The following is a 57,671-nucleotide window of genomic DNA, read 5'->3' as shown; positions in this document are numbered from 1 at the left end:
CACAAAAAAATCCCGCTCCCATTGTTTCGCATTTGCAGCATCCCTATTTTGACTTTTGATAATGAACCACCGTGAAAGGACCACCCGTCCGGCCCCCCGTTACGGGGAACTGAGGGACGCCGCTGCCGGGCTCTCGGCAGATCGTTGACACAATATTGCCGCTCGTACATCCTGATTTCCTTGTGACCTGTGCATGTAAATGTGCCGGCCGAGGGATTTTTGCCTCTTGGGGATGGCGTGCTTTATGAGGATCATACCGAGAATGAGCACGATCGAATCCAGCGTGTCCTCCATCCTGTTGGACCGCGTCGCCGAATGGCTGACGAATTCTTCACTGGCGGGCAACGATCTCGAAACCATCGTCAGCGGCTTCTGCGAAAGGATGGCCTCCGCCGGCCTGCCGATCGCGCGCGTGCACCTGACCTTTTCGATGCTGCACCCGCTCTACGATGCGCTGAGCTTCACCTGGCGGCGCGCCAGCGGCGTCACCATCGAAGGCTTCCGCATGCCGGCCGGGCAGAAGCCGGACCGCTTCCTGCAGAGCCCCTATTATTACCTGCTCGACAACAACCTGCAGCACATCCGCCGCCGACTGTCGCAGGACGGACCGGCCGAATTCCCGATCTTCGAGGATCTGCGCAAGGACAAGATCACCGACTACCTCGCCTTCGTGCAGCCCTTCAGCGACGGCTCTGTGCAGGGCATGATGGGCTCGTGGTCGACCGACCACAATAACGGCTTTTCCGACGACATGATCGATGCGCTGCTGCGAATGCAGAACCATCTGGCGGTCGCCGCCAAGATGGCGGTGCTCGGCAAGCTCGCCAACAATATGCTGACCACCTATCTCGGCGGCGACGCCGGCAAGCGGGTGCTGAACGGCCAGATCCGCCGCGGCGACGGCGAGACGATCCGCGCCGCCCTCGTCATGGGCGACATGCGTGAATCCACCATGTATGCCGAAAAAGAGGGCCGCCAGGCCTATATCGACACGCTGAACCAGTTCTTCGACGCGATCGCCGCTCCTTTCAACCGCAATGGCGGCGAAATATTGAGCTTCCTCGGCGACGGCTTCCTGGCCGTCTATCCCTGCGGGCGCCACAAGGATCCGTCGAAGATTGCCTGCGAGGCAGCGCTTTCGGCCGTTCACCAGGCCCAGGCACGGGTCGCCGAGCTCAACGGCGAACGCGAGCAGAAGGGTCTCAGCAAGATTGGCTACGGCATCGGCCTGCATGTCGGCAACGTCATGTTCGGCAATGTCGGCCTGAAGGACCGCCTGACCTTCTCCGCCTTCGGATCGGCGGTCAACGAGGTGCAGCGTCTTCAGATCCTGACCAAGAAATACGGCCGCGAGGTCGTCGCCAGCCAAGCCTTCGCCGGTTATTGCGGCGGCGAATGGACGCGGCTCGGCGAAGAGAAGCTGCGCGGCATCCGCCAGAAGGTGACGGTGCTGCAGCCGCGCGCGCCGGCCCCGGAGATCCATGTCGACGAACATTTCCGCGAGGCCGTGCAGAACGGACTTTCCGAAGCCGAGCAGGTCATTCTGCTGCACCAGGACGCGAAGAAACAGGTCAAGCGCACCAGCATGGAGAAGTTCATCCAGTAAAACGCCGGGCCGGCACCGATAAAACTGCGTGTTTCGTCCGGACGACCGCGGCGAAAGGCGGCGATATCCCCTTGATTGTCATCAGCTAGACACCCCGTTTGCGGTACGATAGTGTTGCCTTAACGGGAACATAGAAGACTGGGGAATTTCATTGGTATGGCGTCCGCTGCCGATTTGTTGCGTATTGAGAATCTCGACATCTCGTTCTCGGTTTTCGGCGACCGCCTGCGCGTCGTAAAGGAAGCCAATCTCCGCATCCTTCCGGGCAAGGTCACCGCTCTTGTCGGTGAATCCGGCTCGGGCAAATCGGTGATCAGCCAGGCGATCATGGGCATCCTGCCCAATCCGGCCAAGGCATCGGGCAGCATCCTCTTCACCGATCCACTCGACGGCAGCACGACCGATATCCTCTCCTTGTCGCGCGACAGCGAGGAAATGCGCGACCTGCGCGGCCGACGCATGGCGACGATCTTCCAGGAGCCGATGACTTCGCTCTCGCCGCTGCACACGGTCGGCAACCAGATCAGCGAAGCGCTCTTGATCCATACCGAAGCCGACAAGCAGGAGGCGCGTGAGAAGACCGAGGAAATGCTCGGTCTCGTCGGCTTTTCCAATCCGCACCGCACCTACGACATGTATCCGTTCGAATTGTCCGGCGGCATGCGCCAGCGCGCAATGATCGCCATGGCGCTGATCTGCAAGCCGGCGCTCTTGATCGCCGACGAGCCGACGACGGCGCTCGACGTGACGATCCAGGCGCAGATCCTCGAATTGCTGCGTGACCTGCAGGCCAAGCTCGGCATGGCGATGCTGCTCATCACCCACGATCTCGGCATCGTCGCCAACATGGCCGACGAGGTGGTCGTGATCTATCACGGCGAGATCATGGAAGCCGGGCCGGTCGAGGCGATCTTCCGCAATCCGCAGCACCCCTATCTCAAGGCGCTGATGGCCGCCGTTCCGCATTTCGACATGAAACCCGGCGAGCGGCTGAAGGCGCTGCGCGACGTGCCGGTCAATCTCGAGACTCTCGTCGGCAAGAAGAAGCCGCTACAGGCGGAGACGCCGGGCACGCTGTTGTCCGTCAGCAATCTCTGCAAGACCTACAAGACGCGCAAGCGCAGTTTTCTCGGCAAGCACGAGGCCACCGTGCTGCGCGCCGTCGACGATGTCAGCTTCGATATCCGCCGCGGCGAATGTCTGGGCCTGGTCGGCGAATCCGGCTGCGGCAAGACGACGCTCAGCAAGATCCTGATGCGCGCCGTCACACCCGACAGCGGCGCGGTCGTGTTCAACGACGGCAAGGAGGTCATCGACGTCCTCGCGGTCAAAGGCGACGAGCTGCAGGACATGCGCACCAAGATCCAGATGGTGTTCCAGGATCCGGTTTCCTCGCTTTCGCCGCGCATGACGGTGCGCAACATCCTAAGCGAACCACTCGAGATCCATGATCGAGGCGACAGCGACGAGCGCAAGCGCAAGGTCGAAGGATTGATGGCGGCGATCGGTCTCGACAAGCGCTACCTCAGCCGTTACCCGCACAGCTTCTCCGGTGGCCAGCGCCAGCGCATCGGCATCGCCCGCGCGCTTGCCCTCGGGCCGAAACTCGTCATCCTCGACGAGCCGGTCTCGGCGCTTGATGTCTCCGTCCAGGCGCAGATCCTCAACCTGTTGAAGGACCTGCAGAAGGAACTGGGGCTGACCTATCTCTTCATCTCGCACAACCTCGCCGTCGTCGATTACATGGCCGACCGCATCGCTGTCATGTGCAAGGGCCGCATCGTCGAGATCGCGCCGCGCGAAATCATCCTGCGCGATCCGGTGCATCCCTATACGAAATCGCTGCTCGCCGCCGTCCCCTTCCCCGATCTCGACCGGCCGCTCGATTTCAAGGCGCTGCGCGAAAACGGCGCCGCCGACAAGCAGAACTGGGGGAAAACCTTCACCGCCGAGCATGACGACGCTTCCGAGCTTGCCTATGCCGATCTCGGCGACGGCCATCTGGTGCGCGCCCGCAAGGGCGCTACGGCCAAGGAGTTGCGCTGATGGTAACGCGTCGCACCTTTCTCGGCGGCCTTGTCGGGGCTGCGATCGCACCGGCGGTGCTTCGCGCCGAGCAGATAGTCGAGCCGGAATTTCTCAAGGAGCGGCTGGCCGCAGGCAGCCTGCCTGGTATGGCTGAGCGTATTCCACTGCGCCCGCGCATCGTCAACCTGAAGGAGATGGGGCTCGAACCCGGCGCCTATGGCGGCACGGTGCGCACCATCATCGGCAGCCAGCGCGACATCCGCTTCATGACGATCTACGGCTATTCCCGCCTGGTCGGCTACGACAAGCACCTGCAGTTCCAGCCTGACATTCTCGCCGATTTCCGCGCGGAGGACGACACGATCTTCACCTTCACGCTGCGCGAAGGCCATAAATGGTCCGATGGGGCGCCGTTCACCGCCGACGATTTCCGCTACTGGTGGGAAGACGTCATCCTGAACGACAAGCTGACGCCGGGCGGCGGCGCGCTCGAGCTTCGCCCGCACGGCAGTCTGCCGCGCTTCGAAATGCTCGATCCGCTGACGGTGCGCTATACGTGGGAAAAACCCAATCCGATGTTCCTGCCGACGCTGGCAGGTCCCCAGCCGCTCGTCATCTTCGGGCCGGGGCATTACCTCAAGCAATTCCATAAGAAGTTCCAGCCCGACGAGGCGAAGATGGAACAGATGATGAAGACCAGCCGCGTCAAGAAGTGGCAGGATCTGCACATCAAGATGGCGCGCTCCTACCGGCCGGAAAATCCCAACCTGCCGACGCTCGATCCCTGGCGCAACACGACGGCGCTGCCGGCCGACCAGTTCGTCTTCGAGCGCAACCCGTTCTTCCACCGGGTCGACGAGACCGGCCGGCAGCTGCCCTATCTCGACCGTTTCGTCCTCAACGTCTCCTCCTCGTCGATTATCGCCGCCAAGGCGGGTGCCGGCGAAGCCGACCTGCAGGCGACCGGCATCGATTTCAACGACTACACCTTCCTGAAGGAGGCCGAAAAGCGCTTTCCGGTGAAGGTCAATCTCTGGAAGGTGGCGCGCGGCTCGCGCATCACGCTCTTGCCGAACCTCAACTGCGCCGACGAGGTTTGGCGCGGCCTGTTCCGCGACGTGCGTCTGCGCCGGGCTCTGTCGCTGGCGATCGACCGGCACGAGATCAACATGGTCGCCTTCTACGGCCTGGGCACGCCGAGCGCCGATACCGTGCTGCCAGACAGCCCACTGTTCAAGCAGGAATATGCCGACGCCTTCGTCAAGTTCGATCCCGACGAGGCCAACCGCCTGCTCGACGAACTCGGTCTGACCAGGCGCGGCGGCGACGGCATCAGGCTGCTGCCGGACGGACGGCGCGCCGAGATTACCGTCGAGACCGCCGGCGAAAGCAATCTCGATACCGACGTGCTGGAGCTGGTGCACGATCACTGGGCCAATATCGGCCTTGCGCTCTATACCCGCACTTCGCAGCGCGACGTCTTCCGCAACCGCGCCATGAGCGGCACGATCATGATGTCGATCTGGTACGGTCTCGACAATGGCGTGCCGACGGCCGACATGTCGCCCTCGGGGCTGGCGCCGACGCTCGACGATCAGCTGCAGTGGCCGCTCTGGGGCATGCACTATCTCTCCGCCGGCCAGGAGGGTGTCGCGCCCGACCTGCCGGAGGCGGCCGAACTGATCGATCTGCTCAAACAATGGGGCTCGACGGCGAAGTTCGAGGAGCGCCAGGCGATCTGGCACAAGATGCTGTCGCTCTATACGCAGCAGGTGTTTTCGATCGGCCTGATCAACAGCACGCTGCAGCCGATCCTTCGCGCCGCCAAGCTGCAGAACCTGCCGGAGAAAGCCCTCTACGGCTTCGACCCCACCTCCTATCTCGGCATCTACATGCCGGATGCATTCTGGTACAAGGAGGCCTGAGGCGTGCTCAGATACATTCTCTGGCGCATCGCCGCCATGGTACCGACGCTCTTCGTCATTTCGGCGCTGGTCTTCACCATTATCGAACTGCCGCCCGGCGACTTCTTCGAGAGCCAGATCGCCGAGCTGCGCGCTTCCGGCGAGACCGCCAATCTCCAGGAAATCGAGGAGATGCGCCAGCAATACGGCTTCGACAAGCCGGAGATCGTGCGCTATTTCTACTGGGTCGGCGGCATGCTGCACGGCGATTTCGGCTATTCCTTCGAATACCAGCTGCCGGTGTCCGACGTCGTCGGTGACCGCCTGTGGCTGACCATTCTCGTCTCCTTCACGACGATCCTGCTCACCTGGCTGATCGCCTTTCCGATCGGCATTTATTCGGCCACGCACCAGTACAGCTGGGGTGATTACGGCCTGACCTTCCTCGGCCTGCTCGGCATCGCCATTCCGAACTTCATGCTGGCGCTGATCCTGATGTATTTCGCCAATATCTGGTTTGGCATCTCTATCGGCCATCTGATGGACCAGCAATATATCTCGGCTCCGATGAGCTGGGAGAAGGCGCGCTCGATCCTCTCCCATCTGTGGATCCCCGTCATCATCGTCGGCACGGCTGGCACGGCCGGCATGATCCGTCGCTTACGCGCAAACCTGCTCGACGAGATGCAGAAGCAATATGTGACGACGGCGCGCGCCAAGGGTCTGCATCCGATGCGGGCGCTGGTCAAATATCCGCTGCGCATGGCGCTCAACTTCTTCGTCGCCGATATCGGCTCTATCCTGCCGTCGATCATCTCCGGTGCGGAGATCGTCGCGATCGTGCTGTCGCTGGAAACAACCGGGCCGATGCTGATCAAAGCGCTGCAGAGCCAGGACATGTATCTCGCCGGCTCGTTCCTGATGTTCCTCGCCTTCCTCAACGTCATCGGCGTGCTGATTTCCGATATCGCCCTCGGCTTCCTCGATCCCCGCATCCGTCTGCAAGGCAGGAGCACCAAATAATGTCGCCCCTTCCCGCACCCGGCGCGCCGCTGCCGCATTACGTCTCGACCGCGCCATTCGACCCGCTCGCGACCGAGACCATGACGGCGGCGCAATCGCGCATTCATCTCGCCTCGCAGAAGAAGTTGATGTGGTGGAAGTTCAAGCAGCACAAGCTGGCCTTGATCTCCGGCATCTTTCTCGCCGTCGTCTACCTGATGATCCTGATCGTCGAGTTCCTGGCGCCTTACGGCCTGCACACCCGCAACGTCGATTTCATCCATGCGCCGCCGCAGCGCGTCCACTTCTTCGACAAGGGAGAGTTCGTCGGCCCCTTCGTCTACGGCCGCAGCATGACGCTCGATCTCGATACGCTGCACCGTGTCTATACCGACCGGCCGAACGACGTGCAGCCGATCCGCTTTTTCTGCCGCGGCGATTCCTATAAATTCTGGGGTCTCGTCGCCTCGAACTTTCATCTGGTCTGCCCGTCGATCGGCGGCCAGATGTTCCTGCTCGGCACCGACCGGCTCGGCCGCGACGTGCTCTCGCGCATCCTCTACGGCGCGCGGATCTCGCTGACGATCGGCCTGATCGGCATCGCGATCAGCTTCGTGCTCGGCATCGTCATCGGCGGTCTTGCCGGCTATTGGGGCGGCATCTTCGATCTCATCGTCCAGCGCCTGATCGAGGTGCTGCAATCGCTGCCGAGCCTGCCGCTGTGGATGGCGCTCGCCGCCATCATGCCGGTGACCTGGAGCCCGATCGTCATCTATTTCGGCATCACCGTGATCCTCGGCATCATCGACTGGACTGGGCTCGCGCGTGCCGTGCGCTCGAAACTCCTGGCGCTGCGCGAGGAGGATTACGTCCAGGCAGCCCAGCTCATGGGCGCCAGCACGCCGCGCATCATCGGCCGCCATCTGGTGCCGGGCTTCATGTCGCATCTCATCGCCTCCGCGACGATTTCGATTCCCGGCATGATCCTCGGCGAGACCGCGCTCTCCTTCCTCGGCCTCGGCCTTCGCCCGCCGATCACCAGTTGGGGCATTCTGCTGACCGAGGCAAAAAGCGTCAGCGTCATCGCCTTCTATCCTTGGCTGCTCTTTCCGATCATTCCTGTTGTTCTTGTCATTTTGGCGTTCAACTTTCTGGGAGACGGCTTGCGTGATGCGGCAGATCCCTACAAATAGCAGGAAACCCGGCGGCGCCGCACGGCACCGCCCCCGCCTCGTGGCCTCCGGACGGTGGGGGTACTAACGCATGTTGTTCACCCCGGAGGGAACACCCATGGCCAGACGTCTCGAAGATGCTCGCATCCTCATGTACAGCCACGACACCTTCGGCCTCGGCCACCTGCGCCGCTGTCGCGCCATCGCCCATGCGTTGGTCGAGGATTATCGCGGCCTCAATATCCTGATCATCTCGGGCGCGACGATCGCCGGCGCCTTCGACTACCGCGCCCGCGTCGACTTCGTGAAAATCCCGAGCGTCATCAAGCTGCGCAACGGCGAATATACCTCGCTCGCCAGCCATATCGACCTGCACGAGACGCTGAAGATGCGCGAATCGAGCATCCGCCACACCGCCGAGACCTTCCAGCCCGATATTTTCATCGTCGACAAGGAGCCGATGGGACTGAAGGGCGAGGTCGAGGATACGCTCGCCTATCTCAAGGCCCGCGGCACCGTGCTGGTGCTCGGGCTGCGCGAGGTGATGGACGCGCCGCATCTGCTCGATGCCGAGTGGAAAAGAAACGGCATCATGCAGAAGATCGACCAATATTACGACAGCGTCTGGGTCTACGGCCCGCCTGATTTCTACGACCCGCTGATCGGTCTCGACGTCCCGGCCAGCCTGCGCCGGAAGATGGATTTCGTCGGCTTCCTGCAGCGCAGTGTCTCCAAGGGCAAGACCTCGATCCACGCCCGCAAGGACAATTACCTCCTCGTGACCACAGGCGGCGGCGGCGATGGTTCCGATCTCGTCCACGACGTGATGAATGCCTATGAGGCCGATCCGACGCTGACGCAGAAGGCGCTCGTTGTGCTCGGGCCCTATATGCCTGCCGCCGAACGCGCTAAGCTGGTGCAGAAGGGCGAAGCCATTCCCTACATCGAGGTGATCGAGTTCGATAACCATATGGAAGAGCTGATCGACGGCGCCACCGGCGTCGTCGCCATGGGCGGCTACAACACCTATTGCGAGATCCTCTCCTTCGACAAGCCGGCCCTCATCGTGCCGCGCGTCAAACCGCGCCAGGAACAGCTGCTGCGCGCCAAGCGGGCGAGCGAGCTCGGCCTCGTCGACATGCTGCTGCCGGAACAATCGGTCGATCCCACCATCATGGCTGAGGCGCTGAAGCGCCTACCCTCCCGCCTGCCCCCGTCGAAGAGCGGCAGTAATATGCATCTCGAAGGGCTCGACCACATCTCGCAGACCGTCGGCCGGTGGATCGACGGCCGCGCCAGCCACCTCGCCCTCGTCGGCGCGGAATAGGACCAAGCCTTGCCGCCACGCCGCAAGATTCTCGTCGTGCTGAAAGGCTATCCCCGCCTTTCGGAAACCTTCATCGCCCAGGAGCTGCTCGGCCTGGAAAAAGCCGGCTTCGACCTGACGCTGATTTCGATGCGCCGGCCGACCGACAAGAAGCGCCATCCCGTCCATGACGAAATCAGGGCGCGCGTCGTCTACCTGCCGGAATATCTGCACGAGGAGCCAATCCGGGTGCTGAAAGGTCTTATCGCCGGTTTCTCCAAACCCGGCTTCACCACGCTGATCAAACGTTTTTTGGCCGATCTGCCACGCGACCTCTCGCGCAACCGCTTCCGCCGCCTCGGCCAGGCGCTGGTGCTGGGGCGTGAATGGCCTGATGGAGGCGAGTGGCTGCATGCCCATTTCATCCACACGCCGGCCTCGGTGACGGAATATGCGAGCATGCTGACGGGCACGCCCTGGAGCTGTTCGGCGCATGCCAAGGACATATGGACGTCGCCCGACTGGGAGCTCACCGAAAAACTGAACAGCGCCCGCTGGACCGTCACCTGCACCCGGGCGGGCTACGAGCACATGCGCACGCTGACATCCCGCAAGGATGCGGTGCACTTGAGTTATCACGGTCTCGATCTCGCCCGCTTCGGCCATTTTGCCGGCGATCGCTCGAACCGCACCGGCAGCGATCCCGACGATCCGGCCCTCATCTTGAGCGTCGGCCGCGCCGTTGAAAAGAAGGGTTACGACGTGCTGCTGCGCGCACTCGCCCTGCTGCCCGCCGATCTGCATTGGCGCATGGAACATATCGGCGGCGGCGAGGCACTGGCGAAGCTAAAGGCGCTGGCCGCCGAGCTCGGCCTGTCCGACCGCATCGTCTGGAAGGGCGCCCTGGCGCAGGAAGACGTGCTTGATCACTACCGCCGCGCCGACCTCTTCGCGCTGGCCTGCCGGATCGCCGCCAATGGCGACCGCGACGGCCTGCCGAACGTGCTCGTCGAAGCCTCGAGCCAGCGGCTGGTCTGCGTTTCGACCGAAGTCTCCGGCGTGCCGGAACTTCTGAAGGACGGCGAAAACGGCCTCGTCGTGCCGCCGGAAGATCCGGCGCTGCTGGCGAAAGCCCTGGAAGCGGTGATCCGCGACCCGGCGCTTCGCAAGCGCCTCGGCGACGCCGCCGAAAGTCGGGTGCGCAACGAGTTCGACTATCACTCCAGCATCAGACAGCTCAGCGGCCTGTTCGAGGCCGAATGGCAGAAGGCGTCATGACTGCACCGCGCATCTTCTTCTACGTCCAGCACCTGCTCGGCATCGGCCACATTGCCCGCGCCAGCCGCATCGCCAATGCCCTCGTCAAAGACGGATTCGACGTCACCGTGGTGACCGGCGGCTTGCCGGTACCGGGCTTTCCAGGCGAGGGCGTCAAGACCGTGGCACTGCCGGCGGTCGTCGCCAGCAATGCCGGCTTTTCCGGCCTCGCCGATGCCGGAGGCCGCCCCGCCGGCGAGGATTTCCTCCATGCCCGCCGCGACCTGCTGCTCGAGGCCTTTCATGCCGCAAGGCCCGATGTCGTCATCATCGAAGCCTTCCCCTTCGGCCGCCGGCAGATGCGCTTCGAACTGCTGCCGCTGCTCGCGGCGGTCGAAACGGCCGAACCGCGGCCAAAACTGCTGAGTTCGGTACGCGACATCCTGCAGGAAAACCGCAAGGCCGGCCGCGATGCGGAAACCGCAGCCCTGGTCAGTGATCATTTCGACGCCGTGCTCGTCCATGGCGATCCCGCCTTCATCAAGCTCGAGGACACCTTCCCGTTGACGGCAGCGATTGCCGACAGGGTACGTTATACCGGGCTCGTCACCCCGCCGCCGGCGCCCGAACCGACCGAAACATTCGATATCATCGCCTCAGCGGGCGGCGGCGCCGTCGGCGCCGAACTGATCGGCGCGGCGAAAGCGGCGGCAGCGCTCATGCCGGACAATCTTCGCTGGCTGCTGATCGCGGGGCCCAACCTGCCCGAGGCTGATTTCACCGCGCTGTCGCGGGAGACGGCCGCAAACGTGACGCTGGTGCGCTTCCGCAAGGATTTTCCCTCGCTGCTGCGCGCCGCCAGGGTCTCGATCTCGCAGGCCGGCTACAACACGGTCGGCGACCTCATGCGCAGTCAGTGTCGGGCGATCCTCATCCCCTTCGTCGCCGGCGGCGAGACCGAGCAGACGGTGCGCGCCGAACGGCTGCAGGCGCTTGGCCTCGCCGACATCCTGCCGGAAAACGGGCTGACCTCTGCCCTTGTGAAACAGGCCGTCGAAAAGGCGCTCGCAGCACCTCGGCGGGAACAGGTATCGCTCGATCTCGACGGTGCGGAGAAAACCGCCGGCATCATTCGCTCGATGATTGCGAATAGCTCGCCTAATTCAAAATTCCTGTGATATAAGCAAAAGTCCGGCGAGAATCGGCCTTTCTGCAGCCGGTGGCTTCGCCTTGTTTTCATTGCGATATCGGCGGTCCGGCTGCATGGTTCGTTCTCAAGGATTTCTCCCGTTCCGGCGCCCGGATCGCGCCTTCGGAATTTCCCAGCAAGCTGACGGTTAGCCATGGAAAAAAGCCTTGCCCGCTACATCTGGAAGAACACGCGGCTGCAGCAGCTGTGGATTCTGGCTGTCGTCGCCGCCTCGATGGTGCCTTATTTTCTGTCATTCGACCTACCGAAGCAGATCGTCAACGGACCGATCCAGGGCGACGGCTTCGAAGGGCCTGGCGCAACTCAGAGATTCATGCATATCGCCTACGACATTCCGCTGATCGGCCATGTCGAATTCTTCCAGGGCGTAGAGCTCAATCGTTTCCAGATGCTGATGGCTCTCAGCCTGGTGTTCCTGGCGTTGGTGGTGCTGAACGGCCTCTTCAAATTCTATATCAACACCTATAAGGGCCGGCTCGGCGAACGCATGCTGCGGCGCATCCGCTTCGAGCTGATCGACCGGGTCCTGCGTTTCCCGCCTGCGCATTTCAAGCGGGTGAAATCGGCCGAGATCGCCACCATGATCAAGGACGAGGTGGAGCCGATGGGCGGCTTCACCGGCGACGCCTTCGTCTCGCCCGCTCTTCTCGGCGGTCAAGCGATCACCGCCCTCGCCTTCATCATCGTGCAGAATTTCTGGCTCGGCATGATCGCCGCCGGCATCGTCGGCGTTCAGGCGGTCGTCATTCCGCGCATGAGGAAACGCCTGCTGGAGCTTGGCCGCCAGCGGCAGCTGACGGCGCGCGAGCTGTCCGGCCGCGTCGGAGAAATCGTCGAGGGCATCGGCACGATCCACGGCAACGACACCTCCAACCTCGAACGCGCCGACATCGCCTCGCGGCTCGGCCGCATCTTCTCGATCCGCTACGACCTTTACCAGTGGAAATTCCTGGTGAAGTTCATCAACAACTTCCTCGCCCAGGTCACGCCTTTCCTGTTCTACGCGATCGGCGGTTATCTGGCGCTGCAGGGCCGCCTCGACATCGGTCAGCTCGTCGCCGTCATATCAGCCTACAAGGATCTGCCCGGGCCGCTGAAGGAACTGATCGACTGGGACCAGATGCGCCAGGACGTGCAGGTGAAGTACCAGCAGGTCTACGAACAGTTCAACGTCGAGCCGCTGATCGACAGCCGTATTCAGGAACTGGCCACCGCCCCCGTCGGCGCGTTGACGAGCGCCCTCGTCGTCACCAACCTGACGCTTTCCGACGACAGCGGCGCCCGCCTCGTCGACCACGTCTCGGCCGAGATCAAGCCGAACGAGACGGTGGCGATCGTCGGCCCGAACGGCAGCGGCGCGGAAGCCTTCGCCGAAGCGCTCGGCCGGATGATATGGCCCGATTCCGGCCGCATCACCATCGACGGCCGCGACCTGCTGGAGCTGCCGGAATCGATCACCGGCCGGCGCATCTCCTACGCCTCGGCCGACACCTTCTTCTTCCATGGCTCGCTCGCCAGCAATCTGCTCTACGGCCTCAAGCACGCGCCGATGACCGATCCCGTCTACGACGAGAAGGAGGCGCTCGAGTATAAGTGGCATTCGGCCGAGGCGGTGAAGGCCGGCAATCCGACGCTCGACCTCAACAGCGACTGGGTGGACTACAAGGCGGCCGGCGCCAACGGACCGGAGGATCTGTTGAAAGCGATCCGCCCGGTGCTCGACGCCGTGCTGATCTCGCAGGACATTCTCGATCTGGCGCTGCGCTCCAACGTCAACACCGACGTGCATGTGGCCGTCAGCGACCATGTCGTGGCGCTGCGTGCCTCGCTCAGGGACCGGCTGCGTGATGAGGGGCTCGACGGTATCGTCGTGCCTTTCGATTTCGATACCTACAATGCCCAGGCGACAGTCGGCGAAAACCTGCTCTTCGGCACCATGAAGCGGCCGCTGATGACCAACCGCAGGCTGGCCGCCCATCCCTATTTCCAGCAGCTCTTCCGTGAGACGGGCTTGAGCACCGATCTCTACGCCATGGGCCTCGAGATCGCCGAGAACGCCGTCGAGCTCTTCCATGACCTGCCGCCGGATCATCCTTTCTTCCAGCAGCTGACCTTCATGACGGCGGACGATATTCCGACCTACCAGGCGCTGCTGCAAAAGCTGCAGAGCCGCCGCTTCGAGGATGCCACCCCCGAGGAACGCTCGGCCATCATCCGCCTGAGCTTCGCCTATATCGAGCCGCGGCATCGCTTCGGTTTGCTGACCGACGAGCTGATGGACAAGATCGTCAGCGCCCGCAAGCAGTTCCACGCCCATATTCCGGCCGATCTCGCCGAGCTGATCGAGCGTTACGACGCCGAACGTTTCACGCCGTCGGCCAGCCTGATGGACAATGTGCTGTTCGGCCGCATCGCCTATCAGCAAGCCGACGCCTCCGACCGCATCCGTGCCATCATGGGCGAACTCTTCGATGCCCTCGACCTTTATGACGATGTGCTGTCGATCGGGCTCGAATTCGACGTCGGCTCGGGCGGCAAACGCCTGACCATGGTGCAGCGGCAGAAGCTGAACCTGGCCCGCGCACTGCTGAAGCGTTCGGACTATTTCATCTTCAACCGGCCGCTGTCGGCGCTCGATCAGCGCGTCCAGGACCAGATCACCCGCAACATCATCGAAGACCTGCACAAGGAAGGCGAGCGGCCGGCGATCGTCTGGGTGCTTTCCAATGCGCGGCTCGCCGAGATGTTCGACCGGATCCTGCTCTTCGACCGCGGCGGCCTGGCCGAGGCCGGGAACTATCCGGAACTTTCCGAGAAAAACGGTATGTTCAAGGAACTGTTATCGTAATATTCTATGGGAGCGGCGATGGTAGGCGTTCCCTAGGGAATGCCGGGAATTTAAGGCGTCTGGTTCGAAGAACCCTGCGCCAGGGGATTGAAACGCTCATGCTGTTGAGAGACGAAGTCGAAATGCTGCGACGGGTGCCGATCTTTTCGAGGATAGCGCCGGCAAAGCTCAAGCTTTTGGCCTTCACCTCCGACCGCATGACCTACAAAGCCGGTCAGGATCTCTTCCATCAGGGTGATGTCGGCGACGCCGCCTATGTCATTCTCTCCGGCAGCGCCGACATCATCGTCTCCTCGCCGGCCGGCGAGATCAAGGTCGCCGACGTCGAGCTCAATTCCATCGTCGGCGAAATCGCCATCCTCTGCGACGTCTCGCGCACGGCAACGGTGCGCGCCACCTCGCCGCTCGAAGTGCTGCGCATCAGCAAGGAGCACTTCCTGAAGCTGCTCAGCGACTTCCCCGAAATGGCCGTCGAAATCATGCGCGTGCTCGCCGACCGCCTGAACCACACCACCGCGGAACTGACTGCGGCGCGGGCGGCCAAGCAGCCGCAGATGGCGCAGTAAAAACGCTTTTCAGAGTCTCGGCGGCCATTGCTGGGCGCCATGAAGAAGGCGCAATATTTCCACCCTCTGTGCCTTTCTGTCGATGCGATAGATCAGCAGAAATGCGGTGCGCGGAATGACCAATTCCCGTGTTCCCTTGAGACGACCGCTGCGTCCTGCTTCGGGGTGATCGGCGAGCATTTTGGCCTGATGCCGGATAACATCATCCAATGCGATCGCGGCGTTTGGATTCTGGGTAAAGATGTGGCGGATCTGCCTTTCCCGGTCCACAAGAGCCTGAGCCAGCCATCTGACAATCAAGCTTTATCTCCGGAGTGCAGCTGCGCGAGCAGTTCGGCCCGAAGCTTATCCATACGCTCTTCGGCATCCTGCGCACTGATCCAGACCGCGTTCGGATCATCGGCTTCCCGGATCGCTTCTTCGACCTGTTCGCGGAACCACTTGTCGTATTCCGCCGCCTCGTGGGTACGACGCAGAGCGGCGGCCCGATCCGGCCGCGGTGCCGTCTCGGAAATGTAATCGGCCGCATCGACATCGAACTGCGAGATCCCGACATCCTTGAGATAAGACACCAGGGTATCCATGCGCTTGAACAGGCGCACCTGCCGGCTGCGCTGGGCGGCAAGCGGGCGCTCGGCCTTGCCGTAGCGGATGACGACGGACCAGCCGCCGGTCTTGCCTACGACATGGGCGGCATCGACGGCGCCGGCTTCGACAAGACGGGAAAGGGTCGAATGATCGATGGTTTCCGCGGTCATGGCATATCCTCGTTGCGGCCGACAAGGATATGCATTTAATTATAAATTGCAATGCAGTCAATAATTGGAATTGGGCAGATTCGTGCCGATGGCTGCCCCTCACCCTGTCCCCGTAAAAACGGGGAGAGGGGACGTGCCCTGCGAGAGGTTGGCGAGTGACGGAAAGGTCGCGGCATATCACCTTCTCCCCGCAAGCGGGGAGAAGGTGCCGGCAGGCGGATGAGGGGCGGGCCGCGACGCCTCGCCTATTCGCGCTGTTCCAGCGCCTTGCTGAAGGCCAGTGCGGCCAGCGTGCAGATGGCGCCGGAGAGCAGGTAGTAGCCGACGAATGTCAGGCCGAAGCGGCTGGAGAGGCTGAGCGCCACCAGCGGTGCGAAGCCGGCGCCGACCAGCCAGGCGAGGTCCGAGGTGAAGGCAGCGCCGGTATAACGATAGCCCCGGCCGAAACGCGAGGAGATCGAACCGGTCGCCTGGCCGAAGGACAGGCCGAGCACGCCGAAGCCGATGATGACGAAAGCGTCGTGGCCGTTATTGCCGGATGCGATCAGGGTCGGCCCGATAAAGCTGAAGACGGCGATGATGACGGCGCAGATGGCAAGCTGGGCGCGCCGGCCGATGCGGTCGGCGATCAGGCCCGAGGCGATGATCGCGACGACGCCGACCATGGCGCCGACCACCTGCACCACCATGAAGGTGCCGATCGGCTGATTGCCGTAAAGGCTCATCCAGCCGAGCGGGAAGATGGTGACGAGGTGGAACATGGCGAAGCTCGCAAGCGGCACGAAGGCGCCGATCAGGATGTCGCGGCCATGAACGCGCAGCACGTCGAGGATCGGTGCTGCCTCCAATTCGTGCTGTTCGAGCAGCGTGCCGAATTCCTTGGTCATGACCAGGCGCAGCCGGGCAAAGAGGGCCACGACATTGATCGCGAAGGCGACGAAGAAGGGATAACGCCAGCCCCAGGAAAGAAAGTCCTCGCTGGAAAGATTGGCGACGAAATAACCGAACAGCGTGCTTGCCAGGGCAAAGCCGATCGGCGCGCCGAGCTGCGGGATCATCGCATACCAGCCGCGGTGATTGGCCGGCGCGTTGAGCGCCAGCAGCGAGGCCAGACCGTCCCAGGCGCCGCCGAGCGCAAAGCCCTGTCCGAGACGGAAGAGCGCCAGGAGAGCAATCGACCAGACGCCGATCACCTCGTAACCCGGCAGGAAGGCGATCGAGGCGGTCGAGCCGCCGAGCAGGAAGAGCGCGATCGTCAGCTTCGTGCCGCGCCCATACATCCGGTCGATGGTCATGAAGACGACGGAGCCGACGGGACGGGCAAGGAAAGCGAGCGAGAAGATGGCGAAGGAATAGAGCGTGCCGGTCAGCCTGTCGGGCGCGAAGGGAAAGACGAGCTGCGGAAAAACCAGGACCGAGGCGAGGCCGTAGACGAAGAAATCGAAGAATTCCGACATGCGGCCAATCACCACGCCGATGGCGATGCTGCCCGGTGACACCGGCTTGTCGTCGTGAATGCGCCGCGCGTCGCGTTCCAGCGATGACGACGACGGTCCGTAATGCGATGTTGTTGCCATAAACGCCTCCTCGTTAAGGCGCTTCCGGCAAGGCGCCTTAAGCGTGATCTTGATCAAACCCGCAGGCTTATCAAGTCCGTAAGACTGAAATAGTTCATCATCACGGCTCAAATGAAGCGGGGACGGAAAAATTTGCGTGATCCGGACGGTGATTTTGCCCTGCGAATGCTGGCCTGACCGGCTGTTGCGGATATATTGGCCTGAGACATGCGCACGCCTAAAATCCTTCTAATTTCATCAGGATTTCGAAGTACTAGCGCCCAATGATTTTTGCCGCATTGCGGCATGTTTGCTGCACTGCGACCTTCCGCCTCATGTCGCGATCCGGTTCAGTGCTTTAGTCGCGGACCAAACGAAACAACAAGAGCTTAGAGACGTGCCAAAACTCATGAAGTTTTCCCGCCTTCTATCCGTCTTGCCGCTGCTTTTCCTGGCAGGATGCAACATGGTGGTCATGGCGCCCTCTGGCGACATCGCCGCGCAACAGCGCGATCTGATCGTCGTCTCGACGGTGCTGATGCTTCTGATCATCGTTCCGGTGATCTTCCTGACGCTGCTCTTCGCCTGGCGCTACCGCCGCTCCAACACGGCCGCGACCTACGACCCGGAATGGCACCATTCGACCCGGCTCGAAATCGTCATCTGGGCTGCACCCCTGGCGATCATCATTGCGCTCGGCGCCGTCACCTGGATTTCCACGCACAAGCTCGATCCCTACCGCCCGCTCGACCGCCTCGATGCGGAGCGCGCCATACCGGCCGATACCAAGCCGCTGACCGTCGAAGTCGTGGCGCTCGACTGGAAATGGCTGTTCTTCTATCCCGAACTCGGCATTGCTACCGTCAACGAGATGGCCGCCCCGGTGGACCAGCCGATCAATTTCAAGATCACCGCTTCCTCGGTAATGAACTCCTTCTACATCCCGGCGCTCGCCGGGCAGATCTACGCCATGCCCGGCATGGAGACGAAGCTGCACGCCGTCATCAACAAGGAAGGCGAGTATGAGGGCTTCTCGGCCAATTACAGCGGCGCCGGCTTCTCGCACATGCGCTTCAAATTTCATGGCCTTACCCGCGAAGGCTTCGACGCCTGGGTGGCCAAGGTCAAGCAGCAGGGCACGATGCTCAACCGCGACACCTATCTGAAGCTCGAGAAGCCGAGCGAGAAGGAGCCGGTGCGTTATTATGCCGGCGCCGACGCCGATCTTTACACCGCCATCCTCAACATGTGCGCCACGCCCGGCAAAATGTGCATGAACGAGATGATGCACATCGACATGATGGGCGGCGCCGGCAAGGAAAGTGCTGAGAACCGAGAGAAGCTGCAATACGACAACCGCCATGCCGACGAAGGCGTCGTGGCGCCGGGCGCAACCGTGCCGGCGACGGGCGTTCCGGCAAGGGCCGAGCCGCCGCGCGATTCCGGGGGCAGCAGCATGCAACACGACATGCCAGGCATGCCCGACATGCCCGGCATGCAGCATGACGGCCATTCCATGCCCGCCACGGGCAACGGCGCCGATCCGGCGCCGGCGCAGCTCAACAACAACAATTAACCTGGCGCTTTGCGTCGCAAGACATAATGAACGGGTTGTTCCATGTTTTCCAATCCTGACCTCCTGAAGTTCGTCTTCGGCCGGTTGACCCTCGATGCCATCCCCTATCACGAGCCGATCCTGGTCGTGACCTTCATCGGTGTCGTCATCGGCGGTCTCGCCGTGCTCGGCGCCATCACCTATTTCAAATTCTGGGGGCCGCTCTGGCACGACTGGATCTGCAGCGTCGATCACAAGAAGATCGGCATCATGTATGTGATCCTGGCGGTCATCATGCTGTTGCGCGGCTTCTCCGACGCGATCCTGATGCGCATCCAGCAGGCGATCGCCTTCAACGGGTCGGAAGGTTACCTCCCGCCGCACCATTACGACCAGATCTTCACCGCCCACGGCGTCATCATGATCTTCTTCGTGGCGATGCCCTTCGTCACCGGCCTGATGAACTTCGTGGTGCCGCTGCAGATCGGCGCGCGCGACGTCTCCTTCCCCTTCTTGAACAACTTCTCCTTCTGGATGACCACCGCCGGCGCGGTCATCATCATGCTGTCGCTGTTCATCGGTGAATTCGCCCAGACCGGCTGGCTCGCCTACCCGCCGCTGTCGGGGGCCGCCTACAGTCCGGGTGTCGGCGTCGACTATTATATCTGGGGCCTGCAAGTGGCCGGTGTCGGCACGACGCTCTCCGGCATCAACCTGATCGCCACCATCGTCAAGATGCGCGCGCCGGGCATGACCTTCATGAAGATGCCGGTCTTCACCTGGACGGCACTCTGCACCAACGTGCTGATCGTCGCCTCCTTCCCGATCCTGACGGCAACGCTCGTGCTGTTGTCGCTCGACCGCTACGCCGGAACGAACTTCTTCACCAACGACCTCGGCGGCAATCCGATGATGTACATCAACCTCATCTGGATCTGGGGCCATCCGGAGGTCTACATCCTGGTGCTGCCGGCCTTCGGCATCTTCTCCGAAGTCGTCGCCACCTTCTCCGGCAAACGCCTCTTCGGCTACGCCTCGATGGTCTACGCCACCTGCGTGATCATGATCCTGTCCTACATCGTCTGGCTGCACCACTTCTTCACCATGGGCTCGGGTGCATCCGTCAACTCCTTCTTCGGCATCACCACGATGATCATCTCGATCCCGACAGGGGCGAAGATCTTCAACTGGCTCTTCACCATGTATCGCGGCCGCATCCGCTACGAGGTGCCGATGCTGTGGACGGTCGGCTTCATGGTGACCTTCGTCATCGGCGGCATGACGGGCGTCATGCTTGCGGTCCCTCCTGCCGATTTCGTGCTGCACAATTCGCTCTTCCTCATCGCTCATTTCCACAACGTCATCATCGGCGGCGTGCTCTTCGGCATGTTCGCCGGCGTGAACTACTGGTTCCCGAAGGCCTTCGGCTTCAAGCTCGATCCCTTCTGGGGCAAGATGAGCTTCTGGTTCTGGCAGATCGGCTTCTGGTTCGCCTTCATGCCGCTCTATGTGCTCGGCCTGATGGGCGTCACGCGCCGCATGAGCCAGTTCGAGGACCCGTCGCTGCAGATCTGGTTCATCATCGCCGCTTTCGGCGTCGGCCTGATCGCGCTCGGCATCGCCGCCTTCCTGATCCAGATCGTCGTCAGCTTCATGAAGCGCGAGGAACTGCGCGACGACAGCGGCGATCCCTGGGACGGCCGCACGCTGGAATGGTCGACCGCTTCGCCGCCGCCGGACTACAACTTCGCCTTCACGCCCGTCGTCCACGATCATGACAGCTGGTACGACATGAAGAGGCGCGGCTACGAGCGTCCGCTCGGCGGCTTCAAGCCGATCCACATGCCGAAGAATACCGGCACCGGCGCGATCCTGTCGGCCATCAGCGTCGCACTCGCCTTCGGCCTGATCTGGTACATGTGGTGGCTGGTCGTCGTCTCCTTCGTCGCCCTGATCGTCGTGGCGATCGGCCATACGTTCAACTACAAACGCGACTTCTACATCCCCGCAGAAGACGTCATCGAAACGGAAGGCAAGCGCACCACGCTGCTTGCCGAGCAGGTGTAACGACCATGAGCGATCACACTGTCGATACGGCCGAAAAGCCCGAATTCTACCTGACGGAAGATCATCATCCGGAGAACAGCACCAATCTCGGCTTCTGGCTCTATCTGATGAGCGACTGCCTGATCTTCGCGGTGCTGTTTGCAACGCACGGCGTGCTCGGCCGCAATTATGCCGCGGGGCCGTCGCCGGCCGATCTCTTCGATCTGCCGATCGTTGCCCTCAACACGTCGATGCTGCTGCTCTCCTCGATCACCTATGGCTTCGCCATGCTGCAGATGGAGCGGAACGCCAAGGCGGAAACGCTGTTCTGGCTTGGGGTCACCGGCCTGTTCGGCGCCGCCTTCATTGGGCTCGAGCTCTACGAGTTCATCCACCTGATCCACGAGGGTGCCGGGCCGACGCGCAGCGCCTTCCTCTCCTCCTTCTTCACGCTGGTCGGAACGCACGGCCTGCACGTCACCTTCGGCATCATCTGGCTGATCACGCTGATGGTGCAGGTGTCGATGCACGGCTTGATCGAGGCCAACCGCCGCCGACTGATGTGCCTCTCGATGTTCTGGCACTTCCTCGACGTCGTCTGGATCGGCGTCTTTTCCTTCGTCTATCTCTTGGGAGTTCTCGGATGAGTTCGCAAGCACCCGCACATGAGGATGCCCACGAGGCGCATCACGGCCACAGCCACGGCCATCAGGCCGGCCACGGCACCTTCCGCAGCTATATGACGGGCTTCGCGCTCTCCGTCATCCTGACCGCCATTCCCTTCTGGCTGGTCATGGCAGGCGTCTTCGAAAGCGCGGCGGTGACGGCGGTGCTGGTGATGGCCATCGGGGCGATCCAGATCGTCGTCCATATGGTCTTCTTCCTGCACATGAACCCCCGCAGCGAGGGCGGCTGGACGATGATGGCGCTGATCTTCACCATCATCATCGTCGCCATCGCGCTCTCCGGCTCCCTCTGGGTCATGCATCATCTCAACACCAACATGATGCCGATGAGCCCCGAGATGATGAAGAACATGCCGTGACGGCATCGAAAGGGCGGCGGCACCGCCGCCCGAAGCGATTCACGCCATGAGCGAAGCTCCCCCCGAAAAAGCGGAAAAACGGCGTTCGCCTGTAAAACGCGTCGCCTTTGCCGTCTGCCTGGCGCTCATTGCGGCAGCGCTCGCAGCCCTCGGCACCTGGCAGGTGCAGCGGCTCGCCTGGAAGCGCGATCTCATCGTCCGCGTCGACCAGCGTGTGCATGCCGCAGCCGTGCCAGCCCCGGCACGGGCCGATTGGGACAAGGTCAATGCCGGCGATGACGAATATCGCCGGGTGAGCGTCGCCGGTACGCTCGCCAACGACAAAGAGACGCTGGTCTATGCCTCGACGGCGCTCGGCCCGGGTTATTGGGTAATGACGCCGCTGATGCTTGCCGACGGCACCGCCATCCTCATCAACCGCGGTTTCGTGCCGACCGACAGGCGCGACCCGGCCACGCGCCGCGAAGTCCAGCTGGCGGGACCCGTCGAAATCACCGGGCTGATGCGGATGACAGAGCCGAAGGGATCGCTGCTGCAATCCAACGATGTCGGCGCCGACCGTTGGTATTCGCGCGATGTCGCGGCAATCGCACAGAAGCGCGGCGTCGGTGCGGTCGCGCCCTATTTCATCGACGCCGACGCGACCGCCAATCCCGGCGGTCTGCCCGTCGGCGGCCTGACGGTCATCCATTTCCCCAACAACCATCTCGTCTATGCGATCACCTGGTACGCGCTGGCGGCGATGGCGCTGGCACTGCTGGTATTCATCCTCCGCGGCGAGATCGGAAGAGGCGGCCGCGAATAATACGAGTTCCGGCAAGCAGTTGCGCCGCCGTGGCTTCAGCGCGGCGGATTAATATCTTCTAAAGCGATGTCGGCTACTGCTTGCCGGAACCGAACAGAAAAAAGCTGCACATGAGCCGGCCGGATTACATCCCCAGTCTCGATGGCCTGCGCGGCATTGCCGCGCTGCTGGTCGTGCAAGCCCATATCGGCCTTATCTTTCCAAGCACGACCTTGCATCTGGTGACTGTGGGCAGCGAAGCCGTCGGCTTGTTCTTTGCCCTCAGCGGCTTCCTGATGGCCCATCTCTACGGTTCACGGCCGGTGACCCGGGAAAACGTCCTGGATTTCCTGGTGAGCCGCTTTGCCCGCATCTATCCGGTCTATCTGGTTGCCGTCCTGCTCGTGGCGATGCTGTCCGGCATGCCGAGTCTGAACTTCCTTCAGCCGATCGCCGGCGGTATGGACTTTGTGCGCCATGTGTTTCTTCTCGGCTCGAGCGGCGTTTTCTGGTCTATCCCACCCGAAATTCAGTTCTATCTGCTGTTCCCGATCCTGTGGCTCTGCCTGGCCCGGCCGCACCGCTATAGCGGCCTGATCGCAGGCTTCGCCATTGTTGTCGCCGTAGACGGCCTGCTCGAATTGCCGGGGCCCGGAATCATGCTCCTGTCCAAGCTCCCCTACTTTCTCTTCGGCGCACTTGCCGGTGGGATGCATTCTCATTTGGAAAGATGGACGCCATCCGCCCTCATGGGAATTTTCACGCTGTTGCTTCTGGCGGTGTTCTTTACCTACAGGCATGTCCTGCCGAATTTCTCGCCCGAATTTTGGGGCTTGCAAAGCGCGGCCGCCGCCGCCGCCATCGTCGCACTCGTCGCGCGACAACCGCCCATCGCAGGTCATTTCCTTGCAGCTGCACCGCTCAGGTTTTTGGGCACGATCAGCTTCTCGCTCTATCTTTTCCACGTCCCCATCATGTTCCTTGTCCATCGGAGTTTTGAAGCGCTGCTGCCTGAACCGGCGCTGATCGCAGCAGCGCTGTTCGTTGCCCTCGGCGGAGCATGGTTCCTGCATGAAACGATAGAAGTCCCGAGCCGGCGCCTGCTCGTCACCTTCTGGCAGCATCATCGGTGGCGTCTGGTCTCGCGCCAGGCTCCGGCTGAGCGGATCGAACAAGCGATCCTTGACCTGCAAGAGACCGAGAAGCGCCTCCTCGGCGGCGCAGCTTCAGCCCCGGCGGCCGACCTCCGGGAGAAAACCGGCCGCACCGTCATTCAGGATGATGGTGACGAGAAGCTTCGCGCGTAACGCCAAGGCTCGCGAATCTTCGCTGACCGAGTGCATCAGGTAACCCAGCACCGCCAGCCGCTCCGGTCATTGAGAAGCGATCCGGCTGATCGCATCGGCGAGCTGCGCCTGCGAGAAGGGTTTGCCGAGCCGGGGCAGATTGGCGGCGCCGGCGCCGTCGGGCAGATCGGCGTAACCGGTGGCAAGGATGATCGGCAGGCCGGGCCACTCGCTGCGGATTGCCTCGGCGAGCTGCGCCCCGGTCATGCGCGGCATGGCGTGATCGCAGATGACCAGATCGACCGGCTCCTTGCGCAGGATGGCGAGCGCCTCGGGACCGGCCATCGCCTCGAAAACCGTGTGGCCGAGATCCTCCAGCATCAGCGTCGTATTCATCAGGACCAGGCCGTCGTCGTCGACGGCGACGATGCGCAGCCGGCGCTGTGCATCGTCATGCCGTTGCGGCAGTTCGGCCGCCGCCTCTGTCCTCTGCTCAATGGTTACGACCGGGAACCACAATTCCGCCGTTGTACCTTCGCCGGGGCTGCTCTTCAGGATGAGGCGGCCGCCGGACTGGGTGGCAAGACCCTGCACCATCGAAAGGCCGAGCCCTGTGCCCTTGCCGACACCCTTGGTGGTGAAGAATGGCGTGACCGCCTGCTCCAGCGTCTTTGCATCCATGCCTTCGCCTTCATCGAGCACTGCGATCCTGATATAGCGGCCGGCCGACAGCCCTCCCCTGCTGGCGGCGATCGATTCTTCGGACGCGCGCAGCGTGATGCGGCCGCCGGACGGCATGGCGTCACGGGCGTTGACGACAAGGTTGAGGATCGCCATCTCCAGCTGGTTCGGATCGGTGAGGATAGTCGGCAGCCGGACGGGATAAGAGGTCTCGATCGTGGTGAGAGGCCCGAGCGAACGGCTCAGAATATCCATCATGCCACGCACCAGGCCGGAGACGTCGATCGGCTCCATATGCAGTTCCTGCCGGCGGGAAAAGGCCAGCATGCGCTGGGTCAGGGCCGCTCCCCGCTGGGCGCCCTGCATGGCATTATCAACAAGCGATGTCAGCGAGAGATCCTGCGGCATGCGTTTCTTCAGGATCTCCAGGCTGCCGAGCACGGCCATCAGCAGATTGTTGAAATCATGGGCGATGCCGCCGGTCAGCTGACCGATCGCCTCCATCTTCTGCGATTGGAAAAGCTCTTCGCGCGCCTGCTCCAGCGCCCGCTGCGTCTCCATCTTCTCGGTAATATCGCGGGTGATCTTCGCGAAACCGAGCACGTCGCCGTCATCGCCCTTGATGACATCGACGACGATGCTGGCCCAGAAGCGGGTGCCGTCCTTGCGCACGCGCCAGCCTTCCCGTTCGAACCGGCCTTCGGCGCGGGCGACACGGAGCGCGGTCTCCGGCAGACCAGCGGCGCGGTCCTCGGGCGTATAGAAGGTCGAGAAATGCCGGCCGATGATTTCCTCCGGCCGATAGCCCTTGATCCGCTCGGCGCCGAAATTCCAGCTGCTGACATTGCCTTCGGGATCGAGCATGTAGATCGCGTAGTCCGAAACGCCTTGGACAAGCCGGCGGAACTGTTCCTCACTCTGACGGATCGCGTTTTCGGCAGCCCGGCGTTCGGTCAGATCGCGGGTGATCTTGGCAAAACCGATGAGCTCGCCGGAGGGACGGCGGATCGGATCGATGACGACATGCGCCCAGAAGCGGCTGCCGTCCTTGCGCTGACGCCAGCCCTCCCCCTCGAACCGTCCCTGCTCGATCGCCGTGGCGAGCGCGCGCTCGGGAATTCCGGCTGCGCGGTCCTCTTCGACATAGAACCGGGAAAAATGCTCGCCGAGGATTTCAGAAGGCTTGTAGCCTTTGAAGCGCTGAGCGCCGGTATTCCAGCTGGTGACGATGCCTTCGGGGCTCAGCATGTAGATCGCGTAGTCGGTGATGGCATCGACCAGAAGACGAAACCGTCCCTCTTCTTGAAGAGACGTATCATGTCGATCCAACACTTCCATCTGCCCCTCTTGGTCACCAGCGCTGTTAACGCGGCGGGGCGGAGATGGTTCCAAAAAGATCACACTTTTTCAGACGGCCCTGACCTGCGGATAGAAGCGCTCGCCGATCCGTTCGGCCGCCGCATAGGCCTGTGAGACGATTTCGGGCACCAGATCGATATCGGGCAGGCTGCCGAGGCCGAGCGGGCCGACGGCAAAGAGCCCGACAACCGTCGAACCGTCCTCTAGGAAGGGCTCGCCGCGCGCAGTGACCGCCAGCCCGAGCGACAGTTCGTCCGGCATGGCGAGGCCTGAGGAAAACAGGCTCTCCATCAGCGGCGTGGAAAGATCCGGCGCCTGGCAGCGGCAATCGATGATCCGCTCGGCATGGAGGACCTCTTCGGCAGAGGATCCCGCCGGTGTGAAAAACAGGCCGCTCAGGCCCCGGCGGCCGGCCCGGCCGCGGCGCAGCACGGTACGGCCTTTGGCAAGCTCGCGCTGCAGTCGCAGGTGCATGGCCTCCGGCAAGCGGTTGCGATGGCTGTCGTAGATCGCTCGCAAATGCCGATTGAATTGATGTTTGTCGCGGGCCGGCAGAGAGCGCCAGAGCGAGCGGGCATGCTTCCTCAGGCCGTTCATCACTGATTGCCAGCTTCGCCCTTGCTCTTCCGCCTCGCGACAGGCCCGGCGGATGAAGCGCATGATGTCGGGCAGGCCCTCCGGCAGCGCTTCGGCCGGAAACACCGGATCGGCGGAATTCGGTGTATGGCTCTGCGGCAGAAACCCGTGCCGGGAAATGATCGTCACCTGGCCGGCATAGCCGGAATCGCGAAGCTGCAGCAATTGATCGACGACGCGGATGCCGCTGCCGAGCAGCACGGCATGCGGCCGCGCGACAAGGCGCTGGGCGCGGATCGGCGAAACATCCGGCTCCTCAGCATGCGGATCGCTGAGGCCGTAGCCGGTGGCGAGGATCACCGTATCGAACAGCGGATTGGCCGGATTGGCGCTTTCGAGCAGGAAGCGGTTGCCGTGGCTTCGGCGGATCGCCACGACAGGATCGTTGCAGACCTGAACGGTGATGTCCCGGCGCGCCGCCAGCGCTTCGGAAAAGCGCTGGTAGACGTAATCGCTGAAGATTTCCTTCGGCACGAAGATCTGCCGGAAACCCGGAATGGCAGCCGGCACGGCAGCGCGGAAGGCGGCGTTGCTACAGAGCCAGTCGTTGAAATCATCGCTGTCGCCGACTGCGACCGAGAGATCGCGCACGCGGGTATTGAGGATCGTCGAGGCGCGGGCAGAGGCCAGCGCCTGGCCGCCGCTGACCGACGAATTCGGATCGAACAGCTGCAGGTGGAAGGGCGTGCGCACCGTCTTCATCAGCGCGATGGCCGTCATCATGCCGGAGAAGCCGCGCCCGACGATTGCAACGCGCGGGACGACTGATATCTGCGCCGCCGCATTGGCCCTTCCGGAAAAAAGTCCCTGAACCGTCATCGCAACTCCTTTGCGGCTTCATCAGCACCCTGGGGTCGATCGAGGTTTCAACGCATGAACATCGGGTCACGCGTTGATGAGGGTCATGCGGCCATTCACGACAGCTGCCGCAGCATCGGGGTTCGATCAGGCGAACCCAGAACGAGAGGAATAATCACCCTCGCCATTAGTCTATCAATCTTGTCGTGTATGAAAGCGCCAAATGGCGCGCCTGGCAAGAGTTTTGTTGTCTCTTGGGGCAAGCTATTGAATAATAGGAGAACTTGAGCACTCCGGAGCAACGCGGTCTCAGCTGCCCTCGCCCAAATATTGCTTTTCGTGCCAGCTTCGGCACCTTGGCGAGATCGACGAAATTGGTGGAGCCCATCGCCTCTCCAACCCAATAGGCGATTGGCCGGGAGGTGAGGCCGACATCGTTCAGGGCATGCGAGGCGGCCTCACGCAAAAATAACCAGTTGGTGAATTCTTTACTTGAACCGCCAATTGGAATCGGCAAAACTGACGGTGCTTTCAATCCCTTCATGGATTTGCCGTCTTTTCGGGCCAGCGTCCGAGCAAACATCTATTGGAAAAAATACCGTGAGCAGCGAAGCGTCAACCCGCGCGACGAAGCCTTCGGCTTCGATGGCGCTTGCAACTGCGGCAGGCTGGGGCCGAGGCCTCTATACACTGGTGCGCATCACCGTGATGGCCTTCCGCCACCCCTGGCAGGCCGGTTTTGCGATCGGCGCCACGCTCGTCGCCTCGACCTTCCAGCTGATGATCCCCCGCCTTCTCGGCGAGGCCGTCGACCACACGCAGATGGCGATGGGCGGCGGTACGGCGGGCCAGGCGGCGCAGGACGCGCTGCTGACGACGGCGCTGCTCCTGCTCGGCGCCAGCGTGCTGCGCGGCCTCTTCACCATGGTGCAGAACTACTACAGCGAAGCCGTCGGCCACCACATGGGCTACGAGCTGCGCCTGGCCTGCTACGAAAAAATCCAGCGTCTCTCCTTCAGCTTTCACGACACGGTCCATTCCGGCGATCTGATCACCGTCGGCATGCTCGATCTCGAAGGGGTGCGCATGTATTTTTCCACCGCGCTGGTCCGCATGATCCTGCTCACGATCCTGATCGGAATCGGCGCCTATATGCTGCTGTCGACCGATGTCGTGCTCGGGCTTCTGGCGCTCTCCTTCGTGCCCTTCGTCGGCTGGCGCTCGTCGGTGACGCAGCTCAAGCTGCGCGCCACCTGGCTCGACCTGCAGGAACGACTGTCGGTGCTGACCCGCATCATGGAGGAGAATCTCGGCGGCATCCGCGTCGTGCGCGCCTTTGCCGCGCAGGAGCACGAGTTGACGAAATTCGAGGCAGCCTCGAAGAACGCGCTGGCGCTCGCCCATCAGCGCGTCGGCATCCGCGTCACCAATACCAGCGCCATGACCTTCTCCTTCTTCGCGGCAATGGGCCTGGTGCTCTGGATCGGCGGCGGCAAAGTCATGTCGGGCGAGATCACCGTTGGCACACTCGCCTCGTTCCTGACCTTCATGACCATCCTGCAGATGCCGGTGCGCCAGCTCGGCCTGATGGTCAATGCCTTTGCCCGCGCCTCCACCTGCGGCACCCGGCTCTTCAACCTGCTCGACCTCGACATCGCAATCAAGGACGCGCCGGATGCCAGGGAGCTGGCTGTGACCGACGGCGTGCTGCGCTTCGAGAATGTCAGCTTCGCCTATCCCGGCTCGGAAAAGCGCACCGTGCTGCACGATGTCTCTTTCGAAGCCCAGCGCGGCCAGACGATCGGCATCGTCGGCCCTCCCGGCAGCGGCAAGTCGACGATCGCCCATCTGATTCCGCGCTTCTACGACGTCAGCGGCGGCAGGATTACCATCGACGGCCAGGATATCCGCAAGGCGACTTTGCAGTCGCTGCGCCGCGCCGTTGCCGTCGTGCAGCAGGATTCCTTCCTGTTCACGACGACGATCGAAAACAACATCGCCTATGGCGACCCCTGGGCCAAGGAAAGCCGTATCGAACGCGCCAGCGAAAGCGCCCAGCTGCACAATTACGTGCTCGGCCTGCCCACCGGTTACGGCACCGTCGTCGGCGAGCGTGGCGTGTCGCTGTCCGGCGGTCAGCGGCAGCGTCTTTCGATCGCCCGCGCCCTGATGCTGAAGCCGGCGGTGATGGTGTTCGACGATTCCACCGCAGCGATCGATGCCGCCACCGAACAGCGCATCCGCAGCGCCATGCGCCGCTATGCCGCCGATCGCGTGACGATCATCGTCGCCCATCGCCTGAGCTCACTGATGCATGCCGACCAGATCCTGTTCGTCGAAGACGGAAGGATCGTCGAGCGGGGCACCCATCAGGCGCTGCTTGCGCTCGGCGGGCGGTACAAGGCGCTCTACGACCTGCAGGTACGGCCGGGCGATGAAGTGCTGAGTGCGTAACGCCCCACTTCTCCCCGTCGGGGAGAAGTGCGAGCAGAGCGAGGCGATGAGGGGGCGAGGAGCGATAGCGACGAGTGCGCTGAGCGGAAGCCAAGGGCAAATGAGGGCGTGCCGTGTAGCTCATCCGCCCTTCGGGCACCTTCTCCCCGCTGGGGAGAAGTGGACAAGCAATTGATGTGCGGGCCACCCGATGTGAGGCCGCAGGAGGAATGTGATGGCCGAGGAACTGGAAACCGAGCGTCCCGACGTTCGCGAGGATGGCCGCCGCCCGCCGCGGGCCGTGGTCGGTTCGCACCGCGTCGAGGAGGAGATGTTCGGCAAGGCCTTCGACGGCAACATCGTCAAGCGCATCTGGGCTTTCGTCCATCCCTACCGCACCCAGGTCCTCTGGGCGATCGTTGCGGTCCTGACCTTCACGACGATGCAATTGCTGATCCCGCTGATCATCCGTTACGCCATCGACCACGGCATGTCGCCGGGCGGCAATGCTTCGGCGCTGATGTCGGCGATCGCCGCCTTCGCCATCGCCATCCTTGTCAATTATGCGGCGAGCTACGCGCAGGAGACGCTGGTCGGCAATGTCGCGGAAGAGGTGCTCTTCGACATCCGCAAGGCAATGTTTTCGCATCTCCAGCGCGTCTCGCTCTCCTTCATGGACAAGACCGAAGTGGGGCGGTTGATGTCGCGCCTGCAGGGCGACGTCAACTCGATGCAGGAATTCCTCGAAACCTCGGTGCTCTCGGTCGGCGACATCGTGCTGCTCTTCGGCATCGTTTTCGTGATGCTCTATCTCGATTTCAAGCTGGGGCTGCTGACGCTTTCGGTGCTGCCGGTGCTGTTCATCGTCCGGCTGTTCTGGCTGCCGCTCGCCCGCAAGTCCTTCATGGCTGCGCACGAGACCAATTCGGTGGCGAACGGCGCGCTCGCCGAAGCCATCCACGGCGTGCGCGCCGTCCAGAGCATGGACAGGCAGGGCGTCAACTTCACGCTCTACGACGACAAGGCGCATGCCAACCTCAGGACGCATTTGACGGCGGCGCGTTATGCGCAGGTGATGGTGCCGATCGTCGACAGCCTGACCGGTGTGGCAATGGCGCTCGTTATCGTCGTCGGCGGCGCCCGCGTTCTCAACCAGGCGCTCGACGTCGGCGTGCTCGTGGCTTTCCTGTTCTACATCCAGCGTTTCTTCGACCCGATCCGGTCGCTGACCCTGCAATATTCGGTGATGCAGCGGGCCATGGCGTCGGGTCAGCGGCTGACCGAAGTGCTCGACGTGCCTGTTGACATCAAGGACGCGCCCGACGCCAAGACCCTGTCGCGCGACATGGACGGCTCGGTGGAATTCAAGGATGTCGTCTTCGGCTACAATCCGAAGCATCCGGTGCTGAAACATGTGAGCTTCAAGGTCAATCCCGGGGAGACCGTGGCGCTGGTCGGGCCGACGGGCTCCGGAAAATCCAGCTGCATGTCGCTGATCCACCGCTTCTACGACGTGCAGCAGGGCCAGGTGCTGGTCGGCGGCCACGATGTGCGTGACCTGACGCAGGATTCGCTCGGGGCGCAGATCGCCATGGTGCTGCAGGAGCCTTTCCTGTTCACCGGCACCGTCTTCGAAAACATCCGTTACCACAAGCTTGAGGCGACGCGCGAACAGGTGATCGAGGCGGCGAAGGCCGTCGGCGCCCATGATTTCATCATGCGCCTGCCCGATGGCTACGACAGCATTCTCGGGGAGCGCGGCGGCAATCTTTCGCTCGGCCAGCGCCAGCTTTTGAGCTTTGCCCGTGCGCTGGTGGCGGACGCGAAGATCCTGGTGCTCGACGAGGCGACGGCCAATATCGACAGCTATACGGAGATGCTGATCCAGAAGGCGCTGGTGAAGCTCTTGGAAAACCGCACCGGCCTGGTCATCGCTCATCGCCTGGCAACGATCCGCGAGGCCGACCGCATCATCGTGCTGCAGAACGGCGAAATTATCGAGAGCGGCGACCATCGCCAGCTGATGAAGAACGGCAAGCTGTATTCCAGGCTCTACAACCTCAACTATGCCTCTTTCGACGATATTCCCGAAGATGTGCTGGAGGAGACGACGGCGACGGAGTCGGCGACCTGATATGGGATGATGCATTAACGCCTGTCGCAAAGTTTGAACGAACCAACGATTTGATGCCGCATTTCTCTTTTATCCGGAGGGCGAGTGCCACTGAGGAGAATGTCATGAAGAGAATTATTAGCAGCCTGTTGATCGCGACGGCCCTTGTTGGATCCGCCATTCAGCCCGCTGCCGCGCGTGACCGTCATCACGACGATACCGGCCGCATCATCGCCGGCGGCGTAGCCGCAGGTGTCGTCGGCGGCCTGATTGGCGGCGCAATCGCCAATGGCGGCCCGCGTTACGTTGATGAAGGCCCGCGCTATGTCGATGGTCCTCGTTATGTCGAGCCGGCTTCGAGATGCTGGTATGAGGACCGTGACGTCCGCAACCGCTATGACGGCGGCTATCATACTGAAACCGTACGGGTCTGCGAGTAGACCTGAAGTTTTTGCAGCGGTTTTGATCCGATGTATCGCCGCTTTACTGCGATTTGCCCCTCACCCTAACCCTCTCCCCGTAAAGCGGGGCGAGGGGACGTGCCCTGTGAGAGGTCTGTGGGGAACGGAAAGCTCGCAGCTTGACCCCTTCGCCCCGCGAGCGGGGAGAAGGTGCCGGCAGGCGGATGAGGGGCGAGCCGCCATCTCCCAAAATCCTGCAGCCTCGGTTTTTCTCAGCAAAAATTCCGCCCGCCGCACCGCCGTCTGTCATCTGCCTGTCAGAGACGCGCAATAGCTGAGGGCCGATGAACGATGGTCCCGTGAATGCCGGCAAAGCGCCGAAAAAAGAACGCATGCGCTTCGTCAGCGCCGAGCAGGTGGCGCAATTGGCGGGCGTCTCACGCTCGGCGGTCTCGCGCACCTTCACGCCGGGCGCAAGCGTCGCCCCGACCACGCGCGAAAAGGTGCTGCGGGCGGCTGACGAACTCGGCTACCACGTCAATGATCTCGCGCGCGGCGTGCTCGCCAATCAGAGCCGCCTCGTCGGCATCGTCGCGACCCGGCCGGAAGTCGGCTTTCGCGCACATCTCGCCGCAGCCCTTGCCAAATCGCTGATTCGGCGCGGCAGCATTCCGATCCTCATCAACACCGGTCAGACGGAAGAGGAACTGCTCGCAGCCCAGAAGATGCTGATCGGTCACCGCGCCGAGGCCATCATCATTCTCTCCGGTTCGCCGCCGGCAAGCTTCCTCGATCTCGCACAGCGAAACGGCCAGCCGCTCGTCGTCATCGGCCGGTCGGAGCCCGGCGCCGACCACGTGCGCGCCGGCAACTCCGAAGCCTCACGCAAGGCGGCGACGGCGTTTTACGACAGCGGCCGGCGGCGGCTGGCGGTCATCGGCTCCAATACGGGAACGCCTGCGATCGTCGAACGCGAAAGCGCCTTCCTTTCGGCGGCGGAGACGCTTGGTGCACCCGTCACCCTCGCCCGCGGCGGCGATTCCGATTATGACGGCGGTGTCACCGCCGGGCGCGCGCTGCTTGCGGAAAAAACAAAGCCCGACGCCGTCTTCTGCGCCAATGACCAGATCGCCTTCGGGCTGATGGATGTCCTGCGCCGGGAAGCGCAGCTGCGCATCCCCGAGGATGTCGCCGTCATCGGCTTCGACGACGTGCCGGAATCCGCCTGGCTGAGCTATCAGCTGACCACCTTCCGCCAGGACCCGCTGATCATGGCGCAACGCGCCGTCGCGCTGTTGGAACGGCGGCTGGAAAACCCGGATTCGCCGCCGGCTTACGAACGCGTCATTCCCGAACTCGTCATCCGCCAGAGCTTCAGACCGCAACCTCTTCCCCCACGGCTTTTCGCAGACGCCGTCCTGTGGCAAGAAGGGCGATGACGCGCGGCGCTGCAAGGGAGGAAGATCGCCAGAGATGAAGGGAATTCGCCAGCTCGCCGAGCATCTCGACATTTCGATCGGAACCGTGTCCCGCGCGCTGAACGGCAAGCCCGACGTCAATGAGGAAACGCGCCGGCGGGTGCTCGCCGCCGCCGAAGAGCTTGGCTACGTCGCCAACCAGTCGGGCCGCAGCCTGCGCCAGGGCATGACCAATGTCATCGGGCTGATGCTCGAGGTCAGCCGCGAGACGGTCGAAAACAGCGACGACTTCTTCCTCGGCGTCACCGACGGGCTGCAGAGCGTCTTTTCCCGCCACAAGCTCGATCTGGTCATGCTGCCCTGCCCCGACGACGAGGATCCGCACGAATATCTGAAGCGCATGGTGGCGCGACGCCTCGTCGATGCGCTGATCATCTCGGCGACACGGCGCACCGACCGGCGCATCGAGCTTCTGGAAAAGGCCCGCATCCCCTTCGTGGCGCTCGGCCGGAGCGCGTCCGGCGGCAGCTATACCTGGATGGACCTCGATTTCGAAGGCGTGGCGGCACGCGGCGTCGACCGGCTCGTCGCCAAGGGCCATCGGCGGATTGCGGTGGCGGCCCCCTCCTCCGACATCAATCTCGGCTACATCTTCCTCGACAGCTACCGCCAGGCGCTGCAGCGCCACGGCCTTGCCTTCGACCCGGCGCTGGTCATCCGGGTCAAGTCGAGCGAACAGGGCGGCTATCAGGCCGGCCACGAACTGCTGATGATCGAAGACCGGCCGACGGCGATCATCCTGATCCACGAGCTGATGGCGATCGGACTTTACCGCAGGCTGGCCGAGGCCGGCATCCTGCCCGGCCGCGACCTCGCCGTCGTCGGCTTCCGCGAGGAGTCGCGCACGCATTTCCTGCAGCCGACGCTGACCTCCTTCCGCATGTCGCTGCGCGATCTCGGCGCCCAGCTCGGCGAAACCCTGCTCGCCACCATGCCGGCCTATGCCGAGCACTATCCGCAGGGCGCCCGCAACAGGATCTGGCCGATGGAGCTGGTTCCCGGCGAAAGCGACGCCTTCACGCTGACGTCCTGAAGAGGCGCCTCAAATCCGGCTCGGTGCCGCCGCAGCTTCCCGGCTCGACAGCTGACGCGTCACGAAGAAGACCAGCAGGGCGCCGGCCGCAAGGCAGGCAGCCAGGAAGAACATCGGCGCGATCATGCTGCCGCACTCATCCTTGATCCAGCGCACGTAGATAGCGCCGGCCGCCAATATTCAATTAAGCGAGGTATTTTCTCCGATGCCACAACCCAGATTAGTGGCCGCACCCGGGTGATCGGGTGCGGCTGGTCTTTGACTATTCGGCAGCGGCGACGGCGGCACGGCGGCCGATCGTTGCCTGGGTTAGCACGAAGGCCAAGAAGGCGCAGACGGCGATGCCGGCGGCCATCGGAACGGCGGTGCCGTCGAAGAACAGGCTCGAGATCACCATGGCGACGGCGGCGATGACGAAATGCAGCGTGCCCATCAGCGACGAGGCGGTGCCGGCGATTGCGCCGTGATCCTCAAGGGCAAGCACCGCGCTCGTCGGGATGACGAGGCCGAGGAAGCCGTAGCCGATGAACAGGAAGGTCGCCATAACCGGCAGCTGGTTGAAGCCTGAGGCCATCACTATGGCCATGACGATCATGGCCAGCGCGAAAGCGCTGACGGCAAGCCGCATGACGCGCACCAGGCCGAAACGCTCGCCGAGCCAGCCCGTCGCCTGCGATACCGCGAAGAAGGACACAGCGTTGATCGAGAAGGCGAAGCTGTATTGCGTCGGCGTCAGCCCGTAATGCTGGATCAGCACGAAGGGCGAGTTGGCGAGATAGACGAGGAAGCTCGAAATGCCGAGGCCGCCGATGAAGGTCAGCGTCAGGAAATTGCGGTCGGAAAGCAGCAGCCGGTAGGCGGCCATGGCGCTCCCGAGACCGCTGCCGCTGCGCTCAGTGGCCGGGCGGGTCTCGTCAAGCTGGGTGGAGAGCAGGACGAGGCCGATCAAGGCCGCCATTGTCACGGCCCAGAACACGCCGCGCCAGCCGTAAAACTCGATGACGGCGCTGCCGGTCAGCGGCGCCAGGATCGGCGAGATCGAGAAGACCAGCATGAGCAGCGACATCAGGCGCGCCGCCTGAACGCCGGTATGCATGTCGCGGACGATGGCGCGCGGAATGACCATGCCGGCCGCACCGCCGATGCCCTGGATGAAACGGAAGGCGATCAGCGTCTCGATATCCGTCGCAAGCGCACAGCCGATCGAGGCGAGCGCGAAAAGGCCGATGCCGAGATAGAGCGGCAGCTTGCGGCCCCACATGTCCGAGATCGGACCGTAGACGAGCTGGGAGAGCGCAAAGGAGATGAAGAAGGCGAGAAGGGTCAGCTGGGTGACGTTATTGTCGGCATGAAGATCCTGGCCGATCGAAGGCAGCGCAGGCAGATACATGTCGATGGCAAAGGGGCCGATGGCCGATAAAAGGCCGAGAATGAGGGCAATGCGGAAGAAGGAAGCCGTCATAATGGTGATCTTTCATAAAAGCGCAGCAAAGACGCCGGATCGTCGTTTCGCCGCAGTGCTCTTAGGGTTCAATGATAATTGTTCGCGCGAAGACGAAGTTGGGAGCTCACATCTTCAGCTGGGAAGCAGGAGTGTCAATAAATTTGGACACTGATGTAAAACTAGACGCCATTGTCTAAAACGTCAAGACGTCTTATCTTCGCTCTCATGAAAGATCGCATGACACCGGCAGTCCGGATGACGGGGCATAGCCAGCGCGGGCAATGTGCCAAGCGCATGTCAATCCTCGATGCCGCAGCCGACGTTTTCTGCCGACAGGGTTTCGCCGCAGCCAGCATCGACGAGATCGCCGCCGTCGCCTGTGTCTCCCGCCAGACGATCTACAATCATTACCGCGAGAAGGAAACGCTGTTCGTCGCCGTCGTCGAGGACGTGATGAACCGCGCCAATGCCATGCTCTTCTCCGTCTTGTCGGCCTTCCCTGATGACGCCGATAATCTGGAGGACGACCTGACCGCCTTCGTCGTGCGCCTCAACAAGAATTGCATCTGCAATCAGGACGGAAAATTCCTGCGCAAGCTGGTGCAGACGGAGGGAGAGCGATACCCGCATCTCTTCGAAAGCTGGCGCCAGCAGGGGCCCGGCAAGCTGACCACCGCGCTTTCCGCGCTTCTCGCGCGGCTGGCGCAAAAAGGAGCGCTCGTCATCGACGATTTCGACGTCGCCGCCCGGCAGTTCGTCGCGCTCGGCAATGCCGACCTGCAGATGTTGACGCTTTTCGGGGGAACACCAACCGACGCGGAGCTGGAAAAGGCGGCCCGCAATGCCGTTCGTACTTTTCTCAGGGCCTATGGCCGACCGGCGGCGAACAAGTCCGGCGCTCAGCCGCAACTGGCAGCCGTATCCGGCTGATCAGCCAAAAACCGTCATCTGCGCCGGCACGACGGCGAACATTCCGGCGCGGCGCGCGGCAAGATATTTCACCAGCTGTTCGACAACCGAAGGCATGACCGGCTTCTGGACGACCCCGACCGCGCCCTTGACGCCGTCGGCGACGGTCTCGGGATTGCCGGTCATGAACACGACGGCGATGCCATGCTCTTCCGCCAGCCGCCTGCCGAGCTCGGGACCTGTCGGGCCATCGGCAAGATTGACGTCGACGAAGGCGATATCGGCCGACGGCGCCAGCCGCAGCGCCTGTTCGCGATCATTCGCCAAGCCGGCGACCTGCATGCCCATGCCTTCCACCGTCGCGCCGAGATCGAGTGCGATGAGGAATTCATCTTCGACGATCAAGACGCGCTGGTTCATGAGATCATCTCGCTGCCAGCGCCGCACGACATTGGTGGCCATGATACCGCCCCCTTGTTACGCACATACTTCGAAAGAAGGATCCGCTCCGGCCGCTGTGCCTGCCCGAAGCTCATTGTCGAAACGAGGAACTTGCAGATATGTTCCGCAGTGAAACGCGATTTTCCTGATTTAACATATTGTTAACGTTGATGAATTCTTAACAGGCCGCCGGCAAGGCAAAAAACAATTGCCGATCTTGGGCGCGCACCTCTAGTTGAGGGCGCGATGACACGATATGATTATTCATTGGCTCGATGATTGAGGATCGGCTTGAGAAACAAGGTTGTCGTGCTGGCGATCGTGGCCGTTGGCCTTTTCGCCTATACCAAGGTGATGGCCAGCATCGGCTCAGGCTCGCCGCCTCCGGACGCACCGGTGGACCAGCGCGCCGATCTTATTCGCGTTTATAAATCCGAACGCCGCATGGTTCTCCTTAAAGGCGACGCTCCCATCGCGACCTATCAAATTTCTCTGGGCAGTGCTGCCGATGCAGGCCCCAAACAACGCGAAGGCGACGAGAAGACGCCTGAAGGGCGCTACGAAATAGATTGGCGCAATCCGAAATCGATGGCGCATCTGAGCCTGCATATTTCCTATCCGAAGCCGGAAGAGCAGCGCGCGGCGAATGTGAACGGCTTTCCGCCCGGCGGCAACATCATGATTCACGGGCTGCCCAATGGCTGGGGCCTGCTTGGCGAAGCCCATCGCCTTTGGGATTGGACCGATGGCTGTATTGCCGTCACCAATGCGGAAATGCGCGATATCTGGGCTCGCGTCCCCGACCGTACACCCATCGACATCATGCCCTGACGGGTCAATCAGCCCCTGGTCTTGCCGACGAGGACCGGCTGGCTGCGGTAGTCGGCGGGAAACAGCGACTTCAGGTTCTCGATTTTCGGCAGGTCGTTATAGACGATATAGGGATAGGTCGGGTTGAGCGTCAGGAAATCCTGATGATAGGCTTCGGCAGGATAGAAGCCGGTGGTTTCAGACACTTTGGTGACGATCGGCCGCGGGAAGACATGCGCCTTGTCGAGCTGATCGATATAACGCTCGGCGACCTTGCGCTGCTGCGGATCGAGGACGAACAGCGCCGAGCGATATTGGGTGCCCCGGTCCGGTCCCTGGAAGTTCAGCTGCGTCGGGTTATGCGCCACGGAGAAGAAAATCTGCAGCAACCTGCCGTAGCTGACCTGTTTCGGATCGAACTTCACCTCGACGGCTTCGGCATGGCCTGTCGAGCCGGTGCTGACGATTTCGTACTGCGCCGTTTTGGCCGTGCCGCCGGCATAACCGGAGACGGCGCTTTCGACACCCTTCACATGCTGGAAGACGCCCTGGACGCCCCAGAAGCAGCCGCCGGCGAAAATGGCGGTCTGCGTGCCCGAGCCGGGGGCTTCGTCGATAGCAGGCGGCGGGATCACGACCGCCTCTTCGGCAGCGGCGGCTACATCCGCACCGAGCAAAACGGCCGCGACGGCAAGGAACGTGGCGAGGCGCCGACGGTTGGAAGAGATGGACATCGGGCTACCTCCAAAGGGTCGCCCAAATCCTTGCTCACCCTTGCAAATGCGGCAAATCACAAAGCGGTTGCTCACGCCGATGTGACAGCTCGAAGAAAGCCCCCTGTGCGAAGGTGAAACAACCCTCAAGTTGAGTTGACAATCTCGTGAGGAGTGAGGAGAGTGCGGCCAGTCAGAGCCAGCATCGCCTGTATCCTTTGGGGGGAACCTATGTCCGTGCGCTCGTTCTTCGCTTTCGCCAGCATCGCATTTTTGTCGATGATCGCCGTCAGTTTTCCAGCCGCCGCTGCGGAAACCAAGCGTGACATCCAGACGATCAAGGACGCCGATTTCTTCGGCTTCGATCTTCGCACCGAGCAGAACGTCTCGCTCGATCAGTGCAAGACCTCCTGCATCGGCGACAAGAGCTGCAAGGCCTTCACTTACAATCCCAAGGTGAAATGGTGCTTCCTGAAATCCGATTTCAAGACGATGAACGCCTTCCCCGGCGCCATCGCCGGCAAGATCGTTGAGACCGCCGCCCAGAAGGAGCCGGATATCGGCGCGGCGCCGCGGCTGACCTTCCTGGCCGACGACCTGATCCAGCAGGCCCACGACTTCAGGGACAATCTTGCCCTAACCGACGCCCAGCAGGGCCAGAGCGTCGACAGCCTGACGGCCGGCGCCCGTCTCGACATGACCGCCAACAATCTGACCGACGCGCTGATCGCCTTTCATGGCGCACTGTCGATCACGCCCGGGGATGCCGATCTCTGGCTCGAAACCGCCCGCGCCGCCGCTACGCTCGGCAGCGCCCAGACCGGCACGAGCGGCCAGGCCGTGCTCGACGCGCTGAACGGCTACGAGCTGACCCGCACCAAGCCTAAGCGCGCCGAGGCGCTCGCCGTGCTCGCCGACGCCCTGGACCGAAACGCCAATTACCGCCCTGCCCTCTACGCCTACAAGGCGAGCCTGGCGCTCGTTGCCTCCGACGATGTGCAGGCGGCCTATCTGCAGCTGAAGGCGACGCAGGGCTTCCGCATCACCGAACACACGGTCGACGCCGACAGCGCCACGCCGCGCGCCTGCGCCACCTTCTCCGAAGCGCTCGTCAAGACCACCGACTATACGCCCTTTGTGACGCTCAACGGCGCGGCCCCCAAGGCGCTGGAAACCAAAGACAAGCAGATCTGCGTCGAAGGACTGACGCATGGCGAGACCTACAAGATCGCCTTCCGCACCGGGCTGCCGTCGTCCGTCGACGAGACCCTCGACGCACCTGTCACCGTGGACGTCTATATCAAGGACCGCAGTCAGATGGTGCGGTTTACCGGCGACAGCTTCGTGCTGCCCTCGACGGCGCGCCGCGGCATCCCGATCGTCTCGGTCAACATGACGTCGGCCAACCTCAAGCTCTACCGCATCGGCGATCGCGCCATTGCGCCGCTGTTGACGAACTCGCAGTTCCTCAGCCAGCTCGACGGCTACAGCGCCCAGAACATCCAGGACCAGAGCGGCGAACTCGTCTGGCAGGGCTCGATCGAGATCGCCAACGAGCTGAACAAGGACATCGTCACCAGCTTCCCGGTCGACGAGGCGCTGCCGGAGCGCAAGCCCGGCATCTACGTCATGACGGCAACGGCGCCGAACGGCCCGGCGCAGGAGTGGAATTCGCAGGCGACGCAATGGTTCCTCGTCTCCGATATCGGCATCACCACCTATGCCGGCACGGACGGGCTCAACGTCTTCGCCCGCTCGCTTGCCTCGGCCAAGCCGATGTCAGGCGTCGAATTGCAGCTGCTTGCCAAGAACAATGAAGTGCTCGGCACCGCGACAACAGACGAAAACGGCCGCGCCACTTTCACCGCCGGCCTGATCCGCGGCACGGCGGCGCTGACGCCCGCCGTCATCGCCGCCAGGAACGGCACGTCGGACTATGTCTTCCTCGATATGACCCGGGCCGGCTTCGACCTCTCCGACCGCGGCGTCACCGGTCGCGCCGCACCCGGCGCGATCGACGTCTTGACCTTCACCGAACGCGGCATCTACCGGGCCGGCGAAACGGTGCATGCCCAGGCGCTTGCCCGCGACACCGACGGCAACGCCATCGAAAACCTGCCGCTCACCTTCATTTTCAGCCGCCCGGACGGCGTCGAAGACCGGCGGATCGTCAGCCAGACCAGCAACCTCGGCGGTTATTCCATCGATTTCGCCACCCAGGAAAACGCCATGCGCGGCACCTGGACGATGAACATCTATACCGATCCCAAGGGCAGTGCGATCGCCAGCAAGAGTTTCCTCGTCGATGATTTCGTGCCCGATCGCACCGACATGGAGATCAAGACCGAGGCCAAGGAAATCGGCCCGGATACGCCGGCGAATGTCACCATTTCGGGCAAGTATCTCTATGGCGCCCCGGCCGCCGGCCTGACGCTTGAAGGCGATGTCGTCGTCAAACCGACGCGTGAGAACGCCGCCTATAAGGGCTTTCTGTTCGGTCTCGCCGACGAAGAGGCGAGCGAAGATTCCCGCCTGCCGATCGACGGTCTGCCGGGGCTCGACGAAAACGGGCAAGCTTCGACCGATCTCACCGTCGGCGAGCTGCCGGCGACGACGCAGCTGCTCAACGCCACCGTCTATATCAGGATGCAGGAAGCGGGCGGACGCGCCATCGAACGCTCGCTTGTCATTCCGGTGAAGAACGAGCGCGCTTCGATCGGCATCAAGCCGGAATTTTCCGACGAACTGCCCGAGAATTCGATCGCCAACTTCACGGTGATCGGCGTCAGCGCCGATGGCAAGAAGCAGGAGAGCAAGGGCCTGCGCTGGAAATTCTACAGCCTCAACCGCGAATACCAATGGTATCGCGAGGGAACGGCGTGGAAATACGAGCCGGTCTATACCGCCGAGCAGATTTCCAACGGCAGCGTCGATGCGACACTGGACGGCGGCAAGATCTCCGTGCCGGTAACATGGGGCCGTTATCGCCTCGAAGTGGAAAGCCCGGATGCCGACGGCCCGACCTCGAGCGTCGAATTCGACGCCGGCTGGTTCGTCGCCTCGACCTCGACCGAAACGCCGGACGGGCTGGAAATCGCCCTCGACAAGGACAGCTACAAGATCGGCGAGACGGCCAAGCTGAAAGTCACCTCGCGCTACGGCGGCGAGTTGATGGTAACATCAGGAACCGAAAAGCTCGTCGCCGTGCAGAATGCGACGATCGGCGAGAGCGGCGGCGAGGTCGACATCCCCGTCACATCAGACTGGGGCGCCGGCGCCTATGTGACCGCGACCCTCTTCCGTCCCGGCGACGCGCAGGACAGCCACATGCCGATGCGCTCGATCGGCATCCAATGGCTGAAGGTCGATCCCGAACAGCGCGCTCTGCAGGTCAAACTCGACACACCGGAAAAGATGCTGCCGCGCGGACCGTTGAACATCGGCCTGCAGGTGGCTGGTGCGGGCGCCAATGAGGATGCCTATGTCACGGTTGCCGCCGTCGATGTCGGCATTCTCAACCTGACGCGCTACGAACCGCCGAATCCGGAGGACTGGTATTTCGGCCAGCGCCAGCTCGGCCTTGAGATCCGCGACCTCTATGGCCGGCTGATCGACGGTTCGCTGGGTGCGACCGGCAAGCTCAGGACCGGCGGCGACGGCGGCGCCATTGCGTTGCAGGCAAGCCCGCCGACGCAGAAGCTCGTTGCCTTCTTCTCCGGCCCGGTGAAGCTCGACGCCGAAGGCAAGGCCAACGTCTCCTTCGATATCCCGCAATTCAACGGTACGGCGCGCGTCATGGCTGTGGCATGGTCGAAGACCGGTGTCGGCCACGGCGTCAAGGATGTCATCATCCGTGATCCCGTCGTCGTCACCGCGAGCCTGCCGAAATTCCTGGCCCCCGGCGACAAGGCCGATCTGCGCCTCGACATTGCCAATACCGATGCGCCGGCCGGCGACTTCAAACTGCAGCTGACCGGCGATGAGGCGGTCGGCATCGAGCAGGCCTCAGCCGCGCAGACGATCAGCCTCGCGGCCGGCGCAAAGACGGAACTGACGCTTTCGCTCATCGGCAAGCAGCCGGGCGCAGGCAGCGTCTCGATCAACCTCTCCGACGCCTCCGGCCTGTCGCTCGACCAGACCGTCGACGTGCCGGTACGCCCGGCAGCCCTGCCGATCACCCAACGGAGGGTGCTGGCGCTGAAGCCGGGGGCAAAACTCACCGTCGACAAGAACTTGCTTGCAGACAGCGTGCTGCCCGGGGCGGCAATCAGCGTCAACGTTACCCGTTCGGCCGCCTTCGACATTCCGGCGCTCTTGATGACGCTCGACCGCTATCCCTTCGGCTGCGCCGAGCAGACCACCAGCCGGGCGCTGCCGCTGCTCTACTTCGCCGAAGTGGCGAAACAGGCCGGCATCGAAAACGACGCCGACGTGCAGAAGCGCGTGCAGGATGCGATTTACCGCGTGCTCTCCTATCAGGCCTCGGCCGGCAGCTTCGGCCTCTGGGGGCCGGATTCGGGCGACGTCTGGCTCGATTCCTACGTCACCGATTTCCTGACGCGAGCCCGCGAAATGAAATATGACGTGCCGGAAAGGGCCTTCGTGCAGGCACTCGAAAACCTGCAGAATACGCTCTCCTACACCACCGACATCAAGGGCCAGGGCGACCAGATCGCCTATGCCGTCTATGTCCTTGCCCGCAACAAGAAGGCCGCGATCAGCGATCTGCGTTATTACGCCGATACAATGATCAACGACTTCCCGACGCCGCTCGCCAAGGCGCATATCGCCGCCGCATTGGCGCTTTATGGCGACGCCCAACGTTCGAAGAACATCTTCGTCGACGCACTGCAGATGTCGCAGCAGTCGATGGTGTCGCGCGTGAACCTGTCGCGGACCGATTACGGCACGATCCTGCGCGACGGCGCGGCGATCCTGGCGCTTGCTGCCGAAAGCCGGCCGGTTCCGCCTGTCATCCCGGATCTTGCCAAGGCCGTCGCCAAGGAATGGGGTCGCAGCAAATACAAGAGCACCCAGGAAGAAACCTGGATGCTGCTTGCCGCGCGCGCCATCCAGGGCGGTGATGACGGCCTGAAGATCGACGTCAATGGCGCGGCGCACACCGGCGCCTATATGGCCCGGATGGCCGGCGAGGCACTCGCCGACCATCCGCTGACCTTGACCAACCAGACGAAAGACGCGGTCTCGGCCATCGTTACGACCGTTGCCGCCCCGACCGTGCCGCTGCCGGCCGGCGGCGATGGCTTCCTCATCGAGCGCAGCTATTACACGCTCGACGGCGAGCAAGCGAATGTCAGCGAGGCGAAGCAGAACGAACGCTACGTAGTCGTCATCCATGTGCGCGAGACCAACGACTGGCCGTCGCGCATCGTCATCACCGATCTCCTGCCCGCCGGTTTCGAGATCGACAATCCCAACCTCGTCGACAGCGCCCAGATGACGAATTTCGACTGGATCGGCGAAATCTCCGCTGCCCATACGGAATTCCGCTACGACCGCTTCGTCGCCGCCTTCAACGGTGCGGCCGGCGACAATCGCGAATTCAACGTCGCCTATGTCGTGCGCGCCGTCACCCCCGGCACCTACGACCATCCGGCAGCAAGCGTCGAGGATATGTATCGGCCGGAGTTTTCGGCCCGCACGGCGACCGGCAAGATGGAGGTCGTAGCGGCGCAACAATGAGACGATGGCACAAGTTTGCGATCGGGTCCGCCGCCGGCATTCTTCTTGCCGGCGCGGCCCTCTTCGCGCTCAACGCCGCCGACAAGGCCTTTCCGCCGCCGCTCGACAAGGCGGATATGGTTTCCCCGGAAGTGCTGGATGCCGACGGGCAGCTGCTGCGCGCCTTCGCGACGGCCGAAGGCCGCTGGCGGCTGAAAACGACGGCCGCCGATGTCGATCCGCAATTCCTGCGCATGCTTGTTGCCTATGAGGATCAGCGTTTCTACGATCACGGCGGCGTCGACGTCTGGGCCCTCGGGCGAGCCAGCCTGCAATTCGTCCGCAACGGCCGCATCGTCTCCGGCGCCTCGACGCTATCGATGCAGGTGGCGCGGCTGATCGAGCCGCGCGCGGAACGTTCGTTTGCGGCAAAACTGTTGCAGCTCGCCCGCGCCGTGCAGATCGAACGGCGGCTGTCGAAGGACGAGATCCTCGATCTCTATCTCACGCATGCGCCCTATGGCGGCAATCTGGAGGGCGTGCGCGCTGCAAGCCTCGCCTATTTCGGCAAGGAGCCGCGCCGCCTGACCGTCGCCGAAGCCGCCCTGCTCGTCGCCCTGCCGCAATTGCCGGAACGGCGCCGGCCGGACCGCAATCTCCAGGCGGCGCAAGGGGCGCGCAAACGCGTGCTGGAGCGGGCCGCAGTGGCCGAGGCCGTCGGCGATGGCGAGGCGGAGCGGGCCGAAGCTGTCGCGATCCCCATGCGGCGCATGCAGCTGCCGGCATTGGCCGCCCATGTCGCGGAAGCCGCGCTTCGCAAGAAGCCTGATGTCCTCAAGCATCGGACGACCTTGAAGAAGCAGGTGCAACAAGGGCTGGAAGCGGTCGCCCGGGCGGCGGCCATGAAGCTCGGACCGAAGCTTTCGCTCGCCATGGTGATGGCCGATGCCCAGACCGGCACGATCGTCGGCGAGGTCGGCTCGGCCGATTATTTCGACGCCAGCCGCTCCGGCTGGATCGATATGACGCGCGTCAACCGCTCGCCCGGTTCGACGCTGAAGCCCTTCATCTACGGGCTCGCCTTCGAACAGGGCCTTGTCTCTCAGGAGACGATCATCGAAGACCGGCCGGCCGATTTCTTCGGCTACCGGCCGCGCAATTTCGACATGAGCTATCAGGGCGACGTCACCGTGCGCGAGGCCTTGCAGCTTTCCTTGAACGTGCCCGCCGTCAAGCTGCTCGACGCCGTCGGCCCGTCACGGCTGATGGTGCGCTTTCGCCGTGCCGAGGTGCGCCCGGTTCTGCCGCCGAACGAGACGCCCGGTCTTGCGATCGGTCTTGGCGGCGTCGGCATCACGCTCAAGGATCTGGTGCAGCTCTATACGGCGCTCGCCGATCGCGGCCAGCCGGCACGGCTCGGCGACGGCATAACCGGCACACCTGATAAGCTCGACGGCGAACCGCTGCTGGAGCCGGTCGCGGTCTGGAACGTCGCCGATATCCTCTCCGGCGTCATTCCCCCCGCCGGCGCGCCGCAGCGCGGCATCGCCTACAAGACCGGCACCAGCTACGGTTACCGCGACGCCTGGTCGGTCGGCTATGACGGGCGCTATGTGCTCGGCGTCTGGGTCGGCCGGCCCGACAACAGCGCCGTGCCGGGTCTGACCGGCTATGGCACCGCAGCACCCATCCTGTTCGAAGCTTTTGCCAAATCAGGTATCGCGACGACACCCTTGCCGCGGCCCCCCGCCGGGGCCGTCCGCATCGCCCAATCGGAGCTTCCGATCAGCCAGCGGCGTTTTGCGCTGAATGCCAGCGGCCTGCTCGTCGCCTCCGGGCGCGAACCCGCGCCGCAGATCGTCTATCCGCCCGAAGGCGCCCATATCGATCTCGGCGCAAAAGGCGGCGATCTATCGCCGTTGATGCTGAAGCTGCAGGGCGGCCGCGCGCCCTTCCGCTGGCTTGCAAACGGCAAGCCGCTGCCTGACCTATCGCGTCGGCGCACCCAACAATGGCAGCCCGATGGCGGCGGCTATTCGAAGCTGACCGTCATCGATTCAGCCGGACGAGCCGCAAGTGTGGGCGTTTTCATCGACTGAAGGAACCAAAGCCCGGAGGCAACCGTTGGAAGAAATCTCCCTCCAACGTCAGACGGGCTCATGACACTTCCGACAGCGACCTACCGGATACAGTTCCGCAACGGCATGACCTTCGATCGCGCCTGCGCTCTTATTCCCTATCTCAAGACGCTCGGTATCAGCCACCTTTACGCCTCACCCATCTTCACCGCCGTCAGCGGTTCGACCCATGGTTATGACGTCACCGACGCCAACGACATCGACCCCGCGCTCGGCGGCCGGGCAGGCTTTGACCGGCTGACCGAGCACCTCGCCTCGGCGGGCATGGGCCTCATCCTCGACATCGTCCCGAACCATATGGCCGCCTCGCCGGAAAACGGCTGGTGGCGCGACGTCCTGACGTTCGGTCGGCAAAGCGCTTATGCCGGCCACTTCGATATCGATTGGAGCGAGCCGCTGACCCTGCCGCAGCTCGGCCAGAACTTCGAAGAGGCGCTGGCTGCAGGCGAATTGCGTCTCGTGCTCGACGAGACGCACGGCAACTTTGGCTTGGCTTACTTCCAGACCCTATTGCCGCTGAACCCCAGCAGCTACGGTGCGCTCGCCAACCGCCTCGACGATCCAGTCGCCATGCGAATGGCGGAGGCGGCCGTCACATCGGGGGCGGATTTTGCTCGCGCGCTGCGCGATATCCTATTCGAAGGCGGCGATCGGGCGATCCTCCGGCAAAAACTCGAGGACGTTTCGTCCGATCATGACTTTCTCAGAAGCCTGCATGAGGAACAGCATTGGCGCCTCACCCATTGGAAGGAGGCGGCGCGGCATCTGAGCTATCGCCGTTTTTTCGAAGTGACCGGACTGGTCGGCACCCGCGTCGAAGATCCCCCGGTGTTCGACGACCTCCATCGGCTGGTGCTCGAGCTGGTGCGCCAGGGCAAGGTGCAGGGGCTGCGCATCGATCATGTCGACGGGCTCGCCGAACCCAAGGCCTATCTCGACAGGCTTCGGGCAGCGGTCGGAGCCGATATCTATATCGTGGTGGAAAAGATCCTCGGAGCAAGCGAGGTGTTGCCGGAGAGCTGGCCGGTCGCGGGCACCACAGGATATGAATTCATTGCCGCGCTAAGCGAACTCTTCATCGATGCCGGCGGACTGCGCATCTTGGACGATGCCTATCGCCGCCTCGCCGGCGAGACGGCTGATCACGAAGAGGGTCGGCGGCTTGCCAGGCGACAGATGGTGGAGCGCAATTTCGCCGGGGAGACCGGCAGGCTGACAACGATCGCGGCCGGCATCTTTCCCGAACTCGACAGAGCAGAGATCGCCTCCGCTATCAGCGCGCTGCTGATCGCCTTTCCCGTCTACCGCACCTATGGCGACGGCGGTCCGCTATCCTGGCAGGATTCGGCTGTCCTTGCCGCGACCGCATCGCAAGTCATGGGAGAACAATTCGACGACCGGCGCGCGCTCGATCATGTGCTGAAGCTTCTCGAAGGCAGGATCGACGGTGATGCGGCTCATGAATTCCGGATCCGCTTCCAGCAATTGAGCGGGCCGGTCATGGCGAAGGCGACCGAGGATACGCTGTTCTACCGCTATAACCGGCTGCTTGCCGCAAACGAAGTCGGCAGCGAACCGGGCAAGCCGCCCGAGGGCCTGGACGGCTTCCACCGCCGCATGGCCGAGCGGGCGCGGCTGCAGCCGCATGGGCTTTCGGCAACGGCGACCCACGACACCAAGCGCGGCGAGGATGCACGCGCAAGGCTCTATGCCTTGAGCGAGGGCGCGGATGTTTTTGCCCAGGCGGTGGCGCGTTGGCGTGAGATGAACCGGGCGTGGCTGAAGGATCTGCCGGATGGTGCGGCACCGGAGCCGAATACCGAATGGATGCTCTATCAGGCGCTTGCCGGCGTCTGGCCGGAGGATTTCGACAGAGGGCAGATGGAAGAGCTGCGCGCCCGCTTTACCGACTACGCGGTCAAGGCGGTGCGCGAGGCGAAATTGCGCACCGCCTGGACGGAACAGGATGACGCTTATGAGGAGGCCGTCACCAATTATGCTGCGGCGCTGGTGTCGCCGGACAATGACGCCTTTCTCGAAGATTTCGAAAGGGTGCTGCAGCCCTTCATTGCGGCGGGCTACGTCAACAGCCTGTCGCAGACACTGCTCAAGCTGATGGCACCGGGCATTCCCGACATTTACCAGGGCGCGGAAGGTTTCGATTTCAGTCTTGTCGATCCCGACAATCGCCGACCTGTCGACCACGAACAGCTGGCTGCCTGGCTTGCTGAAGCCGGACCAATCGCCAAGCTACAGGCGGCGGCGTTGAAGCAGCGCATCGTCAGCATTGGCCTGCAGCTGCGCCGGCGGCACCCGGCTCTGTTTTTGAAAGGCGATTATCTGCCGTTGAAGGCGACGGGCAGCCGCCGCGACCATCTGCTCGCCTTTGCCCGGGTGCATAAAGGCGATTTCGCAATCGTCGCCGTGCCCCGAATGATGTTCGGCTGGCTCGATCCCGGCGTGCTTTTTGCCGGTCCGGAGTTCTGGGAGGACACGGCGATCGCGGCGCCCTCCCCTCTTCACGGGTCGAAGGCGGATCTGCTGACCGGAAAACCCATCGAGCCCGGCGGCAGCATCTCGGTTGCCGCCTTGCTCGGAAGCCAGCCCCTCGGGCTGATCGGCCCGACCTGAGGATGGCGCCAAGCCACCCGGGTCCGTCACATAAAATGGGCAAAGATATACGCTAAGGATGGCGGGTGTCTAAAAACACCTGTTTGTCGCACATTGGAGCAGGAATAGCCGCTTGCCACCTTCGACGCGTCCGATCCTCCGTCGGAATCTGCCGCAGGTTCGACGGCAAGGTTGCCGCGTCCGGACAGAATCCGCTAACGGTGTGGGTGTGTGAAAAAGGAGACGTTCGGACTGGCGTAACAATCAAACATGCGGAAATCGGCGCAACGGGTTTTTGCAAGGATTATCATTGAACAACGAGTTGGACGTTGGGGAAGCAAGCATGACTGAAGCCCGAACTAAAATTCTTCGCCTTTTCGAGAAGCACCGCGCGACGCCGGGCGCACCCTACGACGAAGACCACTTTCTCGACTTTTTGTTGGCCGATCCCAAAAGGAAGGGTGCGCTCTACGACAGCTTTCGAGGGCTTCGTAGGTTCCGCGCTTTTCTGGATGACGTCCAGTACGAGTTGGAGGTGTGCTTTTCGATCAAGGATCGGGAAGCCAATTATCCGCTCAACAAGTTTATAGCCCGGGCGATGGAGCTTCAGCAATCTCGGCGCGCGTCGCTGCTGTCCCTGCAACGTCAAATTAACGCCGGACCAGGATGGGGAGTGCTGATCGTCGCAGATGTCTTGCTACTGACTATCGGCAGCTTCTTAAGCGGCAGTCTGTGGGCGCTTGCGACCGTTGTCACCGTTGCAGTGGCTGTAAACATCAGCTTTGCGCTATTCGCTTGGAAGGCCAGGTCTTATCTCCTCAAGCTTCGGGCACGCATTAAAGGTAACTGAAGTCTCGAAAGCACGAATGTCCGCCACGGCTTTCCGGACATTGGTCGCGCTGCAGTTCGTCGGAAAGCTGCCTGTCGGCAAAACATCTTGTTTGACAGGGGCCTGCGCTCTCGGATCGCGCCTCCACGACGGCCGGAGGGCTGCGGCCGTTGCGCCAAAAGATCGGAGTTTCCGATGTCCAAAGCGCTTAGCGTATATCTGTGCCATTTTATGTGAAGCCCCCCACCCGCTCCGGAAGCGAGCGGCGGCCGTCGAAAAATCAATCTCGCCGAAATTAGCACTTGACCTTCCAGTTGCTGGAAGGTCGATAAGTCTCTCCAACTGCCCTTGGGGCATCGGAGATAAGCATGAACAAAAAACACGACCACCATCACGGTCACACCCATGGCAATGATCATAGCCATTGCAGCCATGCTCGGGAGAAAGCCGCCGACACGGTCATTCGTGATCCCGTCTGCGGCATGACCGTCGATCCGGAGGCCGGCAAGCCCTCGCTTACGCATGCTGGCCGCATCCACCATTTCTGCTCCGAGAGCTGCCGGACGAAATTCGCGGCGACGCCGCAGGATTACCTGACAGCGAAGGACCCTGTCTGCGGCATGGCCGTCGATCGTTCGACGGCAAAACATTTTCTGAAGGTCGACGGCGAAAAATTCTACTTCTGCTCGGCCGGCTGCAAGACCAAGTTCGAAGCCGACCCCACGGCCTATCGCGACGGCAACCGCCCGGCCGCAAAGCCGGCGCCGAAGGGCACGCTCTATACTTGCCCGATGCATCCTGAGGTCGTCAGCGACCGTCCCGGCGACTGCCCGAAATGCGGCATGGCGCTGGAACCGGCGGGTATTCCTCCTGATGACGAAGGCCCGAACCCGGAACTTGTGGATTTCACCAGACGGCTCTGGGTCAGCGCCATCCTTGCCCTGCCGCTGCTGGCGCTCGGCATGGGGCCGATGCTCGGCCTGCCGCTCCGCGAAGCGATCGGCGAACCGCAGGCGACCTACATCGAGCTATTGCTGGCAACGCCGGTGGTGCTGTGGGCGGCCCTGCCCTTCTTCCGCCGCGCCTGGGCGTCCCTCGTCAACCGCAGCCCGAACATGTGGACGCTGATCGGTCTCGGCGTCGGCACCGCCTATCTCTACAGCCTCGTCGCCACGCTTGCGCCCGGGATCTTCCCGATGAGCTTTCGCGGCCACGGCGCCGCCGTGCCGGTCTATTTCGAGGCGGCCGCCGTCATCGTCGCGCTCGTCTTCGTCGGCCAGGTGCTGGAATTGAAGGCGCGCGAACGCACCGGCTCGGCGATCCGCGCCCTGCTTGATCTCGCGCCGAAGACGGCGCGCCGCATCAATGCCGACGGCAGCGAAAGCGACGTGCCGGTGGACGACATCCAGGCCGGCGACCGGCTGCGCGTGCGTCCCGGCGAACGCATTCCGGTGGACGGCTCCGTCCTCGAGGGCCAGTCGACCGTCGATGAATCGATGATTACAGGCGAGCCCTTGCCGGTCGAGAAGACGACGGGCGACGGGTTGACCGGCGGTACGATCAACAAGAACGGCTCCCTCGTCATGTCGGCCGAGAAAGTCGGCGCAGACACAGTGCTGTCGCGCATCATCGACATGGTCGCCGCGGCGCAACGCTCGCGGGCGCCAATCCAAGGCGCAGTCGACCGGGTGTCGGCCGTCTTCGTGCCGGCCGTCGTCGTCGCGGCCATCCTTGCCTTCATCGTCTGGGCCGCGATCGGGCCGGAACCGAGCCTGGCCAATGCGCTGCTGGCCGCCGTCGCCGTTCTGATCATCGCCTGCCCCTGCGCGCTCGGTCTTGCGACGCCGATGTCGATCATGATCGCGACCGGGCGCGGCGCTCAGGAAGGCGTGCTGATCAAGGATGCCGAAGCGCTGGAACGCTTTTCCAAGGTCGACACGCTGATCGTCGACAAAACAGGCACGCTGACCGAAGGCAAGCCTGTTCTCACCGACATCGTCGCCTTCGGCGGCATCGAAGAAAACCGGCTGCTGTCGCTGGCGGCAAGCCTGGAGCGCGGCTCCGAACATCCGCTGGCCGAAGCGATCGTTTCCGGCGCCGAAGAGCGCGGTGCCACCTTCGTCGAGGTCACCGGCTTCGAGGCTAAGACCGGCAAGGGTGTCAAGGGCCTTGCCGCCACTACGAGCGTGGCGCTCGGCAATGCCGCAATGCTCGCCGATCTCGGCGTCGATCCGTCGGCGTTGTCGGAGAAGACAGAAGCGCTGCGCGGCGATGGCAAGACGGTGATGTTCGTCACGGTCGACGGCAAGCTTGCCGGCCTCGTTGCCGTCGCCGACCGGATCAAGCCGACGACATCAGCCGCCATCAAGGCGCTGCACGAAAGCGGGCTGAAGATCATCATGGCGACCGGCGATAACGAGCGCACGGCGAGGGCGGTGGCGAAGAGCCTCGGTATCGACGAGGTCCGCGCCGACGTGTTGCCGGAAGGCAAGAAGGCGCTGATCGAGGAACTGCGCGCGAAGGGCGCCGTCATCGCCATGGCCGGCGACGGTGTCAACGATGCGCCGGCACTTGCTACTGCCGATGTCGGCATCGCCATGGGCACCGGCGCCGATGTGGCGATGGAAAGTGCCGGCATTACATTGGTCAAGGGCGACCTCAACGGCATCGTCAGGGCGCGGCGGCTGGCGGCGGCGACGATGCGCAATATCCGCCAGAATCTCGGTTTCGCCTTCGGCTATAATGCCCTCGGCGTCCCGGTCGCCGCCGGTGTGCTCTATCCGGTCTTCGGCCTGCTGCTGTCGCCGATGATCGCAGCGGCGGCAATGAGCCTGTCGTCGGTGTCGGTGATCGCCAATGCGCTGAGGCTGCGCTTTGCAAAATTATAGGAGATGACGATGAATATCGGCGAGGCATCTGAGCGGTCCGGCCTGCCTTCGAAGACGATCCGCTATTACGAGGATATCGGCCTGATCCGCCCCGAAAGGGGCGGAAACGGCTATCGCGACTACGCTGCGAGCGACGTTCACAAACTGCGTTTCCTGCAGCGCTCGCGCGGTCTCGGCTTTTCGGTCGAGGAATGCCGGCAATTGCTGGCGCTCTATGAAGACAAGGCTCGGGCGAGCGCCGACGTCAAGGATATAGCCGAGAGCAAACTCGGTGAGATCGACCGCAAGATCCGTGAGCTGACGGAACTTCGCCGCACGCTGGAGCACCTCGTGCATGCCTGCCACGGCAATGACCGGCCGGACTGTCCGATTCTCGAAGAGCTTTCAGATGGCCGCTGAGCCTTTCAGGAAGGTCGAGATGTGTCCTGGATGACCGCGTGAGAGAACGGCGCCGGCTCTGCAGCATCATCCTCGTCGCCGTCATCGAGTACACCGTCGTCGAGGCGGTGCTTGATCGCCAGCGCGTAGATCACGTCGAGAATATTGCGGTCCTTGAGATGCGGATCGGTCAGGGCGAGAAGCGAGGCCCGGACGATCTTCTTGCTGGTGGCCTTCGGACAACGCATCTTGACGAAATCATATAGCGCCTCACCCGTCAGCCCTTCCATGGCGCCGTCCACGAGAGCTTCGTAGACCCGCTTCTTTTCCTTCATTGTGTATCTTCCCCTCCAAATCAGCGGCGTGATGATCTGTCATGTAATTGTCATAAACAATCGCCGATTTAAGGCCCTCATCGTATCCGGGCCGGATTTTCGGCAGTGATGTCCCGTCCGGATGATTTTTTGCCCGCCGGGGAATAAAATTCCGCGTGTTTGCGTATACTCAATCATGGAACGCAAAGACCGTCCTTTTGACGTCATCGGGCAGCTCGCAGCGCTGAGGCGCTACGCGCGTGCGCTGGTGCGCAATTCGGACGAGGCAGAGGATCTGGTGCATGATGCGCTGGTGCGCGCCTTCGAAAAGCGAAAAAGCTTCCGCAGCGGCGGCAACCTGCGTACCTGGTTGCTTTCGATTCTGCACAATGCCCATATCGATCGACTTCGCCAGAACCGGTCGCTGACACGGCGCCACGATGAAGCGGCTGTCGAAGCCGAGCAGTCTCTGCCCGCCGGCCAGGAGCATGCCGTGCGTCTGCAGCAGGTGCGAGACGCCTTCTTCGATCTGCCGGAGGAACAGCGCGAGGCGCTGCATCTCGTGGCAATCGAAGATCTTTCCTATCAGGAAGCCGCCAATGCGCTCGGCATCCCGATCGGCACGTTGATGTCGCGCATCTCCCGCGCCCGCACACAGCTGCGCGAATTCGAGGAGAAGACGCCGCGCGTTTCGCATCTGAGATTAATCGGAGGGAACGGCAATGAAAGCAGTTGATCCGATCGTCGATGCCGATCTCGACGCCTATGTGGACGGCGAGCTCGATGTCGCCCGCCGCATCCAGGTGGAGTCCTATCTTTCTGAGAATCCGGCGATTGCCGCCAAGGTGATGGCCGATCTCAGCATGAAGGGTGAACTGCGCCTGTCGCTTGCCGGCGAAAGAGCCTTCGGCCGTCCCGAGACCCGCGATGCCGCCCGCCGGCTGGAACGCGGCCTTTCGTACGGCCGCATTTTCCATTCGATGCAGCGCATCGCCGCCGTCGGTATTCTGGTGACCGCCGGCTGGGTGGCGCACAATTCCTTCGGTGCATTCTCGGCGACCGAGGTGGCGGCCTCCGTTCCAGCGCCCGCCTATGTCGAGGATGCCGTCCGCGCCTATCAGACCGCGGTCCTGCGCGAAACCATGCCTTCGCAGCCACCGACCACTTACAGCGCCGACGAAATCCGCGCGGCCACCGCGATCGTGATGCCCGAACTGCCTAGGGATTGGAAGATCGCCGACGTGCAGATCTTCCCGTCCGAATTCGGCCCGAGCGTCGAGATGGCGATCGAGCAGTCGGATGGAAAGCGGCTGTCGCTTTTCGCCGTCCGTCCGGGCGCTTTCGAGGTCAAGCCGGTCAGCCATCTCACGCTTGACAAAGCAGAAGCCGCCTATTGGCAGATCGGCGAGGTCGCTTACGCGCTGATCGCCGATGATAGCGGTCTCAATCTCGATCAGGCGGCCGAACGGCTCGCCCGCTCGCTCTATTAATTCTAACCGAGGAGATCAGCATGAACCCGATCAATTCCCGTTACGGCACCGTTGCCGGCTCCCAGGCCGTCTTTGACGAGGGCCTGCGCCAGCATATGCTGCGCGTCTACAACTACATGGCTCTCGGCCTTGTCATCACCGGCCTCGTCGCCTTCGTCGTCGGTTCGACGCCGGCGCTTTACGTGCCGATCTTCGGCTCGCCGCTGAAGTGGGTGGTGATGCTGGCGCCGCTCGCCTTCGTCTTCTTCTTCTCGTTCCGAATCCAGGCGATGTCGGCGAGCACTGCGCAGATCACCTTCTGGGCCTTCTGCGCCGTGATGGGCCTGTCGCTCGCCTCCGTCTTCCTGGTCTTCACCGGGATGAGCATCGCGCGGACCTTCTTCATCACCGCCACGATGTTCGGCGCCACCAGCCTATACGGCTATGTGACGAAGCGTGACCTGTCGCGCATGGGCTCGTTCCTGATGATGGGCCTCTTCGGCGTCATCATCGCCAGCATCGTCAACATCTTCCTGGGTTCGAGCGCGCTGCAGTTCGCCATCTCGGTGATCGGCATCGTCGTCTTCGTCGGCCTCACCGCCTACGACACGCAGAACATCAAGGAACAATATTCGGAAAATTACGATCAGGAATCGAACCAGAAGCTCGCCGTCTTCGGTGCGCTCTCGCTCTACCTGAACTTCGTCAACATCTTCACGCTTCTGCTCAACTTCACGGGCGAGCGGGAATAGGACCGCGCTTCCGGGGGCAATGGAAGCGCAAGAGCGCCCGGTCTGCAGTCTGTGACAGGATGGCAGATCGGGTGCTCATCTCAAAACGAAGCGGCCGGGTTCACGCCCGGCCGTTTTCTTTTCAAATGATACCCCAGGCACGATAGCGGCCGCGGCCGGTGATTTCGCGAATGCCGATTTCATTGACGAGGTTCAGCGCGCCGCGCGGCGTAATCCTGAGATGGCGGGCGATCATCGCCGCCGAGACCATCGGCCGCGCCAGGATGAAATCGGCAAGGTCCGGCAGGCTGCTGTTCGAACGGCGGCCGCGATAGCGCAACTCCATCTGCGTGCGTGCCAGCGACAACCGGTCGATTTCCTTGAGACCGGCCGCGGCACCCAGATGCATCGCCTCCAGAAAGGCTTGCAGCCGGGTGGCCCGGTCACGTGCCCGACGCCGCTCGTGACGCACCAGTTTCAGCCCGCCGTAAAAGGAAAAGAGATGCGAGGCGACCTTGCCGCGGGCTCGTAGATAACTTGCGACCAGAAGACCACCGAGCCAATGCTGACGCCGTAGCGGCTCGATCCTGTCCCAGGCCTCGAACAGAATGACGGCGCCGAGAACCGGCGGCAGGCTGTCGGCCAATGGCAAGACGTTTCGCCACTCCGCAAGCCGCTGTTCCTCGTCCCATTCCTCGTCGCCGAGCAGGCCGAGCGGGTCGTCGTTGCGCTTGGCTGAGGACATTGCGGCCACCGCCTCGCTGGCCGGCGCCTTGCCCGTATGGATGTCGATGAGCTTCTGCGAGCGGGCAAGCAGCGCATCGATCTCCGCCATCTCGGCGGCGAGCGGCCCGTCTTCATCCTCGCCCTCTTCCTCGGTGTCGACCTCGATCGCCGGGCTTTTGCTTTCCAGCGCGGCCCCCTCCCCTTCCCCCATGGCTGCCGTCAGCGTTGCAAGGCCCGACGCTCCGATCGCCCAGGAAGGTTCCCCGGTCCAGATGCGCCGACGCGTCCGCAGCACCGAATGGGCGATCGTCAGCTCGTGGCTCGGCGCGCGGCTATCCATATGCGCGTCGTGCAAAACGAGATCCTCGACATGCACGAGTTCGCCGGCGACCCAGAGCGCGCCGGCAGCATCGAAGAAATGACTGCGCTCGGCAAATCCCTCGCCGACCGGCGCGCGCAACACCCGCTCGTCCAGCCGCGCCAATCCGTCCTCTGCCGCAGCAAGAGCTGGAAGCAGGTTTTGAAGCATCGCACCGTCAATATCATAGCGCATTGTTAAACTTTACGGTTTTCCACAAATGGAAGCAAAAGACGTCTTTTCTTCCGTCACTATGACATGGTTAACGGTGTATTTCAACAAAAGCTGTGGGGAAGAAAGAGCGTTAAGGTCTCATCGACATGCCGCATCTCCTTCTAACCCTCGCAGCTGGCGCGAGGCTTTTTGGCCA

Annotated in this window: 43 protein-coding genes and 1 pseudogene; 32 read left to right on the top strand and 12 right to left on the bottom strand. The window is 62.8% G+C overall.

From position 1 onward, the window contains the following. Window positions 1-262 precede the first annotated feature (262 nt). From EFR00_RS08800 to EFR00_RS08755, 10 genes are all read left to right on the top strand, one after another. Window positions 263-1,606, top strand: coding sequence for an adenylate/guanylate cyclase domain-containing protein (locus EFR00_RS08800; protein ID WP_040140862.1), 1,344 nt, complete (start codon window positions 263-265; stop codon window positions 1,604-1,606). A gap of 156 nt (window positions 1,607-1,762) precedes the next feature. After that, window positions 1,763-3,652, top strand: a complete 1,890-nt coding sequence (locus tag EFR00_RS08795) for an ABC transporter ATP-binding protein (RefSeq protein WP_040111307.1) — start codon at window positions 1,763-1,765, stop codon at window positions 3,650-3,652. Beyond that, entirely contained in the window at window positions 3,652-5,559 is a 1,908-nt protein-coding gene (locus EFR00_RS08790; RefSeq protein ID WP_077989514.1) for an ABC transporter substrate-binding protein, read from the top strand. Before EFR00_RS08795 ends, EFR00_RS08790 begins: the two co-directional genes overlap by 1 nt. Window positions 5,560-5,562: 3 nt before the next feature. Next, window positions 5,563-6,561: an ABC transporter permease gene (locus EFR00_RS08785; RefSeq protein WP_040111305.1), complete on the top strand. Its 999-nt coding sequence runs from the start codon at window positions 5,563-5,565 to the stop codon at window positions 6,559-6,561. Then, the gene (locus EFR00_RS08780; RefSeq protein ID WP_040140856.1) at window positions 6,561-7,733 is read left to right on the top strand and encodes an ABC transporter permease; all 1,173 of its coding nucleotides are present in this window, start codon (window positions 6,561-6,563) and stop codon (window positions 7,731-7,733) included. The genes EFR00_RS08785 and EFR00_RS08780 overlap by 1 nt, the downstream gene beginning before the upstream one ends. A 97-nt stretch (window positions 7,734-7,830) precedes the next feature. Continuing rightward, on the top strand, window positions 7,831-9,039 hold the full coding sequence (locus EFR00_RS08775; RefSeq protein WP_077989515.1) for a glycosyltransferase family protein: 1,209 nt from the start codon (window positions 7,831-7,833) through the stop codon (window positions 9,037-9,039). A 9-nt stretch (window positions 9,040-9,048) separates the two neighbouring features. After that, on the top strand, window positions 9,049-10,296 hold the full coding sequence (locus EFR00_RS08770; RefSeq protein ID WP_077989516.1) for a glycosyltransferase family 4 protein: 1,248 nt from the start codon (window positions 9,049-9,051) through the stop codon (window positions 10,294-10,296). Beyond that, complete coding sequence (locus EFR00_RS08765) at window positions 10,293-11,453, top strand: glycosyltransferase family protein (RefSeq protein WP_077989758.1); 1,161 nt, start codon at window positions 10,293-10,295, stop codon at window positions 11,451-11,453. The genes EFR00_RS08770 and EFR00_RS08765 overlap by 4 nt, the downstream gene beginning before the upstream one ends. Window positions 11,454-11,618: 165 nt before the next feature. Further along, on the top strand, window positions 11,619-14,333 hold the full coding sequence (locus EFR00_RS08760; RefSeq protein WP_077989517.1) for an ABC transporter ATP-binding protein: 2,715 nt from the start codon (window positions 11,619-11,621) through the stop codon (window positions 14,331-14,333). 98 nt (window positions 14,334-14,431) lie between these two features. Then, window positions 14,432-14,899 (top strand): cyclic nucleotide-binding domain-containing protein, encoded by a 468-nt coding sequence (locus tag EFR00_RS08755; RefSeq protein ID WP_004679746.1) that lies wholly within the window; start codon window positions 14,432-14,434, stop codon window positions 14,897-14,899. Between the two features lie 9 nt (window positions 14,900-14,908). On the opposite strand, the gene EFR00_RS08750 is transcribed toward EFR00_RS08755, so the two are convergent. The 3 genes from EFR00_RS08750 to EFR00_RS08740 all read right to left on the bottom strand — a co-directional run bounded on the left by EFR00_RS08750 (window position 14,909) and on the right by EFR00_RS08740 (window position 17,234). Next, the gene (locus EFR00_RS08750) at window positions 14,909-15,199 is read right to left on the bottom strand and encodes a type II toxin-antitoxin system RelE/ParE family toxin (RefSeq protein ID WP_077989518.1); all 291 of its coding nucleotides are present in this window, start codon (window positions 15,197-15,199) and stop codon (window positions 14,909-14,911) included. Beyond that, window positions 15,196-15,657, bottom strand: a complete 462-nt coding sequence (locus EFR00_RS08745) for a hypothetical protein (protein ID WP_077989519.1) — start codon at window positions 15,655-15,657, stop codon at window positions 15,196-15,198. The genes EFR00_RS08750 and EFR00_RS08745 overlap by 4 nt, the downstream gene beginning before the upstream one ends. 245 nt (window positions 15,658-15,902) lie before the next feature. Further along, a complete protein-coding gene (locus EFR00_RS08740; RefSeq protein ID WP_077989520.1) occupies window positions 15,903-17,234 on the bottom strand; it encodes an MFS transporter in 1,332 nt (443 codons plus the stop codon). 376 nt (window positions 17,235-17,610) lie between these two features. On the opposite strand from EFR00_RS08740, the gene cyoA reads away from it, so the two are divergent. From cyoA to EFR00_RS08710, 6 genes are all read left to right on the top strand, one after another. Beyond that, window positions 17,611-18,789 carry a ubiquinol oxidase subunit II gene (gene cyoA / locus EFR00_RS08735; protein ID WP_077989521.1) on the top strand — a complete coding sequence of 393 codons (1,179 nt, stop codon included), beginning with the start codon at window positions 17,611-17,613 and terminating at the stop codon, window positions 18,787-18,789. Between the two features lie 42 nt (window positions 18,790-18,831). Beyond that, window positions 18,832-20,835 carry a cytochrome o ubiquinol oxidase subunit I gene (gene cyoB / locus EFR00_RS08730; protein WP_077989522.1) on the top strand — a complete coding sequence of 668 codons (2,004 nt, stop codon included), beginning with the start codon at window positions 18,832-18,834 and terminating at the stop codon, window positions 20,833-20,835. 5 nt (window positions 20,836-20,840) lie between these two features. Beyond that, window positions 20,841-21,461 carry a cytochrome o ubiquinol oxidase subunit III gene (cyoC, locus tag EFR00_RS08725; protein ID WP_040111296.1) on the top strand — a complete coding sequence of 207 codons (621 nt, stop codon included), beginning with the start codon at window positions 20,841-20,843 and terminating at the stop codon, window positions 21,459-21,461. Further along, the gene (gene cyoD / locus EFR00_RS08720; RefSeq protein ID WP_040140845.1) at window positions 21,458-21,859 is read left to right on the top strand and encodes a cytochrome o ubiquinol oxidase subunit IV; all 402 of its coding nucleotides are present in this window, start codon (window positions 21,458-21,460) and stop codon (window positions 21,857-21,859) included. Before cyoC ends, cyoD begins: the two co-directional genes overlap by 4 nt. Before the next feature lie 46 nt (window positions 21,860-21,905). After that, a complete protein-coding gene (locus EFR00_RS08715) occupies window positions 21,906-22,664 on the top strand; it encodes an SURF1 family protein (protein WP_077989523.1) in 759 nt (252 codons plus the stop codon). Between the two features lie 110 nt (window positions 22,665-22,774). Then, window positions 22,775-23,950 carry an acyltransferase family protein gene (locus EFR00_RS08710; protein WP_077989524.1) on the top strand — a complete coding sequence of 392 codons (1,176 nt, stop codon included), beginning with the start codon at window positions 22,775-22,777 and terminating at the stop codon, window positions 23,948-23,950. Window positions 23,951-24,016: 66 nt separating this feature from the next. On the opposite strand, the gene EFR00_RS08705 is transcribed toward EFR00_RS08710, so the two are convergent. The 3 genes from EFR00_RS08705 to EFR00_RS34190 all read right to left on the bottom strand — a co-directional run bounded on the left by EFR00_RS08705 (window position 24,017) and on the right by EFR00_RS34190 (window position 27,947). Then, complete coding sequence (locus tag EFR00_RS08705; RefSeq protein ID WP_077989525.1) at window positions 24,017-25,948, bottom strand: hybrid sensor histidine kinase/response regulator; 1,932 nt, start codon at window positions 25,946-25,948, stop codon at window positions 24,017-24,019. A 69-nt stretch (window positions 25,949-26,017) separates the two neighbouring features. After that, on the bottom strand, window positions 26,018-27,424 hold the full coding sequence (locus tag EFR00_RS08700; RefSeq protein WP_077989526.1) for an FAD/NAD(P)-binding protein: 1,407 nt from the start codon (window positions 27,422-27,424) through the stop codon (window positions 26,018-26,020). Window positions 27,425-27,590: 166 nt separating this feature from the next. Beyond that, window positions 27,591-27,947 carry a hypothetical protein gene (locus EFR00_RS34190; protein ID WP_406550256.1) on the bottom strand — a complete coding sequence of 119 codons (357 nt, stop codon included), beginning with the start codon at window positions 27,945-27,947 and terminating at the stop codon, window positions 27,591-27,593. Between EFR00_RS34190 and EFR00_RS08690 the strand changes: the two genes are divergently transcribed. From EFR00_RS08690 to EFR00_RS08665, 5 genes are all read left to right on the top strand, one after another. Continuing rightward, window positions 27,896-29,857, top strand: a complete 1,962-nt coding sequence (locus EFR00_RS08690; RefSeq protein ID WP_183738203.1) for an ABC transporter ATP-binding protein — start codon at window positions 27,896-27,898, stop codon at window positions 29,855-29,857. The genes EFR00_RS34190 and EFR00_RS08690 overlap by 52 nt on opposite strands. Before the next feature lie 214 nt (window positions 29,858-30,071). Beyond that, entirely contained in the window at window positions 30,072-31,970 is a 1,899-nt protein-coding gene (locus EFR00_RS08685) for an ABC transporter ATP-binding protein (protein ID WP_077989527.1), read from the top strand. A 104-nt stretch (window positions 31,971-32,074) separates the two neighbouring features. Next, a complete protein-coding gene (locus EFR00_RS08680) occupies window positions 32,075-32,389 on the top strand; it encodes a hypothetical protein (RefSeq protein WP_077989528.1) in 315 nt (104 codons plus the stop codon). 305 nt (window positions 32,390-32,694) lie between these two features. Further along, a complete protein-coding gene (locus tag EFR00_RS08670) occupies window positions 32,695-33,789 on the top strand; it encodes a LacI family DNA-binding transcriptional regulator (RefSeq protein WP_077989529.1) in 1,095 nt (364 codons plus the stop codon). Window positions 33,790-33,823: 34 nt separating this feature from the next. Further along, window positions 33,824-34,861, top strand: a complete 1,038-nt coding sequence (locus EFR00_RS08665) for a LacI family DNA-binding transcriptional regulator (RefSeq protein WP_009993615.1) — start codon at window positions 33,824-33,826, stop codon at window positions 34,859-34,861. Between the two features lie 9 nt (window positions 34,862-34,870). On the opposite strand, the pseudogene EFR00_RS08660 reads toward EFR00_RS08665, so the two are convergent. Both EFR00_RS08660 and EFR00_RS08655 read right to left on the bottom strand, forming a co-directional pair. After that, window positions 34,871-35,017: pseudogene (locus EFR00_RS08660) on the bottom strand (MFS transporter); the annotation flags it as partial. Window positions 35,018-35,123: 106 nt separating this feature from the next. Beyond that, window positions 35,124-36,323 carry a multidrug effflux MFS transporter gene (locus EFR00_RS08655; RefSeq protein WP_077989530.1) on the bottom strand — a complete coding sequence of 400 codons (1,200 nt, stop codon included), beginning with the start codon at window positions 36,321-36,323 and terminating at the stop codon, window positions 35,124-35,126. Window positions 36,324-36,494: 171 nt separating this feature from the next. Between EFR00_RS08655 and EFR00_RS08650 the strand changes: the two genes are divergently transcribed. Next, window positions 36,495-37,235 carry a TetR/AcrR family transcriptional regulator gene (locus EFR00_RS08650; protein ID WP_077989531.1) on the top strand — a complete coding sequence of 247 codons (741 nt, stop codon included), beginning with the start codon at window positions 36,495-36,497 and terminating at the stop codon, window positions 37,233-37,235. Here EFR00_RS08650 and EFR00_RS08645 read toward each other — a convergent pair whose 3' ends face one another. Further along, window positions 37,236-37,676 carry a response regulator gene (locus tag EFR00_RS08645; protein WP_077989532.1) on the bottom strand — a complete coding sequence of 147 codons (441 nt, stop codon included), beginning with the start codon at window positions 37,674-37,676 and terminating at the stop codon, window positions 37,236-37,238. 270 nt (window positions 37,677-37,946) lie between these two features. On the opposite strand from EFR00_RS08645, the gene EFR00_RS08640 reads away from it, so the two are divergent. Continuing rightward, window positions 37,947-38,486 (top strand): L,D-transpeptidase family protein, encoded by a 540-nt coding sequence (locus EFR00_RS08640; protein WP_040140827.1) that lies wholly within the window; start codon window positions 37,947-37,949, stop codon window positions 38,484-38,486. A gap of 8 nt (window positions 38,487-38,494) precedes the next feature. Here the strand turns inward: EFR00_RS08640 and msrA are convergent, their stop codons facing one another. Further along, complete coding sequence (gene msrA / locus EFR00_RS08635; protein WP_077989533.1) at window positions 38,495-39,199, bottom strand: peptide-methionine (S)-S-oxide reductase MsrA; 705 nt, start codon at window positions 39,197-39,199, stop codon at window positions 38,495-38,497. A 210-nt stretch (window positions 39,200-39,409) separates the two neighbouring features. Here msrA and EFR00_RS08630 point away from each other — a divergent pair, with 210 nt between their 5' ends. The 6 genes from EFR00_RS08630 to cueR all read left to right on the top strand — a co-directional run bounded on the left by EFR00_RS08630 (window position 39,410) and on the right by cueR (window position 53,724). Next, the gene (locus EFR00_RS08630) at window positions 39,410-44,881 is read left to right on the top strand and encodes an alpha-2-macroglobulin family protein (protein WP_077989534.1); all 5,472 of its coding nucleotides are present in this window, start codon (window positions 39,410-39,412) and stop codon (window positions 44,879-44,881) included. Beyond that, entirely contained in the window at window positions 44,878-46,959 is a 2,082-nt protein-coding gene (pbpC, locus tag EFR00_RS08625) for a penicillin-binding protein 1C (RefSeq protein ID WP_077989535.1), read from the top strand. The genes EFR00_RS08630 and pbpC overlap by 4 nt, the downstream gene beginning before the upstream one ends. 60 nt (window positions 46,960-47,019) lie before the next feature. Continuing rightward, window positions 47,020-49,629 (top strand): malto-oligosyltrehalose synthase, encoded by a 2,610-nt coding sequence (gene treY / locus EFR00_RS08620; protein WP_077989536.1) that lies wholly within the window; start codon window positions 47,020-47,022, stop codon window positions 49,627-49,629. A 322-nt stretch (window positions 49,630-49,951) separates the two neighbouring features. Continuing rightward, complete coding sequence (locus tag EFR00_RS08615) at window positions 49,952-50,458, top strand: hypothetical protein (RefSeq protein WP_125462004.1); 507 nt, start codon at window positions 49,952-49,954, stop codon at window positions 50,456-50,458. 347 nt (window positions 50,459-50,805) lie between these two features. After that, entirely contained in the window at window positions 50,806-53,325 is a 2,520-nt protein-coding gene (locus EFR00_RS08610) for a heavy metal translocating P-type ATPase (RefSeq protein WP_077989538.1), read from the top strand. Between the two features lie 9 nt (window positions 53,326-53,334). Beyond that, entirely contained in the window at window positions 53,335-53,724 is a 390-nt protein-coding gene (cueR, locus tag EFR00_RS08605; RefSeq protein ID WP_009995283.1) for a Cu(I)-responsive transcriptional regulator, read from the top strand. A gap of 5 nt (window positions 53,725-53,729) precedes the next feature. Here cueR and EFR00_RS08600 read toward each other — a convergent pair whose 3' ends face one another. Continuing rightward, complete coding sequence (locus tag EFR00_RS08600; RefSeq protein WP_009995285.1) at window positions 53,730-54,038, bottom strand: hypothetical protein; 309 nt, start codon at window positions 54,036-54,038, stop codon at window positions 53,730-53,732. Between the two features lie 175 nt (window positions 54,039-54,213). Between EFR00_RS08600 and EFR00_RS08595 the strand changes: the two genes are divergently transcribed. Genes EFR00_RS08595 through EFR00_RS08585 form a run of 3 tightly spaced genes read left to right on the top strand, consistent with a single transcriptional unit; the run spans window position 54,214 to window position 56,238 of the window. Then, the gene (locus EFR00_RS08595; RefSeq protein WP_040111274.1) at window positions 54,214-54,753 is read left to right on the top strand and encodes a sigma-70 family RNA polymerase sigma factor; all 540 of its coding nucleotides are present in this window, start codon (window positions 54,214-54,216) and stop codon (window positions 54,751-54,753) included. Next, entirely contained in the window at window positions 54,740-55,507 is a 768-nt protein-coding gene (locus EFR00_RS08590) for an anti-sigma factor family protein (RefSeq protein WP_040111273.1), read from the top strand. Before EFR00_RS08595 ends, EFR00_RS08590 begins: the two co-directional genes overlap by 14 nt. 20 nt (window positions 55,508-55,527) lie before the next feature. After that, the gene (locus EFR00_RS08585) at window positions 55,528-56,238 is read left to right on the top strand and encodes a Bax inhibitor-1/YccA family protein (RefSeq protein WP_009993085.1); all 711 of its coding nucleotides are present in this window, start codon (window positions 55,528-55,530) and stop codon (window positions 56,236-56,238) included. Window positions 56,239-56,359: 121 nt separating this feature from the next. Here the strand turns inward: EFR00_RS08585 and EFR00_RS08580 are convergent, their stop codons facing one another. Further along, window positions 56,360-57,496 carry an RHE_PE00001 family protein gene (locus tag EFR00_RS08580; protein WP_077989539.1) on the bottom strand — a complete coding sequence of 379 codons (1,137 nt, stop codon included), beginning with the start codon at window positions 57,494-57,496 and terminating at the stop codon, window positions 56,360-56,362. Window positions 57,497-57,671 lie beyond the last annotated feature (175 nt).

Origin of the sequence: Rhizobium sophoriradicis, assembly GCF_003939025.1 — a bacterium.
Taxonomy (GTDB): domain Bacteria; phylum Pseudomonadota; class Alphaproteobacteria; order Rhizobiales; family Rhizobiaceae; genus Rhizobium; species Rhizobium sophoriradicis.
This window is presented reverse-complemented; position numbering and strand designations above follow the sequence as displayed.

What these genes read in the sequence shown, in the direction of transcription:
- EFR00_RS08610 (WP_077989538.1), top strand. Translation starts at nt 50,806, where the DNA reads ATGAACAAAAAACACGACCACCATCACGGTCACACCCATGGCAATGAT.
- cyoD (WP_040140845.1), top strand. Translation starts at nt 21,458, where the DNA reads ATGAGTTCGCAAGCACCCGCACATGAGGATGCCCACGAGGCGCATCAC.
- cyoC (WP_040111296.1), top strand. Translation starts at nt 20,841, where the DNA reads ATGAGCGATCACACTGTCGATACGGCCGAAAAGCCCGAATTCTACCTG.
- EFR00_RS08700 (WP_077989526.1), bottom strand. Translation starts at nt 27,424, where the DNA reads ATGACGGTTCAGGGACTTTTTTCCGGAAGGGCCAATGCGGCGGCGCAG.
- msrA (WP_077989533.1), bottom strand. Translation starts at nt 39,199, where the DNA reads ATGTCCATCTCTTCCAACCGTCGGCGCCTCGCCACGTTCCTTGCCGTC.
- EFR00_RS08765 (WP_077989758.1), top strand. Translation starts at nt 10,293, where the DNA reads ATGACTGCACCGCGCATCTTCTTCTACGTCCAGCACCTGCTCGGCATC.
- EFR00_RS34190 (WP_406550256.1), bottom strand. Translation starts at nt 27,947, where the DNA reads ATGAAGGGATTGAAAGCACCGTCAGTTTTGCCGATTCCAATTGGCGGT.
- EFR00_RS08580 (WP_077989539.1), bottom strand. Translation starts at nt 57,496, where the DNA reads ATGCGCTATGATATTGACGGTGCGATGCTTCAAAACCTGCTTCCAGCT.
- EFR00_RS08760 (WP_077989517.1), top strand. Translation starts at nt 11,619, where the DNA reads ATGGAAAAAAGCCTTGCCCGCTACATCTGGAAGAACACGCGGCTGCAG.
- EFR00_RS08630 (WP_077989534.1), top strand. Translation starts at nt 39,410, where the DNA reads ATGTCCGTGCGCTCGTTCTTCGCTTTCGCCAGCATCGCATTTTTGTCG.
- EFR00_RS08670 (WP_077989529.1), top strand. Translation starts at nt 32,695, where the DNA reads ATGAACGATGGTCCCGTGAATGCCGGCAAAGCGCCGAAAAAAGAACGC.
- EFR00_RS08740 (WP_077989520.1), bottom strand. Translation starts at nt 17,234, where the DNA reads ATGGCAACAACATCGCATTACGGACCGTCGTCGTCATCGCTGGAACGC.
- EFR00_RS08710 (WP_077989524.1), top strand. Translation starts at nt 22,775, where the DNA reads ATGAGCCGGCCGGATTACATCCCCAGTCTCGATGGCCTGCGCGGCATT.
- cyoB (WP_077989522.1), top strand. Translation starts at nt 18,832, where the DNA reads ATGTTTTCCAATCCTGACCTCCTGAAGTTCGTCTTCGGCCGGTTGACC.
- treY (WP_077989536.1), top strand. Translation starts at nt 47,020, where the DNA reads ATGACACTTCCGACAGCGACCTACCGGATACAGTTCCGCAACGGCATG.
- EFR00_RS08790 (WP_077989514.1), top strand. Translation starts at nt 3,652, where the DNA reads ATGGTAACGCGTCGCACCTTTCTCGGCGGCCTTGTCGGGGCTGCGATC.
- EFR00_RS08745 (WP_077989519.1), bottom strand. Translation starts at nt 15,657, where the DNA reads ATGACCGCGGAAACCATCGATCATTCGACCCTTTCCCGTCTTGTCGAA.
- EFR00_RS08800 (WP_040140862.1), top strand. Translation starts at nt 263, where the DNA reads ATGAGCACGATCGAATCCAGCGTGTCCTCCATCCTGTTGGACCGCGTC.
- EFR00_RS08595 (WP_040111274.1), top strand. Translation starts at nt 54,214, where the DNA reads ATGGAACGCAAAGACCGTCCTTTTGACGTCATCGGGCAGCTCGCAGCG.
- EFR00_RS08600 (WP_009995285.1), bottom strand. Translation starts at nt 54,038, where the DNA reads ATGAAGGAAAAGAAGCGGGTCTACGAAGCTCTCGTGGACGGCGCCATG.
- EFR00_RS08680 (WP_077989528.1), top strand. Translation starts at nt 32,075, where the DNA reads ATGAAGAGAATTATTAGCAGCCTGTTGATCGCGACGGCCCTTGTTGGA.
- EFR00_RS08615 (WP_125462004.1), top strand. Translation starts at nt 49,952, where the DNA reads ATGACTGAAGCCCGAACTAAAATTCTTCGCCTTTTCGAGAAGCACCGC.
- EFR00_RS08655 (WP_077989530.1), bottom strand. Translation starts at nt 36,323, where the DNA reads ATGACGGCTTCCTTCTTCCGCATTGCCCTCATTCTCGGCCTTTTATCG.
- EFR00_RS08715 (WP_077989523.1), top strand. Translation starts at nt 21,906, where the DNA reads ATGAGCGAAGCTCCCCCCGAAAAAGCGGAAAAACGGCGTTCGCCTGTA.
- EFR00_RS08755 (WP_004679746.1), top strand. Translation starts at nt 14,432, where the DNA reads ATGCTGTTGAGAGACGAAGTCGAAATGCTGCGACGGGTGCCGATCTTT.
- EFR00_RS08585 (WP_009993085.1), top strand. Translation starts at nt 55,528, where the DNA reads ATGAACCCGATCAATTCCCGTTACGGCACCGTTGCCGGCTCCCAGGCC.
- EFR00_RS08775 (WP_077989515.1), top strand. Translation starts at nt 7,831, where the DNA reads ATGGCCAGACGTCTCGAAGATGCTCGCATCCTCATGTACAGCCACGAC.
- pbpC (WP_077989535.1), top strand. Translation starts at nt 44,878, where the DNA reads ATGAGACGATGGCACAAGTTTGCGATCGGGTCCGCCGCCGGCATTCTT.
- EFR00_RS08795 (WP_040111307.1), top strand. Translation starts at nt 1,763, where the DNA reads ATGGCGTCCGCTGCCGATTTGTTGCGTATTGAGAATCTCGACATCTCG.
- EFR00_RS08705 (WP_077989525.1), bottom strand. Translation starts at nt 25,948, where the DNA reads ATGGAAGTGTTGGATCGACATGATACGTCTCTTCAAGAAGAGGGACGG.
- EFR00_RS08685 (WP_077989527.1), top strand. Translation starts at nt 30,072, where the DNA reads ATGGCCGAGGAACTGGAAACCGAGCGTCCCGACGTTCGCGAGGATGGC.
- EFR00_RS08665 (WP_009993615.1), top strand. Translation starts at nt 33,824, where the DNA reads ATGAAGGGAATTCGCCAGCTCGCCGAGCATCTCGACATTTCGATCGGA.
- EFR00_RS08590 (WP_040111273.1), top strand. Translation starts at nt 54,740, where the DNA reads ATGAAAGCAGTTGATCCGATCGTCGATGCCGATCTCGACGCCTATGTG.
- EFR00_RS08780 (WP_040140856.1), top strand. Translation starts at nt 6,561, where the DNA reads ATGTCGCCCCTTCCCGCACCCGGCGCGCCGCTGCCGCATTACGTCTCG.
- cueR (WP_009995283.1), top strand. Translation starts at nt 53,335, where the DNA reads ATGAATATCGGCGAGGCATCTGAGCGGTCCGGCCTGCCTTCGAAGACG.
- EFR00_RS08645 (WP_077989532.1), bottom strand. Translation starts at nt 37,676, where the DNA reads ATGGCCACCAATGTCGTGCGGCGCTGGCAGCGAGATGATCTCATGAAC.